Below are 57,671 nucleotides of genomic sequence, written 5' to 3' on the forward strand. Positions count from 1 at the left end.
TATCCTCATTTTGCCGCCTAGCCACAGCGCGAATGATTTAGAAAATTAAATGGTTGTTATCCTTCATGCGGTGGGGGGTTGGCTGTACTCGGCTACTTGGGTCACATATTTATGTATGCTTCCCATTGCCGCCTAGCCACCACTTGAACTATTCAGGTAATTGAATTACCGCATCAATTCTGGTTATCAATCTTTTCAATTAGCTGATAAACGGCATTAATGCGGTCAGGGATCGGATACCATTTATTGGCAAGGAGCACCACCGCGACTTGCTCTTCAGGGATAAATACCGCGTAAGTGGCAAAGCCATTGGTTGAGCCCGTTTTATTATAAAAAGCACGGGTTTCTGGTGGTAATGCGGGCTGAATAGCGTCCACTTTTTGTGGCTGTAATGCCATCTCATCGCGGTTGCCTTGCTGTAATTGCGAAAGCGATACTGGCCATGGGTAGCTTTCCCACATCATATCTTGTACAAATGAATCGGTTAAATATAACCCAGTATGGGTATCTTCCACCGCTTCTTGCCACGATTTTGCCACTTTTACCGTTTGCATATTAATTTCAAGAAAACGAATTAAATCCTTCGCGTTTGATTTTAAACCATAAGCTTGCGCATCTAAAATTTGCGGAGTGACTCGTACAGGTTGGTCTTTTTTATTGTAGCCTTGTGCATAATTTTTTTGCTGGTTCTTTGGCACATGAATATACGTGTGCTTGAGGCCAAGGGAAGGCAGCATCAATTTTTCCATGGCTTGTTCGAAAGGCATTTTTAACTGTTTTGCTGTCACAATACCTAATAAACCGGTCCCTAAATTAGAGTATGAACGAAACTGGCCAATCGCTTTTTCAGGGATCCAATTTTGGTAATAATGGGTTAATTCCGTTAAATTTGTAATTGTATCAGGAACAAACAAGGATAAACCTGATGTATGGGTTGCAAGGTTCATTACCGTAATATGGTCAAATGCAGAGCCTTTTAATTCAGGCAGATAGTGGCTTACTTTTTGTGAAAAATCTAATTTACCCTGTACTTGTGCATAAGCAGCCAAAGTCGCGGTGAAGGTTTTAGACAAAGAGCCAATTTCAAATAGTGTATTATCGTTGACAGGTTCTTGGTTTTGTTTGGATTGTACGCCATAGTGGTAAATATAGCGTTTGCCCTCCATAGAGATAGCAACGGACATCCCCGGAATACCTTGTTGTTTCATCAACGGTTTAATGATGCTATCGACATCCTGTTGGCTTAATGCGTTCGCTGAAAGAGTTGTAAAAGCCAAACTAAGAGCGACAAAAATCCGCCCCTGACGAAGAATATTTTTCATAGAGTTGTCCAATTAAGTAAAAGTTTAAGTTATTGCTAACCGATTTTGAAAAGTACTTCTGTGTGACGGATAACTGCCGTAATATCACAATTACCCCGCTCAAGTAGTTATTGAGCAAGAGTATGCGTGTTTTAAATTACTTTTTAAAACGATATAAAATTCGATGAGCTAAAAGAAAATCTTATGTCAGGAAATTATCGTCATCGCCTTCCACTGAATGCACTTCGCGCATTTGAAGCGTCTGCGCGGCATTTAAGTTTTACGCGAGCGGGGCTGGAATTGAATGTGACCCAAGCTGCGGTGAGCCAGCAAGTTCGCTTGTTAGAAGAGCAATTAGGTTTGGAATTATTTATTCGCTTATCACGAGGCTTAGCGCTGACAGATGAGGGCTTGGCACTTTTACCCGTATTGAGCCGTTCTTTTGATCAAATTGAGTCATTGCTAACGCAATTTGAAGATGGCCATTACCATGAAGTGCTGAGTATTTCGGTGGTAGGTACCTTTGCTGTCGGCTGGTTGTTACCCCGTTTAAGCAAGTTTTCTAACTTATATCCCTATATTGATTTGCGTATTATGACCCACAATAACGTGGTCAATTTGGCGGCAGAGGGTGTTGATTTTGCCATCCGCTTTGGGGAAGGCTTATGGCCATTAGTGGAAAATACACCTTTATTTTCGACTTCCCATACAGTGCTATGCACAGAAAAAGTCGCTGTCAATTTAGCATCACCACTGGATTTAAAAGATCACAATTTACTGCGCTCTTATCGTAAAGATGAGTGGGAAAAGTGGTTTCTTACTGCACAAGTCGAGCCATGGCGAGTGAAAGGGCCCGTGTTTGACTCCTCGCGCTTAATGGTTGAGGCTGCAATATTAACGGATAGTGTTGCATTAGTGCCAAGCTGTATGTTTGAGCACGAAATTAGCGCGGGAACACTGGTACAACCTTTTGATATTGGGGTCACATTGGGCGGTTATTGGCTAAGCCGTTTAAAGTCAAAGCCGATGACTTCAGCAATGAATATTTTCCAGCAATGGATATTAGAAGAGGCTCAACATTGTTAAGCCAGTACAATGATGTAGCTGGCTTAGGCGGGGTTATTTTGCAGTTTATCTGAATGCCATGCTTTAAAACACAAGCGTTTCGGCCTCATAGAAACTTTTTTTGTCATGAATAACGTTATTGGCATGATGTAATGGGTTATAGTCAGAGAAAAAGTAAGCAGGGTCAATATCGAATATTTGGCAAAGTTGGAATAGCGTATCAACATGGATATTTACTTCCCCATTTTCATAGCGAGATTGATGTTGTTGGCTAATACCTAACAAAGCACTGAGCTCTTTGCCACTCATGCCGTAACTTTCCCTTAATGACCTAATTTTTACACCTACTGATGTGGATATTTTTTTGCTCATAATGTGCCTTAATAAAGAGTTAATTAATATTCTGTTGGATGTTTTTACTTATTCCAATTCCGTTAATTCTTTTATATCTTTATTAGAAATTAAATCATAAAAGTTAATTTCAAAGTAATTAACATATTGTTCCAATCGATCTAAATTAATACGATTGATTCCCCGTTCGTATCTTGATTGTTGTTGTTCGCTAATTCCAAAATCATTAGCCATTTTAGATAATGGAATACCTTTCATTTTTCGATAATAAGTTATTTTACGACCGACTAATTTTGATGCAGGGTAATTTTTCTGCATAGTAAACTCCTTTTATATCGATAAGACTATTAAAAAATGACTAGTTTGACATAAAAAAGAATTTTAAATAAAATTGGTTTTTATATTAATTTATTACTCTAACAAAGAGTAATTGGTATTAGAATAGGCTTTCATTATTAAAATTCAAAAAAAACTAACTTGATATTAAAATTTAACTTAATTAATTCCAATTTGAAACATAATGCTCACTATTTGAATCATATAAAAAATTTTTATTAATAATCAAATAGAGATTGAGCATAATTTCGATTATTCATATATGATGTTTATAGTCGCTGTGCTATTCGCCGTGCCTGGTGTTATTTTATTTGCAGTTTTAACATAGCGTGCTTTCCAATTGAAGTTATAATCGCCATTTGCAACATTGTTTTGTAACGTGAATTTTGAATTAAGTTTTATCGGATTACTATTTTTGTCTAATAACTGGATTGCCACACCTGTTGCTTGGCCTTGACCAGATAGCTTTATTTTCCCAGTGTTGGTATCAACATACCCAGCACTACTTGAGACAGTGACTTTTAGATTTGTACCCGCAGCACAACTTAGCGTGACAGGGATGTTGTAGCTGTTGCTAAAACTACCAATGCTGGAAAACTGTGTATCATGCCACGTCCCTAAGTTAACATTGTAACTGTTGGCTTTTGTCGAACACCGTAATACATTAATTTTTATTGCGTTTGCCGGAATATTTAACGATGTGAGATTCCAAGTACTGTTATGTGGCGCTGGATTTCGCTGTGTTAATCTACCAACAAGCCCTGATTTTAAGCTACCTGCTTGCGTGACTTGCCCTGTTTTTTTGATAGTAATCGTCCAATATGGATTAGGGAGGCTCCAAGCGGCTGGGTTGTCTGCAGTGGGTGGCCCATAGCGTGTATTTAAGAGGCCGATTTCTGTTGCTTTCACTTGAATACTGATGCCAGGTATATTACTGGCGGCAATTTTATTCCCATTTGGTACCCAACCATTGAGATAATCAGCATATAAATAGGCATTCCCGCATTTACCATTACTCGTTGGGCCAGAAAATGTATTGACTCGTGAGCTCTTAAAATTGACTTGAATAGTCGCTAAATCGCGAGCTCCTGTATCATCATATTGGAGTGAATATGTTCTTGCTGGCACATTAACCACAACATTGTTTAAATTAGGGTTTTGAATACAAGCAGCATTCGCGTAACCTGCATTTAATAATATTAATGTAGGCAGTATTTTATAGTTAAATATTCTTTTTTTGATTTTCATTGCTATTTATACATTAATGAGTAAGTTTCAGTTATTTTCATTTTTTCTTCATTTGAAAAATCAAAGAAATTAATGAGTTCTGTTTCGAAAAAATTTGCATATTGGTTTAATCTATCCAGATTAATTCGATTAACACCTCTTTCATAACGGGACTGCTGCTGTTCGCTAACGCCAATTATTTTGGCAAGTTCATGCAGGGACATGCCTTTCATTTTTCGATAATAAGTTATTTTATTTCCAATAATTCTAGATACTGGATAATATTCAGGCATTTATCACCTCTACTTTGGAATATAACAACGTATTATTCATTAACGTTGTTAATTGTAAGTGAAATTAAATTCTAAATGACTTCGAAAAGATCCTGGCTCCATACCACTGCCATAACCAGCTACACGAGCGGAAAAAGGAAATTCCACACTGCGAGTTTGGCTGTTCACAGGAATAGTGATTTTTTCACCATTTTTAAGGGTGTTTTTACTGGTGCCACCAGCCAAATTTAAAGCAACATTTTTTGCCGTGCCATTATTAATAAAATAGTCAGGAGTGGTGGTATCTGGCGTGCCAGATAACGTCATCACTGCTTCTTTCGTTGCCACAGGGCAGTTTTTTAATTTCACTGAAAAATCGACCCAAGGGGATTTCTGGCTATCACGAATATTCCAGATATTAATTTTTTTCAGGTCAATCACATAGTTTGTGGTTTCTAATTCACACGGCATTGCCGTGACATATCCATGAACATTAATATTGATTTGCTGGTCGGCTGCAAACAAGGGGCTAGATACCAGCAATAATGAAAGCATCATTTTTTTCATGATTTTCTTCCTTTACTTATAAGTAGGTAATCGTGGCGGTAATATTGGCTAAAATTGACCCCGGAACCACATTGCCCACAGCACTGTAAGCACGGGTACGTAATGGGATTGCAATATCAGGTTGTCCATTTAGCGGTACCTGCAATACTTTTAAATTACCTAAGGGCGTTACACCGTTATTACTTTGTAATTGCACAGCAACATTTTTTGCGGTACCTAAGTTTTTATATAAACTACTGGTGGTATCCCCTGTTTCAGCAGTGCCAGTAAAGGTCAGTTTGATTTGGTTTACAAATGACGAGCAGTTATTTAAATTAATATTAAAGCTTTTCCAAGCAGAACCTGTTTGAGGATTATTAAATGTATCTACAGGTAATTGCTTTAAATCAATATCAATATTATTACCGCCAGAAATATTACAGGTAGCGGCTTTAATATTACCGGTGAAATTAACAGTAATATTCGTACCTGCAAAAGAGGATAAATGCACGGTAAGTAAGTTTATCGATAAAATAGTGAGTAATATTTTTTTCATACAATTATTCCTACTCATAGCGAATATTAATAGTGGCAGTGCCATTTGCAGGGCCTGGAGTGATTTTATCGGTAGTTTTAATATACCGCGCTTTCCAGCCGAAAATATAATCGCCTGCGGCGACATTATCCCTGATGGTTCGTTTACTGTTTAAAGGGATAGGGTTTTTATTGGTATCGACAATCTGTATAGCAACCCCTGTGGCTTTATCTGCTCCCCCTGACAAGGCTAATTGGCCTTGTGCTGCATTAATGGTACCGCTGGTTGCATTGATGGTTGCTTTAATATTGGTGCCTGCCAGACAGGTTAAAGTAATGGGGATATCGACTTCTGTACTGGTGCTACCAACTGTAGGGAATTGAGTATCATACCAATCACCTAAGTTAATTGTCGGAACAGGGCTTTTTAATGAGCAGCTTAATACATTTATACGAATGGCATTAGCAGGCATGTTTAGAGTTGTTAAATACCATGTACCTGATACTCCACTATTAGTTTGGGTTAGCTGTGCAATGCTTCCTGAGCGAATTGTACCCGAGCTAGTCACTTGCCCAGTTTTTTTGATTGTAATATGCCAAACAGTATCATAGATAATCCAACCTAACTGCCCTGAACCTTGAGGTCCAAACTGGCGATTAAAATCTCCACCAATACCCCCTGTTGCAACTGTAATGCCAATTCCGGGTATATTTGAAGGTGCGATATAATTATTAGGCGTCCAACTATTGATAAAATTTCCTTGTAAATAGGAATTACCACAACTGGTATTTTCACCATAAGTATTTGTGGATGAAGCGGATAAGTAACGTACATTGAACGAACCAAGATCTCTCGCTGCAGTATCATCATATTGAAGGTTATAGGTTGCAGATGGAACATTAGCCTGTATATTTCTGAAATTAGGATTTTGCGTACAAGCCGCACTCGCATACCCTGAATATAAATATACACAGCTAGCCGCTAATATTGATTGATAAAGTAATTTTCTCATAACCTATTTCCTTATTATCGGCAAACTGCAGTGGTTTTATATAAACCCATATAATCTGAAATACCGGCTAAGTTATAATTCACTTGGCATTGTTGTTTCTCATTATATTGAATAATAAAGTTGCCACTTTCCGCTAAACCGGATAAATACACTTCACCGTCATTGCCGACTAAGCTATTTAATTGGTTGTTATCGTTAAAGATGGCTTGCGCCCCAAATGGCACTGGCTTACCGTTTGCAAAGGTTAGCGCTATAATCGCACGGTAACCAACATTCGCCGCAAAGCTGGCTTTCACTAAGGCACCACGGCTCGGTGCGACAGTTTGGCTGGTTAACTCCATTTCGGTATTGTCGGGTAACGCTGAGGTATCAATATCCACGGTATTTTTACGGTAAGCCGTCACGTACGGCACTAACGCATAACCTTGGTTATTCGTCACCACGCCCGCTTGGTTCATAATCGGTACATCCCCTGCATTCGGGATTTCCACAATAGCGGCGGTCTCACCCAACTGCTGCCCTAATACTAACCCGTTCGAGTGTGCGACTAAGCTGCCGTTTACCCCATAATACAGGTTATAGTTATCTTTGCTGTAACCCGAACCACCAGAAACTTCACCGTATTGCCCTTTATAGGAGGCATTCAAGTTACCTGTTGTTCCCGTTTCTTGGTTGGTAAAGCCTTGTTGCATACTCCAATTCAAACGATTGTTAAGCTGAGATGCAGAAACGCCCATGCTGCCTGTGCTAGAGTCACGGCTGCTATGATTGCTGACAAAGTTGATGTACGCCGTGTCATCAAACAAGCTAAACGGAATATTGACTGAGAACGTGAATAAGTGGTCTTCATCACTCTGGTTTTTCGTTCCCGTAGTGTATGAATAGCTGCTGGTGTTTTTGTTATAGGTATAGTTCAGCCCATAGCTGATCCCTTGCCAGCTATTGTTATAACCCAGCGTAGCAGACTGTGTTTTTCGATCGCTGTTCCAATAATCTTCGTTGACGTACCCCGCTGAAATTGACCCGTAAGTATCCCCCAGATTTTGGCTCAAGGTAATTTCACCACGATTACGACGGCGTTCGATTTCAGGTACATAGTTGGTATCACGGAAGGTATCGAATACTTCCGATAAGCTGTAAAACCCTTCTGTGGAATAGCGATAACCTGCTAAGGCTATATTGGTACCGATATCATTTAGGTTTTTGTTATAGCGAAAACGGTAGGATTGCCCGCGTTCTTTGATGTCACTACGCAACTTAGCGTAGGACTGGGTAACGTCAATAGACACCGCACCAAATTGACCTAAGTTTTGCCCCGCACCTACTGAATAGGATTGATAATCTTCGCTTAACTGGCTACCACCGTAGGCAGTCACGCCATGGGGTAAGCCATAAACCACAGTAAATTGACCAAATTTGGTTTTATCTACATTGCTATCATAAGAGCGATATTGCCCCGCGGTAGCACTGTAAGCTAAATACCCTTCGCGTTGTAATACAGGGAGTGACGCAAATGGCACGATTTGTACTTGCTCGCTGCCGTTCGACTCTTTTATCGTCACATGCAAGTCACCGCTGCTTCCTGTTGGGTACAGATCGCTGATTTCAAACGGCCCCGCAGCCACGTCCGTTTGGTAGATGGTATACCCATTTTGGCGAATGGTAACTTGTGCATTGCTGCGTGCTATTCCGCGTACGACGGGGGCATAACCACGTAAACTTTCGGGGTACATATCGTCATCAGTGGCAAGCTGCGCACCACGAAATGGCACGCTATCAAACACTTGTGATGGCGATATACTATCACCAAGAGTTAACTGGCTTTTTAGGCTATTGATCCCTCGGGAAGCATAGGTATAAATCGTGTCCCACTTATTGGATTGCCCGCTGCTATTTGACCATGTGGTGTAGTTACGCAGGCGCCATGCCCCAATATTAATACCTGGGCGTAGGTTCACATAGTTTGATGTGGTATCTTCGCCGCCTTTACGGTCAGTATTTTTCGACCCGCTGTAGCTGTAATTAAGCAGCAGGGCGGTAATGCCATTATCAATATCCGCTAAGTCCACGTAACCCCGTGGGTTTTTCGCCAGTGCGATTTGTGGAATGCTCAGATATAAACGTTGAGAATCAAAATCAAATTCACTTTTTGCATCAGGAATAATGGCTAAATTGACACAGCCATTTTGTGTGTTACTTAATTCAGGGTAATCCGCAATTTTAATATCAAAACTTTTTAAATCGTCCAGTGTTAAACAAGGGGCTAATTTATTGTCACTATTTTTATCGAACTTTAAATTTTTTGCGCCAATTAAATTGGTGTTCACATAAATATCGACATAATAGCTGCCGGCTAATTGTTGGTTATTTTCAAATTGGCTTAAATCTACCGCATCTTTATTGGGCAGCTCTAAAAAGTCGGGGTCAAAATATGTTTTTCCCTCAGCCGTATTATTGTTGGCCGGGTTTTCCGCGTACAAAGGTACCGTATAGCCTAAATAAATGAATAGGCTAAGGCATATTTTATTTATTTTCATGTTCACAACCTACAAAGATATTGGGCTATATTTTTGCTTCAGACGCCTCAGCGGCAGAGCCATAATCATTGATCACTTCCCATTTCACGGTGCCGTGAGCGGCGCTGTCATTGATGTCGAAAGTCGCGCTAGAAAAGGGCGCAGCGTAGGAAACATCATTGGCTTTTTTGCCATTAAATGAGATGCTTTGGAAATTCATAAAATACGGTGTTGGGTTTTTTACCGTTAATTGATTACCCGATTTAGACCATATCAGCTTTTTTTGTTGTTCTTCAAAGTTCACATCTTTAATTGCTGAGGGGCGGTAAATCAATTTCATTTGTGTTTTAAAGGCAATCTGCAACGAGTTTTCTGTGCGTTCGGTGGCAGGAATGGTTTTAATATTCAGCCAAAATAAAGACTCTTTATCTTTGGGTAAGGTATTTGCCGTTAAAAAGATACGCAGTGCATTGGTTTTATCAGCATTTAACCTAAATAATGGCGGTGTAATAGTAAAATCTGATTGTTTTTTCTCGTCGATACCATCAATCCACGATTGAATTAAATAAGGAATTTTATCGGGGTTTTCGACACTAATACTGACATCTTTATTCCCTTCATTATAAATAACGCGAGTACCGCCAATAATCACACCCGCGTTAGCTGTTTGCATAAATAAGAATAAAGACATAAAAAAACAAATTAAGCGTTTCATATTATCACCCAGTAATACAGGAATAAGGTTTAAGTCCGTTTAAACCTTAAAGTCCAATTAGTTATAATTGATTGTGAACGTTGCTGTGCCGTTAGCAGGACCTGTTGTCACAGTGTCAGACTTAGCAATATAACGCGCTCTAAAATCTAAATTATTTTCCACATTTTGCTGTAAAGGATAGTTTTTAGAGGCAGTAAACAGTGGGACAATCGCGTTCACATCATCGGTAATTTGGATACCCACGCCTGTTGCTACACCCGCTTCTTCTTTCAGTTTGATGACGGTGTCATCACCTAAATAGGAGTCTGCATCGAATTTTACTGACGCAGTTGTGACGGTCGCTGGGCAGTTAATTAATTTGATGGTGAATTTAGTGGCAGCAGCAGTGCTTCCTGCGCTTGGTAATGCCGTTTTAGAAACTTTCCCTAAGTTTACTTTTAATGCATCAGAACCCGCGGCTAATTCACATGCTTGATCTGTGATTTCACCAGTAAAATCGATAGTACCGTCAGCGGCCAATGCATTATTAATAGCAAAAATAGATGACGCTGCAATTAACGTTGCGATGATATTCTTTTTCATTCATGACTCTCCAAGGAAGATATTTTATTTGATGTTATTGAGAGCGGGATAAATATCCGCGTACTCAATTGGAGAGTATTTTGTGGTTATTTTTTCAAATAAACAAGTCAACGAATAAATAGTGTTAAATAATGGTTTAATTATATTTTTGGTTTTTTTATAACAGAAAACACATTATGTGTTAGGAAATGAAATTATATTATGAAATCGAATGATTTTATTTTTTCATTAATGATTTACTAAAGTTAAATAAAAATAAAAACCCAGTAATAATTTTAGCGTGATTTTTAAATTTTATTCCTCTCGCATAATGTGATTTTTGGGTTTTTAATCTTAAGTTAAATTTTGGTTTTGTTTGAAAAGCGAGCTAAATAACGAAAATCAATAATTGATATTGTAATATCTGAAATGGTTGCTCAAAATAGTATAGTCTAATTACATTGTTTTTATAAAAACATCTTCGTTATTGCTAAAAATAATTACGGTTATAGAATAAAAAAATCACGATATAGAAGATGTTTATTTTAGTCGTTAATTTTTAGGTTTTAATCATAAAGAGAAATTAACCTATTTGTAGAGGAAGTAGTGCGGTTCAGGCGATAATAATAGCTCTGCTTCAATAAGTTGTTTATTGATGAACTGGCACTTAGGGCTTTGCTCTTCAGGCGGAGGGATAAAATCAGACATGAGCTCTTCTACGCTGACCTCAAAGATTTCAGCAATACGAAATAACGTATCAACATGAATGCGTATTTCCCCCAGTTCATGACGTGATTGGTGCTGTTGGCTGATCCCTAATCGCTGACTTAACTCTTGAATACTCATTTGGTGGTTTTTTCGTAGTAAGCGGATCTTAGTGCCAATAACTTTTGATGTTTTTTTATTCATTAACTGTTCTTACCTGATGTGATTAATTTGTTTGTTGTTCAGACGGAAAATAAGTTTAGAATTTATTAGTAACTATATTTTTTATCTTTTCTTTATCATGTTCACTAAAATGAAAAAATAAAATTATATTGACTTCGAAAAAATCAGAATATTGCTTTAATCTGTCAATCGAAATGCGATTAATACCTTTCTCATAACGTAGTTGCTGTTGTTCACTAATGCCGATTTCTTGAGCAACATTAATTAATGAAAGTCCTTGTTCTTTTCTTAATGTTCTTATTTTATGACCAATGACTTCAGATACAGGATAACAACGAGGCATAATCTAACTCCTGATATATTGGTGCTATTTAGTTATATTTACTTAGTTGGCGTAAATATAAATTTAGGTGTTTATTAATATACAGTAGTGATAATAAATCAATTTAAATATTGATGAATTTATTGATCAGACTACAGATTATATATCTTTAAATGAACATCAAAATTAAATGGATATTAAAACTACGATTAATAATTAATGGTAGATAAAATTAAACTCTAAATGGCTACGAAATGAACCGGGCTCCATACCACTGCCATAACCCGCTACACGAGCAGAAAATGGAAACTCCACACTGCGAGTTTGGCTGTTCACAGGAATAGTGATTTTAGAGCCATCTTTGATAGTGGTTTTATTGGTCCTATCGGTTAAATTTAATGCCACATTTTTTGCTGTACCATTATTAATAAAATAGTCTGGCATAGTGGTATCTGGCGTACCTGATAAGGTCATAATGGCTTCTTTAGTAGCAACAGGGCAGTTTTTTAATTTTACCGAAAAATCCACCCATGGGGATTGTTGGCTATCCCGAATATTCCAGATATTAATTTTTTTCAGGTCAATAACGTAGTTTGTGGTTTCGAGTTCACAAGGCATTGCCGTAACATAACCATGAACATTGATTGAAATTTGTTGGTCGGCGGCAAACAGGGGGCCAGATATCAACAATAATGAAAGCGCGATTTTTTTCACTATCTCTTTCCTTTTCTTATAAATAGGTAATGGTGGCGGTAATATTGGCTAAAATTGACCCCGGAACCACATTGCCCACGGCGCTGTAAGCACGGGTACGCAATGGAATCGCAATATCTGATTGCCCATTAAGTGGTACCTGTAAAACTTTTAAATTGCCTAAGGGCGTTGCCCCATCATCACTTTGTAATTGCACGGCGACATTTTTTGCAGTACCTAAGTTTTTATATAAACTACTGGTGGCATCCCCAGTTTCCGCCGTACCTGTAAAGGTCAGTTTGATTTGGTTCACAAATGCCGAGCAGTTATTTAAGTTAATATTAAACGTATTCCAAGTAGAACCTGTTTGTGCACCATTAAAAACATCAATGGGCAAACGCTTTAAATCAATGTCAATATTGTTACCGCCAGAAATATTACAGGTGGCCGCTTTAATATTGCCGGTGAAATTTAATATGACATTATCTTCAGCGTATGTATAAAAACTCGTGAGTAAACTATTTATTATCAATAAGGTGTTAATTAAATTTTTCATTATTTAATCCTATTCATAACGAATATTAACAGTGGCTGAGGCATTTGCAGAGCCTGGTGTGATCTTATCTGCTGTTTTAATATAACGGGCTTTCCAATTGAAAATATAATCGCCTTCTGAAACTGATTTTGCTTGATTAAATTTTTTATCCAACGTTATTGGGTTATTATTGTTATCGAGTAGCTGTACAGCGATACCTTTTGCACTATTTTCTTCGGTGGCTATGTTAAGCCAGCCTGCTGTCGGAGAGGACGAACCATTGGTACTTTTCACGGTTACATTGATGTTTGTCTCAGGGTTACATTTTAGTGAAATTGGAATATCAACCATATCACTAGTATTCCCAATATTTTTAAATTGAGTATCGTACCAGTCACCTAAATTAATATTGTAAACACTCTGATTTAACGAGCAATTAAGCACATTAATATAGATAGAGTTAGGTTGAATAGTTAGTGTGGTATTTAAATGATAAGCCGCGCCTGCCGCCGCATTACGATTACCTTTTGTGGCAATTAATCCACTATCAATATATCCAGATTTTGTTACCTTACCAGTTTGTGTTAAGGTTAAGGTGAAATATGCTGGAACCCAAGGCATTGAATTATATGTACCATTGATATAGCCCACATAAGGGAAATTAATGGATGAAGAGCATGTTGGGCAATTATTTGCAACAAATCTAACATATTGTGAAACGCCTGATATATTTGTTTTTAAAGGTGATTGAGATGTTTGACCATTTGCATATAGATATTGAAAATAGACATTCCCAATATTACTATTTGTAGTAGAGATATTTTTACATTGGCTATTATAATCTTTACCGTCATTATTTACATACATATCAAGAGGTACGCTTGAAGTTGCTATTATTGTCTTTAAATCACCAGTGAAATTACTGTCGAATGGAACATCAATTTTATTTGTTCCATTAATGTATGCGGCACGAACAGGTTGTCCATTATAACAATCATAGGCATTGGCTTTATTGTTAACAATAAATAACCCTAACGATAATAAAAAAATCTTTATTATGAGTCTCTTTTTCACTGACAAACTCCTTGAGTTTTATATAACCCCATATAATCCGAAATCCCTGCTAAGTTATAATTTACTTGGCATTGTTGTTTCTCGTTATATTGAATAATAAACTGCCCACTTTCCGCTAAGCCGGATAAATACACTTCACCGTCATTACCGACAAGGCTATTTAATTGGTTGTTATTATTAAATATGGCCTGTGCCCCAAATGGCACTGGCTTTCCGTCTGCAAAGGTTAGCGTCATAATCGCGCGGTAACCGACATTCGCTGCAAAGCTGGCTTTGACGAGAGCGCCTCGGCTTGGTGCGACGGTTTGGCTGGTTAACTCCATTTCGGTATTATTGGGTAACGCCGAGGTATCAATATCCACGGTATTTTTACGGTAAGCCGTCACGTATGGCATTAACGCATAACCTTGGTTATTGGTTACCACGCCCGCTTGGTTCATAATTGGCACATCCCCTGCATCAGGGATTTCCACAATAGCCGCAGTCTCACCCAATTGTTGGCCTAACACTAACCCGCCAGAGTGTGCGACGAGGCTGCCATTTACACCGTAATACAGGTTGTAGTTACTTTTGCTGTAACCTGTTCCACCGGATATTTCACCATATCGCCCTTTGTAAGAGGCATTAGCATTCCCCGATCCACCTTGCCCTTGGTTTGCTACACTTTGCTGCATGCCCCAATTTAAGCGGTTATTCAGTTGCGAGGCAGAAACCCCCACGCTGGCCGAACGAGCACCTTCACTGCTGTAATTGCTGTTTAAATTGATATAAGCCGTATCTTCGAAGAAACTGAACGGAATATTGAGTGAAAGCGAGAACTGATGGTCATCTTCACTCTGCTTTTTACTGTTCGCACTGTATGAATAGCTGCTGGTGTTCTTGTTATAGGTATAATTTATGCCGTAACTGATACCCTGCCAGCTATTGTTATAACCCAGTGTTGCGGACTGCGTTTTTCGGTCACTGTTCCAATAGTCTTCACTGATAAAACCCGCGGACACGGAGCCATAGGTATCCCCTAAGTTTTGGCTCAATGTGATTTCCCCACGATTACGGCGGCGCTCAATAGTTGGGGTGTAAGTGTCGTCACGGAAGGTATCGAACACTTCTGATAAGCTGTAAAACCCTTCAGTGGAATAACGGTAACCCGCGAGCGCAATATTGGTGCCGATATCATTCAGATTTTTGTTATAGCGAAAACGATAAGACTGCCCGCGCTTTTTAGTGTCATCGCGCAGCTTCGCTTGGGATTGGGTGACATCAATGGAAATGGCACCTAATACGCCCAAATTCTTTCCTGCCCCGATGGAGTAGGATTGGTAATCGTCACTTAACTGACTGCCGCCAAAAACAGTGGTGCCATGGGGTAAGCCATAAATCAGTGTAAATTGACCAAATTTGGTTTTATCCACGCTTTTATCATATGAGCGGTATTCCCCAGCGGTGGCGCTATAGGCTAAATACCCTTCGCGCTGTAATACAGGGAGTGACGCAAACGGCACAATTTGTACTTGTTCGCTGCCGTTCGACTCTTTTATCGTCACATGCAAGTCACCGCTGCTCCCTGTTGGGTACAGATCGCTGATTTCAAACGGCCCCGCAGCCACGTCCGTTTGGTAGATGGTATACCCATTTTGGCGAATGGTAACTTGTGCATTGCTGCGTGCTATTCCGCGTACGACGGGGGCATAACCACGTAAACTTTCGGGGTACATATCGTCATCAGTGGCGAGCTGTGCCCCACGAAATGGCACGCTGTCAAATACTTGGGATGGCGATGTGCTATCCCCTAAAATCAATTGGCTTTTTAGGCTATTGATCCCTCGGGAAGCATAGGTGTAAATGGTGTCCCATTTATTGGGTTGCCCGCTGCTGTTTGACCATGTGGTGTAGTTGCGCAGGCGCCATGCCCCAATGTTAATACCCGGGCGCAGGTTAACGTAGTTTGACGTCGTGTCGTCACCGCCTTGGCGGTCATGGTTTTTCGACCCGCTGTAGCTGTAATTAAGCAGCAGAGCGGTGATCCCATTGTCGATATCGGCTAAGTCCACGTAACCCCGCGGGTTTTTCGCCAGTGCGATTTGTGGAATGCTTAAATATAAACGTTGAGAGTCAAAATCAAAGTTGCTTTTGGCATCGGGAATAGCAGCCAAATTAACACAGTTATTTTGACTATTATTTAATTCAGGATAATCTGCAACTTTAATATCAAAACTTTTTAAATCGTCCAGTGTTAAACAAGGCGCTAATTTATTGTCGCTATTTTTATCGAACTTTAAATTTTTTGCGCCAATTAAATTGGTGTTCACATAAATATCGACATAATAGCTTCCTGCCAATTGTTGGTTATTTTCAAATTGACTTAAATCCACTGCATCTTTATTTGGCAATTCTAAAAAGTCAGGGTCAAAATACGCGCCTCCTTCTACCGAATTATTACCTGTAGGGTTTTCCGCGTACAAAGGTACTGTATAGCCTAAATAAATGAATAGGCTAAGGCATATTTTATTTATTTTCATGTTTAGAACCTAAAAATTTTTGGGCTATATTTTTGCTTCAGACGCCTCAGAGGCAGAGCCATAATCATTAATTACTTCCCATTTCACGGTACCGTGGGTGGCGCTATCCTTCAGCTCAAAAGTTGTACTGGATAATGGGGTAGCATAAGACACATCACTCACTTTTTTGCCATTAAAGGTAATGCTTTGGAAATTCATAAAATAGGGTGTTGGGTTATTCACCGTTAATTGGTTACCCGATTTAGACCATGTCAGCTTTTTTTGTTGTTCTTCAAAGTTCACGCCTTTAATTGCTGAGGGGCGGTAAATCAATTTCATTTGTGTTTTAAAGGCAATCTGCAACGAGTTTTCTGTGCGTTCGGTGGCAGGAATGGTTTTAATATTCAGCCAAAATAAAGACTCTTTATCTTTAGGTAAGGTGTTCGCGGTTAAAAAGATCCGCAATGCATTGGTTTTATCGGCATTTAGCCTAAATAATGGCGGTGTAATAGTAAAATCCGATTGTTTTTTCTCGTCGATACCATCAATCCACGATTGAATTAAATAGGGGATTTTATCGGGGTTTTCGACACTGATACTGACATCTTTATTCCCTTCATTATAAATAACGCGAGTGCCGCCAATAATGACGCCAGCGTTAGCTGTTTGCATAAATAAGAATAAAGACATAAAAAAACAAATTAAGCGTTTCATATTATCACCCAGTAATACAGGAATAAGGTTTAAGTCCGTTTAAACCTTAAATTCCAATTAGTTATAATTGATTGTGAACGTTGCTGTTGAATTTGCTTGACCGACACCGACCGTATCAGACATCGCAATATAGCGCGCCGTAAAATCCAAATTGTTGACTGTATTTTGTTTTAATGCATAAGCACTAGACTCAGCAAACAGTGGAACGGTTGCACCGGTTACATCTTGAATTTGAATACCGACATTTTTAGCGGTTGTATTTGCCGTAGGGTCAGTTAGCTGGAGCACATTGTTGTCTCCTGCGTAGCTAATAGCATCAAACTTAACGGTTGCACTTGTGACTGTTTGTGGGCAATTTTCTAATTTAATGGTGAATTTAGTCGCGGCAGCTGTACTTCCTGTACTTGGTAAAGTTGTTTTTGACACTTTACCTAAGTTCACTGTAAATACATCTGAGCCTGTTGCCAGTTCACATGCTTGATCTGTGATTTCACCGGTAAATTCGATAGTACCGTCAGCGGCTAATACATTATTAATAGCAAAAATAGACGACGTCGCAATTAACGTTGCGATAATATTCTTTTTCATTTATGACTCTCCAATAAAGATATTTTATTTGATGTTATTGAGGGGGGTAAATATCGCCTTTCTCAATTGGTATGTATTTTGTCGTTTATTTTTATAATAAACAATATGCGAGTAATTTAGGTTTAATTATTTTGTTTTTAATATTTACGGGAGGTTTGTTTGGTATTCACATTATGGGTTGGGTGGTTTTTAACTAAGTTTCTCAAAGTTCAATTTTTATGTTTTTTATTGTTAAGGCTGTAATGAAAATAAATATTAAATATTTAAACTAATTTTAAATTGATATTTACATTTTATATTTCACGCATAATGTGTTCGTGGGGGATTTAATAATTACGCTGAGCTAAATAAGATGAGTGGTTTTGTTGAAAGGAATCATTAATGTATTGCATTAAATTGAATATCTTATTTCAATGCTCAATATAAGGAATGAAGTTGGAGCTGGATTATCTAAAATAGAGGGTGTTTATTTGTTCTAATATGAAACCTTAATATAACTCGGCAATAACTTTAATTTTTAACTAATAAAAAGGCGTAGAGTTTTCCTCTACGCCTTTTTAAATAATCACCAAAATCAAGTGAAGTGACTTAATTTTATTGTGGTTTATTCAATGCCGAGTTCTTTTAATTTACGGGTTAGGGTATTTCGCCCCCAGCCTAATAGGCGAGCCGCCTCTTGTTTATGCCCATCAGTATGTTTCAGTGCGCAGTTAAGCAGAGTGCGCTCTAATAGTGGGACTGTTTGTGTTAATAAATCGTCTTTACCTGCGGATAACGCATGATCAGCCCACTTTTCCAATAATTCAAACCATTGTACATCTGAGTTGGTTTGATGCACTGGCAAAGTGACGGGTTCATTGGCTGTCGGTTTGCTGACTTCCGTTTTTTGTATCGGGTGCTCTTCCAATAAATCATCGGGCAAATCTTGCGGTAAAATTTCTTGGCTTGCCGCCATGACAGTCAGCCAGCGGCAGACGTTTTCCAATTGACGTACATTTCCTGACCAATAATAGCGTTGCAGAATTTTTTCACTATCTGGGTGCAATACCTTGCTTTCTACCCCTAACTCTTTTGCGGTATTTTGTAAAAAATAGTGTGCGAGGCGTGGGATGTCTTCCGTGCGTTCCCGCAATGGGGGGAGTTGCACTCGAATTACGTTTAATCGGTGAAATAAATCCTCACGGAATAAACCTTCTTTGACCCGTTTTTCAAGATCTTGGTGGGTAGCGGCAATAATTCGTACATCCACTTTTACAGGGGTATAGCCACCAATACGGTAAAATTGCCCCTCAGCAAGCACGCGCAATAACCGTGTTTGTACATCAAGGGGCATATCGCCAATTTCATCTAAAAATAATGAGCCGCGGTTGGCTTGTTCAAAGCGCCCTTGGCGAACTTGGGTTGCCCCCGTGAACGCCCCTTTTTCATGGCCAAAAAGTTCTGATTCGATGAGATCTTTTGGAATAGCCGCCATGTTCAAGGCAATAAAGGGCTCGTTAACTCGTGGGCTATGTTGGTGCAAAGCGTGAGCAACGAGCTCTTTCCCTGTGCCTGATTCACCGTTAATCAGTACGCTAATTGATGAGCGAGATAAACGGCCGATAATGCGGTATACCTCCTGCATTGCAGGTGCTTCACCAATCATGGTGGATGAAACAATCGGCGCTTTTTGCTTTGTTTCGCGTCCCGTATGGTTCTGTTCACGGCTATGATTTAACGCTCGTTCAACCAATGCCACGGTTTCATCGATATCAAACGGTTTAGGTAAGTAATCAAAGGCACCTGACTGATAGGCATTTACGGCAGCATCGAGGTCTGAGTGAGCCGTCATAATGATGATCGGTAAAAGGGGGTGTGATTGCTTAATGGTATTGAGTAGCTCAATACCATTGGTTCCGGGCATGCGAATATCGGATAACAAAACATCAGGGAGGGCGTTTTCCAATGCAGCAAGTACCGCATCAGCACTGTCAAAACAGGTGCAGACAAATTCTGCATTGTTGAGTGCCCGCTCTAGAACCCAGCGAATGGAACTGTCGTCATCTACGACCCAAATTTTTCCCTGTGACATGGTTATCCCCTATTTTTTGATGGGTAGATAAATAGAAAACTCAGTGTGCCCCGGCCAACTGGTAAACTCGATTTTCCCTGCGTGTTGATCCACTAAACTTCGCGCAATTGACAGGCCAAGTCCTGTCCCATCAGGTCGTCCACTTACCATTGGGTAGAAAAGCGTATCTTGAATAGCCAATGGAATACCTGGGCCGTTATCTTCGATATCAATACGCGCAGCTAACCGATAACGCTCTCCTTGTAACATGACTTGAAATGCGGTACGTGTGCGTAGCGTGATATGACCACCCGTATCGGCGAGGGCTTGCAGCGCGTTACGGGTGACGTTCAACAATACTTGCTCAATTTGGTCGGGGTAATATTCTAAATCGGGCAAACTCGGGTCATAGTCACGAGTCAATGTGACGTTATCGGGTTTTTCGAGGGAAACCAAGCGAGTGACATTTTCCATTATATGGTGGATGCTTTGCTGGGTTTTGGGCCCCGGATATTGCGGTCCCAGTAATCTATCGACTAAAGCCCTTAAACGGTCAGCTTGTTCGATTATAACTTGAGTATATTCATTTAGTTGCGGGTCAGGTAGTGCCTTAGACAACAATTGCGCAGCGCCTCGTAAACCGCCTAATGGGTTTTTGATTTCATGGGCGAGTCCACGAATAAGTTCACGTGCAGCAAGCTGTTGTGCATTTTGCACCAACTCTTGGCTAAGGCGCCGCTGGCTATCGAGTTGTGATAACTCGACTAAAATAAATTGTTCTGAAAATGGCTGTGCGCTGAAGGACATCACATGGGAATGGTTATTAAACACTAACGTGACTTCGTTTTCCGTAAAACTGTGGCCTTCTTTTAAGCTACTGAGCATCAATTCATCATTGAGCGAGCAATAGCTAAATAACAGTGGAAGAGGGGTTCCGTATAGTTTGCGCTGGCTTTGGGTTAGGATTTGCAATGCAGCATGATTGGCGTAATGGATAACCAAATCGTAATCCAAAATAAGCACGCTATTAATGAGGGAGTCGAGAATTTGTTCGGGTGCTGGCAAATGTTCGGTTTTCATGTAATGTTGCTCCTGCACTATTTTGGTGCATTATACCTGATAGACCAAACAACCGATATTTGATTTTGCCTCTTTGGTGCAGTAGAGAGAAAAGGCCCCATCAAAAGATGGGGCAAGTGCTTCACGGCAACAAAGACTATCAGTGGAACGGCGTGTTACACACTGTAGTACATTTCAAATTCGAGAGGGTGCGGTGCCATACGAACACGTTGGATGTCGGCACGAGTTAATTCAATGTATGCATCGATAGCGTCATTCGTAAACACACCACCACGGGTTAAGAACTCGCGATTTTTATCCAGCTCAGCCAGCGCTTCGTCTAAAGAACCTGCTACAGTCGGGATTTCTTTCGCTTCTTCTGGTGGTAAGTCATACAGGTTTTTGTCCATTGCATCACCTGGGTGAATCTTATTGATGATGCCATCAAGACCCGCCATTAACTGCGCAGCAAACGCCAAGTATGGGTTAGCCGCTGGGTCTGGGAAGCGCACTTCAATACGACGTGCTTTGGTGCTTGCAACCACAGGGATACGGATAGATGCAGAGCGGTTACGCGCTGAGTAAGCCAGCATAACGGGTGCTTCAAAGCCCGGAACTAAACGTTTGTATGAGTTAGTTGTTGGGTTAGTAAATGCGTTCAGTGCACGTGCGTGTTTAATGATACCGCCGATGTAGTACAGCGCCATTTCAGATAAACCGCCGTATTTGTCACCCGCAAACAGGTTCACGCCATCTTTTGATAAAGACATGTGGCAGTGCATACCTGAACCGTTATCACCTACTAATGGTTTCGGCATAAAGGTCGCTGTTTTGCCGTAGGCATGTGCAACGTTGTGAACGACATATTTATAAATCTGAGTTTCATCCGCTTTTTTGGTCATGGTATTAAAGCGGGTAGCGACTTCGTTTTGGCCTGCAGTTGCCACTTCATGGTGGTGAGCTTCAACAACTAAGCCCATCTCTTCCATTGTGGTACACATTGCAGAGCGCAGGTCTTGTGATGAGTCAACCGGTGGCACTGGGAAGTAACCGCCTTTAACTGCTGGACGGTGGCCTTTGTTGCCGCCTTCGTATTTTGTGCCTGTGTTCCATGCTGCTTCGATATCATCGATATGGTAGTAGCTGCCGTGCATGTTGTTACCAAAACGAATATCGTCAAAAACGAAGAATTCAGGTTCTGGGCCAAATAACACGATGTCAGCGATACCACTTGAACGCAGGAAATCTTCCGCACGTTTGGAAATGGAACGAGGGTCTCTGTCGTAACCTTGCATGGTACCCGGCTCTAAAATATCGCAACGGATAATTAAGGTCACATCAGCAAAGAATGGGTCTAACATTGCGGTAGATGCATCAGGCATCAGTACCATGTCAGATTCGTTGATGCCTTTCCAGCCACCAATTGATGAACCGTCGAACATCTGGCCTTCTTCAAAGAAGTCTTCGTCAACTTGGTGAGCAGGGATAGTGATATGTTGCTCTTTACCTTTAGTGTCGGTAAAACGCAGATCAATAAATCTTACATTGTGCTCTTTAATTAACGATAAAACATGTTCAGCGGACATTCTCGGCTCTCCTGGTCGGGTCTAATCAACAAATTGCATCATATTTTGCGTTTGTTGGTTTGTCTGGCGTGGCGGCGGTGATGAATCACATTAATACACGTTGCTCGCTCACTATGAATACTATAAGCGAAAAGCGTGCCAACTTTTAAAAGAAGAGTAAATACTGATTGTTACGAAGGAATGTCAATCGATTGAGTTAAAAACAGGTGTAATTTGCACTTTTATGGTGCAATATTGTAATGGTCTGCATTATTTTGGTGCATCTAAGCCAGGGGATAGAGAAAAAAGGCCAGCTTTGTGCTTAATAATAAGCCCAAAGCTGAATTGGCAGACATTATTTAACGCGCGAGGAGATGTTATTCATCATCACTGTTGGTTAATAATGTATTCACTTCTTCAATTTGTTTCACTGCATCATTAATGATGGAAGCAATTTGGCGCGTTTGTTCTTCATTCAGTTGCTTTAGAACCATTTTGTGGCGCAGCAGGGCTTTAAAACGGCTGACTGCCATTTCGATGTCTTCTGCTAAATTGCTACCTTGCTGCATATCACGTGCTTTTGCCAGCTTACGAGCAATTACCGCTTCCGTTTCTTTATTCTGCGCTAAGTGCGTAGCGCCTTCCGGCGTAATCGTAAAACTTTTGCGATTGCGCTCAACAATTTGAGACTCTAAAAAGCCTTGTTCTTCCAACAGTGTTAGTGTTGGATAAATAACACCCGGGCTTGGGACATAGAGGCCGTTTGAGGCTTCTTGAATGTCTTTAATAATTTCATAGCCATAGCTCGGTTTTTTCGCAACTAATGAAAGCACCATAATGTGAAGATCGCCATGGTCGAATAAACGACGCAGGCCTTTGCCTCTACCACGACCTTTTTGGCGTTCATTGCCGTGTCCATGACGGCCTTCACCGTGGCAGCGTTCGCCGTGCCCGTGTCCATGACGGCCTTCACCGTGGCAGCGTTCGCCGTGCCCGTGCCCATGACGGCCTTCGCCGTGGCAACACTCGCTGTGCCCGTGCCCATGACGGCCTTTGCCATGGCAACGTTCGCCGTGCCCATGCCCATGACGGTCATCACCGTAATAATGGTCATCGTGGCTGCGGCGTTCGCCTCCGTGGCAACATTCATCATGGCCATGACGACGTTCATTGTGACCGTGACGACTTTCGCCATGGCAACAGCCATCGTGGTGACCGCGCTGATTTTCGTCATGGCGCGCATAATATACATGACGACAAGATTTAATTAGCATATAGTTACTCCTTAGTTTGTAACTTTAGATATATCGAATTTATTTTATGGCTCTACTATATTTAGATATATCTAATCAGTCAATTTAGATATATCTAAATAACATAAAAAGACATTAAAAATGGCGGTTAAGAAAGAAAGTCTATTTTTTGTTCTTTTTTTGGGCTGCTAATATTAAGTTTTTAGCGTATTATTCTGTCACTTCGTGGTTTCGCAGAGATGATGCTCATTATTTTATGAGGGAATCTGGCACTGTTACGCAACTGAATGTTTTTTCGTTAAAAACTTTTTATACAGTGATGGGTTTCACATTTATTCCACTTGTGCGGAAAAACGTGTAAAATAACAGCAAATTAACGTAGAAAGTATGTTTGGGTAATTAGAATACCGCAAAAAACATATTCCTTTCCTGTCAATTAAACGGTAAAAATCCTTGTCAATTCAAAACTTAAGAAACATCGCCATCATCGCTCACGTTGACCATGGCAAGACAACACTGGTTGGTAAATTATTGCAACAGTCAGGTACGTTCGGCGAACGTGAAACTGTCGATGAGCGTGTTATGGACTCCAACGACTTGGAGAAAGAGCGCGGTATTACCATTCTTGCTAAAAATACGGCAATCCAATGGAATGGTTATCACATCAATATCGTAGACACCCCAGGCCACGCCGATTTCGGTGGTGAGGTTGAGCGCGTAATGTCTATGGTTGACTGCGTTCTGCTGGTTGTTGATGCGATGGATGGCCCAATGCCACAAACACGTTTCGTAACGCAAAAAGCGTTCGACCACGGTTTACGTCCAATTGTTGTTATTAATAAAGTTGACCGCCCAGGCGCACGTCCTGATTGGGTTGTTGACCAAGTATTCGACTTATTCGTGAACTTAGGTGCAACGGATGAGCAACTCGATTTCCCTATCGTTTACGCATCTGCATTAAACGGTATCGCAGGTCTTGACCACACTGAAATGGCTGAAGATATGACTCCGCTGTACGAAGCTATCGTAGAGCACGTCGCGCCACCAGCCGTTGATGTCGATGGTCCTTTCCAAATGCAAGTTTCGCAGTTGGATTACAACAGCTACTTAGGCGTTATCGGTATCGGCCGTATTAAACGCGGTGTAGTTAAACCTAACCAACAAGTGACTGTTATCGATAGCGAAGGTAAAACTCGCAACGGTAAAATCGGTAAAGTATTAACGCACTTAGGTTTAGAGCGTATCGATTCACAACAAGCTGAAGCGGGCGATATCGTTGCACTGACAGGTTTGGGTGAACTGAACATTTCTGACACTATCTGCCAAGTGGGTAGCGTTGAAGCATTGCCTGCGTTAGCAGTTGATGAGCCAACAGTTAGCATGTTCTATTGTGTTAACACCTCACCATTCTGCGGTAAAGAAGGTAAATTCGTGACTTCACGTCAAATCCTTGACCGCCTGAATAAAGAACTGGTTCACAACGTTGCATTGCGTGTTGAAGAAACTCAAGACCCAGACGCATTCCGTGTATCAGGTCGTGGTGAGCTGCACTTATCTGTTCTGATCGAAAACATGCGTCGTGAAGGCTTCGAGCTGGCTGTATCTCGTCCAAAAGTTATCATTCGTGAAATCGATGGTCGTAAACAAGAGCCGTTCGAACAAGTGACTTTAGACGTTGAAGAACAAAACCAAGGTGATGTGATGAAAGCGTTAGGTGAGCGTAAAGGCGACCTGCGTGACATGATGCCAGACGGTAAAGGCCGTGTGCGTCTTGACTACATCATCCCAAGCCGTGGTCTGATTGGCTTCCGTACTGAGTTCATGACAATGACTTCAGGTACTGGCTTACTGTACTCAACATTCAGCCATTACGACGATGTTCGCCCAGGCGAAATCGGTGGTCGTCAAAACGGTGTTCTGATCTCTAACGGTCAAGGTAAAGCAGTTGCTTACGCACTGTACAGCCTGCAAGATCGCGGTAAACTGTTCTTAGGTCACGGTGCTGAAGTGTATGAAGGCCAAATCATCGGTATTCACTCACGTTCTAACGACTTAACCGTTAACTGCTTAACCGGTAAAAAACTGACTAACATGCGTGCGTCAGGTACCGATGAAGCAACAACACTGTCACCACCAATTAAAATGACTCTGGAACAAGCGCTTGAGTTTATTGATGATGACGAATTAGTTGAAGTGACTCCGCAGTCTATCCGTCTGCGTAAACGTCACCTGACTGAGAACGATCGCCGTCGTGCAAGCCGTTCTAAAGATGACTAATTTTTAAATAATGAGGCACCGATTAGTGGTGCCTCAAGATAAAAATTATTCGCAATAAAAGCTAATCTAGAACCTATCTAGGTTGGCTTTTTTATTGGTTTATTCTATTTTTAAACTGTTCGAGAAGATCATTTGACGTTGGTAATAGTGTTAATCTGAGGTTGAACGGTTTCATTATGGCACTGAGTGAGTCCGCAGATAAATTACCTCGGTCATTTTCTATCTCAGAAATAGTTTTTCGTGAAATACCAACAAGTTTACCAAACTGTTCTTGATTAATTTTTAATATATTAACTCTGAGTTTTTTTATTGTATTACCGATAGAAATTTTGTTTAGAAAAAGCGCCGTTAAAATATCAAGCATTTGGCTTTCATTTTCATCTAACCTAATTGTATTCTGCTGAGAAACAGTCATTCCGTCAGTATTTTTATGTGAAAACCGCTGCGTATAAATAGAATTTTTTTCTTGATTTAACTGAGCGATTTCCAGTTCTAATCGGTTAGAATGGTGATTAAGCTCATCGTATTTTGACGTTGATTCTTTTAATTTATTCTCTAAATCAAAGCTATGATTTTGTTCATGAGTCAGTCTGCTTTCTAAGTTTGATTCTATTAATCGAAATTCATTTAAACTATGAAATAAAGCTAACCTTTCGCTATGTAAAGATTTTTCTTGTTCAATGGAGATTGCAGATTGAGAGTTATGGGTAGAGCTCTCATTGATGGCCTGTGTGATTTTTTCTATTTTACTGTGAGTAATAGATTTTTCATGCATTATTTTCTGTAATTCTCTTAGTATTTCTCTTATGCGTGATTCGTTTGTATCCTTTTGTTTTTGAATAAGAAATATGTTTTTTTTGTAATTTTCTAATTGGTTTTTTATTAAAGATAAATTGTGCTGAAGCAGCGAGATATTATTTTCTAAATAATTTATTTTTTTATCTAAATTAATATTATTTTTTAATTCTTGTGATTTTATTCGTTCAATATCATTAAACATTTCGAGTCTTTTATCTTTCATAGTAGACCCCATTTTGCTAATTTCTCAGGGATAAAATCAAAACCAAATGTATTCATATTAATGATGCGCTCAGGAACGCCTCGATTACTTAACCGCTCTTTAAGACCGACTAATTTTGTCGCAGTCGTTTTTATATTTTCAATAATCATATTGGTATCGGCCAGATCGGAAAATGATTCTATAATACCAATATAATCAAAATCTCCACCTTGCTCATATTGAGCTGACCATTTTGCTGTACGAGGTATGCCTTCAGGGTCAGCTTTCATTGGGGCAAAATCATAAATGGGTGCAAATTTTATTTGGTTATTGAATAGCATAAAGGCAGTATTACGGCCATGATTATCACTATTACCAAAAATAACATTCAGCAAATCTCTATTTATCCATTCCGTTATAAATTCTTCTCGGGTAAATAGAGGTTCAATGTGGCTAGTTTCAAAAATCTGAAGTAAGTCCCTGATCATTTTTTCATTATGCAAACTCGCACCAGGCCCCATATTTAAAATGGAATAGACAGATTGCACAGAAGGTTTGTAGGTTATACCGTTTGAATGCAGTATATCAAATCGAGGTAGCCATAAAGAGGGTATCTGGTTGCTATTCTCAATGAGTTTCATTGTCGCGGTTTCGATGGTTTCAAAACCGAGGGATTCTAATTCATGGTAATAATGGTATTCCGTTCGCAGGATATCACAGTCATCATTACTGCGTTTTCCTCTTGGATATTTCACTAAATAAGCAAGGTCGTTTGGCCTATATGAATAATCTTGATAATAGTCTATCCAGATATGGTCATCATCTGCATAACGAAGTAACAGTTTAGGGGCTTCCCCTCCGGCTCCAGTTGCTCCGCCAGCAACACCACCTTTTTCATTGGCATAATCTAAAAAATCTGAAGACCTTTCAGCAACATCACTTAATTTAAAAAATATTTCTTTATTTTCCAGCTGATTATCAATAGATTCCTGAACGCGTAAATTACCAATTGGTGCAACAGTTGCATATTTAAGTAAGATAAAGTTTTGAGCTTTATAGCTTAAACTTCTTATATCAAGATGTTGTACCCAAAAACGACGACTTGCTCCACTGGGAATGAGGTCATCTAAAAAGTAGTTGTCTTTTGCAGGATCATAAGGAAACAGTTGGATTGGATAATTTATTGATACAGCGTGGTTATCACATAAATCTAAATTATCTAAAGCATAATCAAAATTGTAATTAACTCGTGATAGTTCATAGCTATTTGAAAATTCAATAGATGCGATATCTATCCAATTTTGATTGATATAGGCTTCAATGGTTATTTTGTCTAAATCATCCACAAGACTTTCTCCCAAAAATGCTGGAATACCTCGATTGAGTAGTATATGGCTCAAGCGAAAGCTGATCAAGCTTCATTGAGTATAATATTACTCGATTGGTTGGTTGGAAATAGATATCTCCATCTTTAAACTAAAAAATCAGAGTAGCACACTCAAAGTGTGAGCTAGAAATGTTCAAGTAATTCAACTTTGCTCAATCGATAAATTGACAAAATAACGTGAATTATCACCAATTAGGGCTGTTCAGTTGGACGAATAATGATTAAAGTAAATTTAGTGAATAACAAAGAGGAAAATTTATGCTGTATATCTTCGATATGGGTAATGTGATTATTGATATCGACTTTAATCGTGTGTTTGATAAATGGTCTGAACTGAGCGGGACGCCAAGTGAAGAAATCAAATCACGGTTTACTTTTGGCAATATCTTTCAATTACATGAGTGTGGGAAAATTTCAGATATAGAGTTTGCAGAGCTGCTTTGTGAAGAAATGGGGATCACGCTGAGCTTTGAAGATTTCGCTGAAGGCTGGCACGCTATTTTTATTTCGTTAAGACCGGAAGTGATTGATATTATGGAGCGCCTGCGTGAGCAAGGCCACCGTGTTGTCGTCTTATCGAATACCAATCGTCTACATTTAGACTACTGGCCAGAACACTACCCAGAAATTGCAGCATCCTCCGATTTTCTCTATTTATCCCAAGATTTAGGTATGCGTAAGCCGGACCCTGAAATCTTCAAATATGTTCTGCAATCTGAAGAGTTTGACGCGGCAGATGCGGTTTTCTTCGATGATGTAGAGGAAAATGTCAAGGCAGCGCAAGCCCTAGGTATCCGTGCTGTTCATGTTGTGGATAAAGATACCGTTCCTGAATATTTCCGTACTTACGATTTTAGTGCTGAAGTTGAATAACATTTGATATTGATGATGGAGCAACGGTTAACGTTGCTCCATCTTTTTGTGCAGAGTAATCATGATTGCATTAATCCAGAGAGTCACTCACGCGAGTGTTGTTGTTGATGAAAAAACAGTTGGGCAAATAGACTCCGGTTTATTGGTTCTGCTTGGCGTCGAAAAAGACGATGACGAGCAAAAAGCTAAACGCTTATGTGAAAAGGTACTGGGCTACCGTATTTTCAGTGATGAACAAGGGAAAATGAACCTGAATGTTCAGCAAGCGGGAGGCAGTTTACTGGTTGTTTCACAATTCACGTTAGCGGCGGACACCAAAAAAGGCATGAGACCCAGTTTTTCTGGGGGAGCAGAGCCTGAAAAAGCTGACAAGTTGTACCAATATTTTGTGGAACAAAGCCGTCAGCAGGGTGTCATGACCCAAACAGGGCAATTTGCTGCGGATATGCAAGTGAGCTTAACCAATGACGGCCCTGTGACCTTCTGGCTGCAAGTGTGATTCCATTTTTAAAGGGGGAGCCGATGTACCATTTACGTACACCGAAAGATGAAATTGAATTTGCGACTTACTACCACTTTCGTTGGGAAATGTTGCGAAAACCCTTCAACCAACCCCTTGGTTCTGAAAAAGACGGTTATGATTTAACGGCTCATCACCAAATGGTGGTGGATGATAAAAACCGTATTTTGGCGATTGGCCGTTTATATATTAATGCTGATAACGAAGGTGCAATTCGCTTCCTCGCCGTAAACCCTGTCATGCAAGGCAAAGGGCTGGGTAAGCTGATTATTATGGCGCTGGAGTCTGTTGCTCGGCAAGAAGGCGTAAAACGTATTGTTTCCAGTGTACGCGAAGAAGCCGTTCCTTTCTTTAACAAAATGGGGTTTGAAAATAGGGGACAAGTTGCAGGGCAGCTTAAAACACCTGTTCGCCACTATTTGATGATCAAGCCGATTGAAACCCTAGACCAAATTCTGCATCGCCCTGACTGGTGTGGTGAGTTACAGCAAGCGTGGTATAAATACATTCCGTTAAGCGAAAAAATGGGTGTTCGCATTGAACAATACACAGGCACCCGTTTTATTACGACGATGCCAGAAGCCGGCAACCAAAATCCTCATGAGACTATTTTTGCAGGTAGCCAGTTTTCCCTTGCCACATTAACAGGCTGGGGGTTGATTTGGCTGTTAATGCAAGAGCATCAACTTGGTGGCGACATTGTGTTAGTGGATGCCAACATCCGCTATGGTAAACCCGTTAGTGGTAGGCCAACAGCGATTGCAGATTTAGCGAATATGAGTGGTGACCTCGATCGCTTAGCGCGGGGCAGTAAAGCACGCGTAAAACTGAAAGTTGAAGTGAGCAACCCAGACAACCAAGTTGGTGCAGTATTCAGTGGGGTGTATATGGTGTTGCCAGTCGAAAAAACAAAGTAGAACATATTATTGTCGGTTGAATAATATGAAGAGGCAGGTCATGTGACCTGCCTTTTACTTGTTCACTATTGTGTTATTAAAGCTGGAACTTGTGGTGTTGCATCTTGTGGCACTGGCGTTGTTTCCATATTTGGTATGCCTTCTTGTGTTTCCACCGAAGAAGTTACAACCCCTTTTACTACCGTGCGATATAAGCGCTTACCTTGAAGTGGCATCGCCATCAGTTCGCCATTTAAACTTTTGGCGACGGAAGGTGCAAGAAAATCGCCCTGTAGTGTTGCATCAAAATCCCCGACAACTTGTGCTGGGAAACCTGACCATCCCCATTGGTTTAAATCGATTAAATCAATGTTAGTCCCAGAGGCCCGCAATAAAAACGGCACTTTTTTCGGTTCTTGTTTCACCAATACGCCAATTTTACTGATCCCTCTGTCAGTACTGACTGTCAAACTCGCTGCTGCAGAAGATTTCCCGCTTTGACGTACTTCTAAGAATGGGCGGCGAACTAAAACTTGGTTAATTGTGCCGCTATCGGCATTGAATGTCGCTTTGCCGCTCCAAACACCCCACTGCTTTTGCTTAATGAGGTCAACATCTTCAATATTGGCGCTTAATGCTGTGAATTCGAACGGGAACTCTGGCTGGATATTCATTAATAAAGATTGAGTGACAGTAAATTTTTTGATGGATAAGCCAGACAGCCAAGATGGCGCGGGCTCAGCAAAAAAGGTCAGCCATGTTTCTGGCAAGGTATATAAAATGCCACCTAATTTACCTTCATTAATGGTAAGAAGTTGGTCATTACGTTGCCAAGCACCACTTAAATTAAATACGCCTTTGTTGTAGTAGCCTGATAATTTATTGATGTTGAGTTTGTCTCCATCAATATTTAGGTCACCAATTAGTGTACTAAGTTGCTGATCTTTGATGACCAACTGGTCAACGTTAAAGCTGATTTTACTTTTAGGGCTTGTCCAACTGCCTCTGACCAAACTGAGTTGATCGATTTGTGTACTCAGCCCTGAAAGCGCCCAGTCTTTTCCTTGAATATCAATATTGGTTAATTCAAGATTTTTGATTTGAATGGTTCTATCACTATTAATCGCATCAAATAATGTATCGAAATCAACATTGTTTTCCCAGCCAACCTTATTCATTGCCAAGGAATCAATGGTTATTGCCCCATCAGTAAACACTTTTCCTTCACCCACAATATAACCGTTATTCAGGTAGGCACTTGCTTTGCTGATTTCAGTGACTTGCTCTTGCAATTTTCCAGTCAGCGCGACATTTTTAAATGGTAATTCATTAATTTTTAACTGGTTAGCGGTAAACCGAAAATCACCATAGCCAAACGGGTGATTAACTGTTGGTTTCCATGGCGTGATCCCACCAGTAAAGCCCGTGGCGGAAATGGTTTCATCACCTTGTTTAAGGGTTAATTGGCTATTTTCAAATTGCAGAATACTCGCCGAAATAGGCAGTGGTGTTGATTCAGGGGATACGGTGGTGGAAAGCTCACCTTGTGTGATGACGAAGCGGTGAATTGCTGTGCCGCTGAAGATATTGCGCCAATTCACATCAACCACGATTTGGCGTGCATCTAAGGACAAATCTTTGTTTTGTGACGCTAATTTAACATCTTGGAAGATGAATTCCCCGGGATTGGAAAATTCATGGCCCATAATCCCTACATGGATATCGTAGTCAGTAAATTTGCTAAGGAATTGGCTCGAATAGGAAGCGCCCCAGCGCGTTTGTAATCCTATGTAGGCGGCGATAAACAATAGCAGCAGTAGCAAGAATGCGTAGGTAACAAATTTAATTAACCATTTCACAGCTAACTGCTCCTCAAATTTGCGGGGGAATGCGTTTAATATCGCGACAATTTAAGGATAGCATACAGAAGAACCGCCAGAATATTCAACTCTAGCGGTTTAGATAAAAGATTATTTTTCGAGTGGGAAAACTAAATTCAGCACAATTGCCGTTAATCCGCCTGCGGCAATACCAGAAGAGAATAAGGTTTTCAGCCAATCAGGGGCAAATTGCAGAATTAACGGCTGTTGTGAAACGCCCATGCCAACGGCAAGGGACAGCGCGATAATCATAATCGCTCGGCGGTTGAGTGGCTCACGGGAAACAATACGCACGCCAGATGCTGCAATGGTACCAAACATCACAATAGTTGCACCGCCAAGAACAGGCTCAGGGATTTGCTGTACAAACCCAGCAACAGCAGGGAATAGCCCCAGCAAAACAAGCATTAATGCGACGATATAACCCACATAGCGGCTAGCCACACCCGTTAACTGAATAACCCCGTTGTTCTGACCAAAACAGGAATTAGGGAAAGTATTAAATACGGCAGAAACCATTGAGTTTAAGCCATTTGCTAATACACCGCCCTTAATGCGTTTCATATAAAGTGGGCCGCGGACAGGTTGCTCTGAAACGTCAGAGGTTGCGGTAATATCACCAATGGTTTCCAAAGAGGTCACCATAAAGATTAAAATCAGTGGGACTAACAGGTTCCAGTCAAATGACAGCCCGTAATAAAAAGGCTCCGGAACAGTAATAAAGGATTGGTTTGGCTCAGTCGGCTGCGCATTTGGCAACATATCCATCCACCACGCTGCAAGGTAGCCCACAGCCATTGCAATCACCAAAGAGGCAACGCGCAAATACGGGTTTTTTTGGCGATTGAGTAAAATAATGACCGCAAGAACGATGCCCGCCAAAATTAAATAGTCGGGGGAACCGAAGGTGTTATCACTAATTGCGCTATAGCCACCGCCAATGGAGGTTAGCCCGACTTGGATCAGCGATAACCCAATAATCATCACGACCACACCAGACACCAGCGGGGTAATGACGCGACGTGCTAAATGCAAGAAGCGAGATAAAATGACTTCAGTGAGTGCAGCGACTAATAATGTACCAAATAGTGCTGCCATCATGGATGGAATATCCGCCCCGCCTTGCTTGAGTGCAACACCGCCCATGATTAAAGGTGCAACAAAGTTGAAACTGGTTCCTTGAATAGATAACAACCCTGAACCAATCGGCCCCCATGCTCTGATTTGAATTAAAGAGGCAACACCAGAGGCAAATAAAGACATGCTAATAATGCGTTGGGTATCGTGTGCAGGCAAGCCGAGGGCTTGGCAAATCAGCATGGCGGGGGTGATAACAGCAACAAACATCGCGAGGAGATGCTGCCCAGCCGCAAACAGGGCTTGGGGAAGCGGTGGCCTGTCTTCTAATTTATAGATGAGCTCGCTCTGGGTATTTATGGTTGATTCTGTATTTTGTTTTTCAGACGTTGCTGTATTCATTGCCTTCATTTCCCACCAACAAAAAACGCATTGTAAAGCGATCAAATTAAAAAGCAATCGTTTGCGCAAAATAAATATTGTAAATAGTTAAACTAAGTTCATCACATTTTTATATCTTTTAACTTGTATTTATAACAGTTTTTTTTTCTAATCTGTTCACCTGTTTTTGGCGTTTTAAGGAAGATATTAACGTCTTACTAATATTTTATAATTTTAACAACAGACGAGGTACGTAAATGTATCATCTTGATGTCTACGGGACTTTGGTAGCAGCAACACTAGTACTATTGCTTGGGCGGAAACTCGTTAAAACCGTTCCTTTTTTAGAAAAATATACAATTCCAGAGCCTGTTGCAGGCGGATTGTTAGTTGCTTTTAGTCTACTTTTGCTGAAGCAAATGTTTGACTGGAGCTTATCTTTCGACTTATCACTGCAAGAACCGATGATGTTGGCTTTCTTTGCCACCATTGGTTTAAATGCCAACCTAGCGAGTTTGAAAGCAGGTGGTAAAGCCCTGTTTATCTTTATTTTTGTGGTTGTCGGCTTATTACTTGTTCAGAATACAGTGGGGATCGCCCTCGCTAAATTGCTGGGACTAGACCCATTAATGGGGTTACTTGCTGGTTCAATCACGCTGTCTGGTGGTCATGGTACAGGCGCAGCATGGGGAAAAATTTTCTCCGAGAGCTATGGTTTTAAAAGTGCAACCGAAGTTGCAATGGCCTGTGCAACATTTGGATTGGTCTTAGGTGGGTTGATTGGTGGCCCTGTTGCACGTTTCCTAACGCGAAATATCCCTACGCCAGGTACCTTAGAAGACGATAAAGACGTACCCACCGCGTTTGAAAAGCCACAGTCAGGTCGTATGATAAGCTCAATGGTGCTCATTGAAACTATCGCTTTAATCGCAATTTGTTTACTGGTCGGTAGCTACCTTTCGGGTTTATTAGCGGAAACAGTTTTCGCTTTACCAAAATTTGTGTGTGTTCTTTTTGTTGGTGTGATCCTCAGTAATGGCTTATCCATACTGGGTTTTTATCGGGTATTTGACCGTGCAGTTTCCGTATTAGGTAACGTCAGTTTATCGCTGTTTTTAGCCATGGCATTAATGAGCTTAAAATTATGGGAATTAGCATCATTAGCAATTCCAATGATTGTCATTCTTGCGGTACAAGCGTGCGTAATGGCAGGATATGCGATTTTTGTCACCTTCCGAGTGATGGGTAAAAACTACGATGCTGCTATTTTAGCGGCGGGGCATTGTGGTTTTGGTTTAGGTGCGACACCAACGGCGATTGCCAACATGCAAGCCGTAACGGATAGATTGGGACCATCCCACTTAGCATTCTTAGTTGTGCCAATGGTTGGTGCATTCTTTATTGATATCGTGAATGCTATTGTCATCAAATTGTATTTAATGTTACCCGTTTTCCCGACGATTGCGGGATAATTTATATTCTAATCATTGATAGTAAAACAGGTATTGCCGTGAATAAATTCACGGCAATTTTCGTTTAAAGGGAAGTGTTCAGAGGTTTGATTATGGGCTTAAGCATGCCCATATTGTTCACGCTCAGGTAGCCAACGTTCAATAATTTGTTGTGCATTCTCAGGGTATTGCTGTTGAATATGGCGGGCGATCCGTTGCACTTCTGGCAACATATATTGGTCACGAAGTAAGTCTGCCACTTTAAATTCCGCATTACCTGTTTGCCTTGTGCCTAATAACTCCCCCGGCCCACGAATTTCTAAGTCCTTCTGGGCGATGACGAACCCATCATTGCTATCACGTAACACTTGTAGGCGCTGTTTTGCAGTATGTGTGAGAGGTGTTTTGTACAACAGTACGCAGTGAGAAGCAATCGCGCCACGACCTACGCGGCCTCTTAACTGGTGAAGTTGAGCAAGACCTAAACGTTCAGGGTTATCGATAATCATTAGACTGGCATTCGGGACATCAACCCCAACCTCAATCACGGTTGTTGCGACAAGTAGCTGAATTTCATTATTTTTGAATGCCGCCATAATGCTTTGCTTTTCCGCAGGCTTCATTCGCCCGTGGACTAAACCCACTTTAAGTTCAGGGAGTGCAAGCGCCAATTCTTCACTGGTTACCTGAGCCGCTTGCGCTTCTAATAGCTCGGAATCTTCGATAAGCGTACATACCCAATAGGCTTGGCGACCTTCATCAATACAGGCTTGGCGTACACGTTCGATAATATCATTACGTCGTGTATCCGGGATGGCGACGGTCGTTACGGGCGTTCGTCCCGGCGGGAGTTCATCAATCACCGAAGTATCTAAGTCCGCATAGGCTGTCATCGCCAATGTACGTGGGATTGGCGTAGCGGTCATAATGAGTTGATGAGGGTGGAACCCTTGTTGTTCACCTTTTTCACGCAGAGCGAGGCGCTGGTGAACACCAAAACGGTGTTGTTCATCAATGATAACCAGCCCAAGAGCATTAAACTTCACTTGCTCCTGAAAAATGGCATGTGTACCAACCACCATCGAAACGTCGCCGTTTGCAATAGCTTCTTGCTGTTGTTCCCGTGCTTTGCCCTTTTGTTTGCCTGCAAGCCAGCCGACTTTGATGCCTAATGGCTCGAGCCATTGTTTGAAGGTGTTAGCATGTTGTTCCGCTAAAATTTCAGTCGGTGCCATTAAGGCGACTTGTTTACCATTCTCGATAGCACAGACTGCGGCTAGTGCAGCGACAAGGGTTTTCCCCGATCCCACATCCCCTTGGATTAGGCGCATCATTGGTGCATCTTTCGCAAGATCAGCTTCAATTTCCCCCACCACACGGTTCTGTGCATTGGTCGGTGAGAAAGGCAGCTGTGCGAGTAACTGTGCTTTTAGTTTACCGCTAGAGGTGAGCCGCTGTGCATACAAACGTTCGTTACCTGCTCGGATCGCCAACATGCTTAAGTGGTGAGCTAATAATTCTTCAAGTACCAAACGTTTCTGCGCGGGGTGATGGCCTTTTTCTAGCTCACTGAGTGCCACATTCGGTGGTGGATTATGAAGAAGCCGTATTGCATCAGGCAGGCTTATCATGCCACGACTCAGCTCTTCAGGAAGTAACTCTTTAATCTTTCCGTTATCAAGCATGGTCAGAGCTTGATCCATGACTTTACGTAACGTGGCTTGGCGAACGCCTTCAGTTGTAGGGTAAACTGGCGTAAGGTTTTCTTGTAATGCGATGTTGCCCGTATCTTGGGAGACTTTATATTCAGGGTGAATAATTTCAGGGCCTGTATTACCTCTGCGAATTTCACCATAGGCGGTAACTTGCCGGCCTTCTGCTAAGTTGTTTTTCATCGCAGCAGAGAAATTAAAAAAGCGCAATGTTAAGTTGCCAGTGCCATCAGTTATGAGGCAGGTCATCATGCGCTTTCGGCCAAAAACCACTTTTGTTTGGAGTACTTCACCAGTAATGGTGGCAGTTGTTCCAGGTAGAAGGTCTTTGATTTGGTACAAACGGGTATGGTCTTCGTAGCGCAGAGGAAAATGAAGAAGTAGGTCTTGAACGGTGTTCAAACCGATTTTACGCATTTTTTCTGACTGGCTAGCACCAATTCCATGTAGAGAAGTCAGTGAAATGGTATCAAGTAACCCATTATTCATGTTCTTTCCTTTTCCTTAACCAAATTGTTGTCTTTTCATTTTTTCAGTTAGTTGCATTTGTACCCACCAATCCTCAGTGGCTTCAATTTGCCCTTGTTCATTGATATGCGGGCGCGGTAAACCTTTGCGTTTAGCCACTTCGGCGAGCACGGGGTAACCCCCTTCAAACAGCCATTCTTGCTGTTCTTGTTCAGATAAAACGCTATGTTCGCGATCATACATTCCCGCTAACTGCCGTTGTCTTTGCGCTTCATAGAGTATTAAGGCAGAGGCGACGGAAACATTCAATGATTGAACCATGCCTGCCATGGGAATGATAATGTGCTTATCTGCCAGTGCGAGCGCTTTTTGTGAAATGCCTTTTTTCTCTTGCCCCATCATAATACACGTTGGGCGGGTGTAATCAATTTCACGAAAATCAACGGCATGTTCGGACAAGTTTGTCGCTAATACCTGCATGTTTTGCGATTTTATTTGTGAAATAGCCTCTTCAGTTGACTGATGAGAGATAACTTTTACCCAACTGTTACTGCCAGCGGCGGAAGAGACGGATAACTTGACGTGTTGATCTGGCCAAATAGCATGGATTTGGTGAATCCCTACAGCATCAGCACTGCGGACTATCGCAGAAACATTATGGGGTTTATGGATTTCTTCAAGGCAAATTGTGAGGTCTGGCTGCCGCATCGCCATCATTTGGCAAATGCGGCGATAGCGGCGTTCATTCATATTCGTTAGTTACGGTTTCGGCTTACGCGTAGAACATCTGGCATGATACGTATTTTGCGCATAACATTTGCCAGCTGAACACGGTTTTTAGTGGTAAGGCGGATAAAGGCGCAGTATACGCGGCCATCTTTTTCCTCAGTATTCATGCTCTGAATGCTTGAGTTTGCATCATTAATTGCAGCCGTAAGGTTTGCTAATGCACCTTGATGGTTAATCATATCTACCTTGATTTCAGCGATGAAATCGGCGTCTGTTTCGTTATCCCATTCAACGGCCATAAATTTATCAGGCTCTTTTTGGTAGCCACGGATATTACGGCAAGATTCATGGTGGATAACTAGCCCTTTACCGGGGCTAATATGCGCCACGATAGGGTCACCAGGAATTGGGCGACAACATTTTGCAAAAGTGATTAAGACGCCATCTGCACCTTTAATAGAAAGCTTATTGCGGCTCTCAACGACAACCTGATCTTCAGGTGTGCTTTGTGGGTTGTTTTGCAAGTTCCTTGCGACAACCACACTCATTGCATTGCCTAAGCCAATTTCGGCGAGTAGGTCATCAATCGAGTTGAGCTTCATACGCGCCAGTTCTGCATCAATATTACTTTGTGGAATATCGGTGAGTTTATTACCAGCTCCTAGGGCATGATTAAGCAGCCGGCGACCAAGGTTAATCGAGTCTTCGCGTTTTAAGTTCTTCAGTAATTGGCGAATTTTGGCGCGAGCTTTTGAGCTGACGACAAAATTAAGCCAAGCGGCATTTGGACGCGCACCCGGTGCAGTAATAATTTCAACAGTTTGGCCACTTGTTAATGATTGCGAAAGTGGATACGGTTGGCGGTCAACACGCGCACCAACACAGGCATGCCCAATATCGGTATGCACTGCATAAGCGAAATCAACAGGGGTTGCACCCGTTGGCAATTCAACAATACGACCTTCAGGAGTGAAAACGTAAATTTCATCAGGGAAGAGGTCTGATTTCACGCTTTCGATAAATTCGAATGAACTCCCCGCACTTTGCTGTAATTCAAGCAGGCTTTGCATCCAGCGCTGCGCCCTGACTTGGGCGGTCGTGCCTTGCTCACCTTGCTCTTTATAAGCCCAGTGAGCAGCAACCCCCATCTCTGCCATTTGGTCCATATCTTCTGTACGAATTTGGACTTCAACTGGCACGCCATGGGGCCCAATTAAGGAGGTATGTAGGGATTGATAGCCATTGGCTTTAGGAATGGCAATATAGTCTTTAATACGCCCCGGACGCGGTTTGTATAAGCTATGCATCTGGCCTAAAACACGGTAGCAAGTATCTACATCTTTGACGATGACCCTAAAAGCATAGATATCCATGATGGAATGGAAACGCTGCTCTTTTTGGTGCATCTTGCGGTAGATAGAATATAAGTGTTTTTCTCGACCACTAACACGACAAGGAACACCTGCTTCAGTAAGTCGACCGTCAATCTCAGAGAGAATTTTTTGGATCATCTCTTTGCGGTTACCACGAGCCGCTTTAACGACTTCTTTGATAACTCGGTAACGGTTAGGGTAAAGGGCTTCAAAACCAAGCTCTTCAAGCTCAGTTTTTATATGATGTATGCCCAGCCGATGTGCCAGCGGGCTATAAATCTCAAGGGTCTCACGAGCGATGCGACGACGCTTATCTGGCCTTAAGGAGCCTAAAGTGCGCATGTTGTGAGTGCGGTCTGCCAGTTTTATCAAAATGACGCGAATGTCTTTGACCATCGCCATAATCATTTTGCGGAAGTTTTCTGCTTGAGCTTCTTTTTTGTCGCGAAAGTTGAGCTTATCAAGTTTGGAAACACCTTCAACAAGACCTGCGACGGTTGTTCCAAATAATTCTTCTATGTCCTGAAATGTAGCTGGAGTATCTTCTATCACATCATGAAGTAGCGCCGCCATTAATGTTTCATGGTCCAGACGCATTTCAGCAAGAATACAAGCAACAGCAACAGGGTGAGTAATATAAGGCTCACCACTTGAACGGGTCTGTCCTTCATGGGCATCCCGTGCGACAACATAGGCTTGTTTTAGTAATTCAATTTGCTCTTTAGGGAGGTACTTTTGAATAACTAAATTAAGGCTTTCAAACAGATACAAGGCAGACCCACCTTAGTAATTAGCGACGACCTTCAGCAATAGCAGAAACTGCCTGCATTTCAGCCGCTTCTTGCTCTTGCTGTTCTTGGCGTTCACGCACATCCAAAATGTGACCGTTAATTAAACCTTCTTCTACTTCACGTAGCGCGATAACTGTGTGTTTATCGTTTTCTTCAGGAACTAAAGGATCTTTTCCACCGGTTTGTAACTGGCGAGCTCTGCGTGCTGCGACCAATACGAGGTCAAAGCGGTTACCAATTTTTTCTACTGCGTCTTGAACAGTTACGCGTGCCATAAGTGTGCTACTCCAAAAGAAATAAAAAAATGACCTGATATGATACTGAAACTATTCTCAGTCTGCTAGTAATTTGCTGATTAAAGCATCATGTCTCTGAACTTGGCGCCCTAATCTCAAGCGTTCAGTGCGGATAATGGATTGTAAATCGCCTAATGCAGTGTTGAAATCATCATTAACGATAAGGTAATCATACTCGTTGAAGTGCTCGATTTCACCTACTGCTTGTGACATTCGTTTTTCAATTACTTCATCACTATCTTGGCCTCGGCCGCGTAGTCTGCGATAAAGTTCGTCTTTTGATGGTGGGAGAATAAAAATACTGCGCGCTTCTGGCATTCTAGCCCTGATTTGTTGCGCTCCCTGCCAATCTATATCGAGAAAAACATCCACACCGCTTTTTAAAACGTCTTCAATGATAGGTTTAGACGTCCCATAGTAATTTCCAAAGACACAAGCGTGCTCTAAAAAGTCACCATTTTCGACCATTTGTAAGAAATCAGTCTCTGATACAAAGAAATAGTGCTCACCATGAACTTCACCAGGGCGTGCAGCTCGTGTTGTATGAGAAACAGAAACTTGCGTGTCATACAACGGTTGTGTTTTCAATAGAGCCTGAATGAGGCTTGATTTACCCGCACCACTAGGCGCAGAAACAATATATAACGTACCTTGTATCATGATGATTTCTTGAATAGTCGAGGGTTAAACATAAAAGATGGTGATAAACCCCACATAGTATACACATACTTCCATCAACATGCAGCGATATCAATAAAACATGAATAACAGAGAATAGAAATTTGATCTATGAGTAATTTGCGAGCCGCTTCCAGAAATTAATTGTTTATTCCTGCAAATCTTATTTGTCTTGCGAAGCTTTTCGCAAAAAAACACATTTTAGTGTGAGAGTTAAGAAGAATGCTTTCATGCTTCAAGATATAAAGCGTGGTGGGTATATGGAGTAGTTAGTTATTCACAAGGAATTGTTATGACATATTTTATGGATAAATTAGCATTGATTGTAAGCACCTGGATTATTGGTTTTTTATGGATTGGTGGTGCAGCCTTTGCTTCCAGTAATATTGAATTAGATAAGCGCTGCAAATTAGGTGGTAGGAGTAAAATTGAGCAAGAAAGCCATCGGCTAGGCGCTCAGCTACAGCAATGGAATCAGGTTTATCGGTTATCTGGAAATAGCCAAATAAGTGATGAAGCTTATGACCAATTACTTTATCAGTGGCAATCTTTACGTCGTTGCCTGAGACTCTCTGAAGAACTTCCCGACGTTGTGCTACCTAAAAAGGTACAGCTGACGAAGCATCCTATTCCCCATACAGGGTTGAAAAAACTCACAGAATCTAAGGTATATGAATGGGTCGACTCTCGTCGTGAAATTTGGTTACAGCCGAAAGTTGATGGTGTGGCAGTTACTCTTGTCTATCAAAATGGCAATCTCGTTTCCATGATCAGCCGTGGAAACGGCACCGAAGGCCTTGAGTGGCGCGGTAAAGCAGACTTTATTTCGGCTATACCAAAGCAAATTAATTTACAAAACGAGGTTATTTTACAAGGTGAGCTTTTTTGGCAACTGAGTGAACACATACAAGCAAAGGATGGGGGAGTAAACGCCCGTAATAAGATAGCAGGTTGGCTAATGCGCAAGAAAAGCCCCAAAAAAGTGGAACCCAATATCGGAATCTTTATTTGGGCATGGCCAGGTGGTGAATCAGAACCTAAAAAGCAATTTGAGTATCTAGCTCAGCTAGGATTTCCCTTAGTAAAAAAACATAGCCACAAAATTGAAAATAAAGGCCAAGTAAAGCAATGGCGTGAGCACTATTATCAACGTAACCTGCCTTTTGCTACGGATGGCATCGTACTAAAAAGTTATCCATTTCCAGATGTGTTTGCATGGCAACCAAATCAAAATAGCTGGGCTGTGGCATGGAAATACCCATTGCGTCGGGTAGTTTCAGAGGTCAAGCATTTGCAATTTAAAGTTGGCCGCACAGGGAGAGTGAGCGTGGTTGCAACAATTAACCCAATCAATCTTGAGGGGAAAAATATATCCAAAGTGAGTGTTGGGTCATTAGCATCATGGGAAAAGAAAGATGTAATTGAGGGGGATAAAGTCACTGTTTCTCTTTCAGGTTTAGGAACACCAAAAATAGAAGATGTCATTTGGCGACTTGAAACACGGGTCTATCCGGATCTTTCTACCTTTGGTAGTTTCAACTCGCTCACTTGTCTCACCTATACAGAACACTGCCTACAACAATTTGTGGCTCGTTTAACTTGGCTAGGCAAAAGCTTAAAAATCAAAGGAGTCAGTGAGGCTACATGGCGAGATTGGGTCGAAAATTATCAGCTAACAGAGTTAACGACTTGGTTACGGCAGGATTGGCAAAACGCATTACCGAAAAATAAAAAAAATGCTTCTTCAATCAAACAATTTCAATCAGTTAAATTTCAATTAACACCTTTATGGTTAAAAGGTTTAGGTATCCCTTTGCCAAAAACAAAAATTGAACAAATCATGAGGTTAGAGGGGCTTCATGATAGCGTTGAAATTGAGCGGTTGAGCTTAACTCGAAAGCAAAAGGAAAAGTTAGAAAAATGGTTAGCTACGCCAGAGATTCAACTTGCGTTGCAGGATATACAGAAATTAAAAGAAAATGAGTCATTAATTGAATAATTAATGACTCAATAAGATGAAAGCTAATCTTGGTTTTCGTAGTTGAATATCGGCAATCCGAGGCGGTAGCGAATTGCAATTAATCGTGCACTTAATCCGACTACAAGGGTAATGATAACGACGATGTCTTGTGGAAGTGGAGTTTGCAATAGGCCAATATAAATCCATGCGGCAGCAAAAGAGACTCCAGCATAGACTTCTTTTTGGAAAACCAAAGGGATGGTATTACACAGCATGTCCCTAAGGACTCCACCAAATACACCGGTAATAACGGCAGCAATTGCGGCAATAATAGGGCTATAATTCATATCAAGTGCAATTTGAGCACCAAGAATAGAGAAAACGATTAACCCAATGGCATCCAAAATAAGAAACAAGCGGCGCAAGTGTTTCATCATGGGAGCTATCCAGATTGTAACAACAGCGGCGCCAGCAACAGTTAGGATATATTCAGGGTGCGCAACCCAACCTAATGGATAGTGCCCAAGTAAGATATCTCGTACAGAGCCACCGCCTATCGCGGTTGCAGAGGCAATAATAATGACACCGAAGACATCCATTTTACGTCTACCAGCGGCAAGCGCGCCGGTCATGGCTTCAGCGGTGATACCAATAATATAAAGCACACTTAATAACATAATGGTTTTATTCAATATTAAAGTTATTGCTAAAGGGTAATATTACTTTTGAAATTTCTCGACTGAGATTTTCTAGTACCATGTAAAGTAGATTAGTTAAAGTAATCCGATAGCTATATTAAATGATGTGAAAGGATAACAGATTGAATAGTAAATTGCCTTATAAAGAAACACGTTTAACGAACGATAAGCGCAGCCACCAACTTACTAATATTAATGTGTGGACACCTGATAGTCAGTGGGTAGCTTATGATGTTCGACCAAATGGCAGTTCATTTACTGGCTTATCGATAGAAAAAATTCATGTAAATACATTGCAAGAGGTTGAAATCTACCGAGCTAACCATGGTGCGCATGTTGGTGTTGTTACAGTGAGTTCACAGCAACCTCCTCAATATGCATTTATACATGGCCCAGAATATCCCGATGAGCAATGGCATTATGATTTTCACCATCGTCGTGGCGTATACGTTCATGATGATCAAATGAATGTGGCCAGTCCTATTGATGCGATGTGTATTTCACCTCCCTACATTGCTGGTGCTCTTAGAGGGGGAACTCATGTTCATGTATATAGCCCTGATGGTAAATGGTTAAGTTTTACTTATAACGACCATGTGATGCATGAATTAGATGTGAAGCTGGATCAGCGGAATGTTGCTATTGCTGTACCTGCGGGGGCTGTTAATATTGAGCCGAAAAAGCATAACCGAGAATATAATGGTGACTACTTTTGTTGTGTTGTAACTCAGACAACAGTAGAGCCAAAACCTGATAGTGATGAAATTAGCCGTGCGTATGAGGAAGGTTGGGTTGGGCAACGAGGTTACCAAAAGCAAGGTGGCCAGTGGCAAGAAAGGGCACTTGTTTTTATTGGGGATACACATACTCAAAATGGTGAGGTAATCCCTGAAATTTTTATTGTGGATTTACCTTCACAGCCTCAACTTTGCATGGTTGCAGGGGAGAAACCACTTCAGGGAACAGAATTGACTCTACCCGCTCCACCAAAAGGTGTATACCAAAAGCGGCTTACTTATACACATCAACGTAAATATCCAGGTTTAGCCAAACAACCGAGGCATTGGTTACGTACATCGCCAGATGGTAAATCAATCGCCTGCTTGATGCATGATGATTTTGGCAATGTGCAGTTATGGTTAGTCGATATATTAACGGGAAAATTAAATCAGCTTACTCATGGTGATTCTTCGATACAATCTGCGTTTAATTGGGATAGCCAAGGTGAGCATATTTGTTTCATTTACGATAATAGTGTGACCATTTGCCATATTGCGACAAAAACATTAATTAGATTAACTGAGCGTACTGAGCAAGCTCCTAGCGCTGATGCGGTTGTATTCTCACCGAATGATAAGCTTATTGCATTTATGCGGGATGTTGATGGGTTCAGGCAACTTTATACCGTGGAAACGGGTCTACATTATTAGCGTTTTATTAGTAAATCACTATAATGATGAATAAAAGAGAAGTAGTAAGCTCTTTTATTCATAAAAGACTTTATTTTATTCTGAATGATATGCTAACGATTTTAGGTTTTAACAATATAATGTTTAAAATTAGATATTCAACATGGGGATTTTAGTTAAGTTATGGCGGCATATTACTTATTCTGAGAAATAACAATAAAAACGGGCATAGTTAATAAATAGAAACTCGCTCAGTCATTATTTATTCCCTTTTAAATGAGAGAATAAGAAAAAATTTTAGCCTAAATGAATACTATTCTTTCTTTTCTGTTTTTTCTTTTTTATCAATCTCTTCTAAACGTTTTTTAGGCGAATCTTCTTTTCCATCATTGCCTGATCTTGCATAGTCTAAAGGGATTAAAAACGTATCCATTACAACTGAAAATGGGAGGTCAATTGCAAGAAGTGGCCTAACTACCCAGCCTGTTTCATCATCTTTAATCATCTTGATGCTATTTTTAGAACCTGGATAATAACCATCTGAAGGGCCTGCATGAGTCATAATACTAGAACAACCGCTTAAAAATAACGGTGTGATAAGAGCAATTATTTGTGCGGTATTTAAACTCGGCATACGGTGGTTAACCTATATTTTGCTAATTATTACTAACTTTCATTCATCATATCGAAAAACAAAAAATTCACAATCTCAGTGTTGCATTATTATTTAATTAAATGACATATATTCTTTTAATGAATATTTAATTATATCTTATTGAGGAAGATTGTTTCTTTTTTGTATTTATTCTTATGAGTTGTGAAGGACTTAAAAAAATAAAGAATAATTATTTTGATATTTGTTATCAATCTGAAAATTCAAAGACATAGAGATTTTAATTCGTTCTAAAGTGTGCTCTATGACACATCTTACTCTTTTGCTATTTGGCATAATCGATTCAGTAGTATGTTTTATCGCCGATTTAGGCTTGGTTTATGGGTAACTTGTCGTCAAAAGGATGCGGTCTATGAGTGAATTAGCTCTTACTGTAAGTTTGTTGGCGTTGGCTGCCGCTCTAGGGTTATGGATAGGAAACTGGAAAATCCGTAATGTTGGATTGGGGATCGGTGGTGTTCTTTTTGGGGGGATCATTGTTGGGCACTTTGCTCAACGTTATGGGTTACAGCTCAATAAGGATATGCTGCATTTTATTCAAGAATTTGGCTTAATTTTGTTCGTTTATACTATTGGTATTCAAGTTGGCCCCGGTTTTTTCTCCTCTCTTCGTGTTTCTGGACTGAAACTTAACGGTTTCGCGTTAATGATAGTGGCTTTAGGTGCGATAGTGACTGCCATTATTTATAAAGTTGCCAATATTCCACTCCCTATTATTCTTGGTATTTTTTCAGGTGCAGTTACAAACACCCCATCATTAGGGGCAGGTCAGCAAATTCTGACCGATTTAGGCTCGGACCCAAACCTTGTTGGTCAAATGGGGATGGGATACGCAATGGCTTATCCAATGGGAATTTGCGGAATATTACTGGTGATGTGGTTAGTACGGATCATCTTCAGAATTTCAGTAGATAAAGAAGATTCTGCCTTTAATAGTACCAATTTCCAACAGCGCGATGCACTGCAAACCATGAATATTGCGATCCGTAATGCCAACCTTGATGGCTTGATGATGCAAGATATTCCATTACTTGGTAGTGAAGCGATTGTGTGCTCAAGGCTAAAGCGTGGAGACATGTTGGTTGTTCCTCAGCCAACGACGGAAATTCATTTAGGTGATTTGCTCCACGTTGTTGGGCAAAAAGACGACTTAAATAAAGTGCGCTTGATATTAGGGGAGGAGGTTGATGCTTCTTTATCTACATCAAGTTCCATTTTACATTCTGTTCGCGTAGTGATTACGAATGATGCGGTATTGAGTAAAAGGCTTAAGGACCTAAACTTAAAACAAAAATATGATGTTGTTGTCACTCGGTTAAACCGAACAGGGATTGATTTAGTTGCGAATAATAATTCAGTGCTGCAATTTGGTGATATTTTAAATATTGTTGGGCGGCCTGAATCTATTGAGGCTGTCACTGCGTTACTAGGAAATGCCAAACAAAAATTACAGCAAGTGCAAATGCTACCCGTCTTTTTAGGTATTGGGCTTGGTGTGGTTCTTGGGTCGATTCCTGTTTTTGTCCCCGGTTTTCCTGCTGCATTAAAATTGGGGCTAGCTGGGGGGCCGCTGGTTGTTGCTCTTATTTTAGGGCGGATTGGTACGATTGGTCGCCTGTATTGGTTTATGCCACCAAGTGCTAACCTTGCATTAAGAGAGCTTGGTATTGTGATGTTCCTTGCGGTTGTTGGGCTCAACTCTGGCGGTGATTTTATTGAAACACTGATAAAAGGTGATGGATTAACGTGGATTGGTTACGGTCTACTGATTACGTTCGTTCCCTTATTTATTACCGGTATCGTGGCAAGAGTATTTGGTAAAATGAATTATTTGAGTCTATGCGGTGTATTAGCAGGCTCAATGACAGACCCTCCTGCACTTGCATTCGCCAATAATATTCACCCAACGAGTGGTGCTCCTGCATTGTCCTATGCAACCGTATACCCATTAGCGATGTTTTTACGGATTATTTCACCACAATTGCTCGCGATCCTATTTTGGACTATTTAAGTCTTACGATAATTTCGCTCTCTAATTTTTCTGGAGGGCGTTTTATTTTTATATTTCAACATTAAAAATATTTAATATTTCAATTGGATAGAGAGGTATCGGTAGGTTAAGGGCTAATATAGCAAAATAAGGTATCGGAACATATAGCGGCTAAAAGTGCTTTTGTTCAAGCTATAACCAAACAAAAAAGATGTTCTAATAGATTTGAATGATATTCGTATTGAAAAAATTATTTGATTTCAATTACGGAGTTCTCGCTAATTTTTCGCCCTTTCTATTTGAAAGGGCTTTTTTTTACTTAAAATTCGCGAGTCAAAGGTAATCTATACGTTGTTCTTCTACAAAACTAACAAGTTACTTCTTGATATGCCTTTTCTAACTCTTCCGCTAATATTTTGATCCCTTGCTCAATGACTTCGGGCTCAGGGACATAATTCATTCGCATACATTGGTGTGCATGTGGCCAATCTTGTTCAATGCCTGGGAAGAAATAGTGGCCAGGAACCATCAAAACACCACGTTTTTTCAAACGTTGGTATAGCTCTAAGCTATTAATTGGTAAGTCTTTAAACCACAGCCATAAGAAAATAGCGCCTTCCGGTTTGTGAATAAGACATTTATCTTCGGGTATGTAACGGCGAATGATCTCGATAGCTTCTTCAACGCGTTGTTTGTAGAAAGGACCAATAACATTCTTAGAAAGTGAGATTAGATCATCCCTTTTCAGCATTTCGAGCGCTAATGCAGGACCAACCCCGCCAGGGGCAAGGCTAATAATGCCGTTCATATTACTGACAGCTTCAATGATTTCTTCATTGGCGATAATGATACCGCAACGTGTACCAGGTAAACCAAGTTTAGATAGACTCATGCAAAGAACGACATTTTCATTCCAAAATGGCGTTGCTTCACTAAAGATAATACCTGGGAAAGGAACGCCATACGCATTATCTATCAGTAGCGGGATGTTATGTTGCTTAGCTAATTGATCTAAGTGCTCAACTTCTTCATCCGTAATCACATTCCCTGTCGGGTTAGTTGGGCGAGAAACACAAATAACACCAATATCGTCAGTGACTTCTAATGTATTAAAGTCAACGCGATATTTAAATTGGCCATTAGGCAAATGTTCGATTTGCGGTTTATTCGCAACAAACAGGTCATCATCAAGACCTGAATCCGCATAGCCGACATATTCAGGGGCAAGAGGAAAGAGAACTTTACGAGTGATACCATCTTCAAAGCGACCGGCTAGCAGGTTAAATAGGTAGAAAAAAGCACTTTGGCTGCCATTGGTTAGCGAAATGTTTTTCGCACTGATATTCCAGCCTAGTTTTGCTTTTAGCGTTGCCGCAAGCGCTTTCAACATGGCATCTTTGCCTTGAGGACCATCATAGTTACATAAGGTGTCCGTCAATTGACCGTTTGCACACATTTCAGTTAATAATTCTTGGAAGTATTTATCCATCTCAGGAATATGAGCTGGATTACCACCACCAAGCATGATCGAGCCAGGGGTTCTGATGCCCTCATTCAGGTCTTTCATTAATAATGAAATACCCGAGTTTTGAGCGAACTTATTACCAAATTTAGAAAATATCATTGCATTTATTCACATATGTCTATTAGGTTGTTAATGGAATTTAAAACATACTCTGCCCTATCCTAGAGTTCAACCGCTTATTTTTATTTATTTTTAATTTAAAATATTGCAAATAAATAAATAAACAGACATATAGTTTTTGATGTTAATGTTTTGATAGTTTATTTTTCTTTCCCAACTGCATGATCCATCTATAAATTCTGAATCATTTAAATTGGTAACAACTAATTAAGTGGTCATTTATCATGCCAGTGGCTTGCATGAAGGCATAACAGGTGATTGAGCCAACAAATTTAAATCCCCGTTTTTTGAGTGCGTTGGAGAGTTTTTTGGAAAGTTCTGTTTCTGCGGGGACTTGGGACGAACTTTCCCAGCGGTTGATTATTGGCTGCCCGTCGACAAATTCCCATAGAAAAGTTGAGAAGTCTTCTCCATTTTTTTGCATTGCTAAATAAGCGTTTGCATTTGCAATTATCGCATTGATCTTTAAGCGGTTACGAATAATTCGTGAGTCTTGCATTAGTCGCTCAACATCGTCTTCACCCATCAATGCGATACGTTGAGGATCAAATTGGTAGAATAGCTCCCGATAGTTTTGGCGTTTTTTTAAAATTGTGTACCAAGATAACCCTGCTTGCTGCCCTTCTAAACAGATCATTTCAAATAAATGCTGGTTATCATGATTCGGTTTGCCCCATTCATTGTCATGGTAGGCAATATATTCAGGATCTTGATTGACCCAATGACAACGTGTCGGTGATGTATCCATTTTTCATCCTTTTTCCAATCACAATTAACTTGCCGCAAAAAACACAATATTTATACTGTATATATAACCAGTTTAAAAGGGATGAAAGGATATTTTTTTATTTTTAGAATAAATACAGACATATTCAATGCTGTATATCTGTCGGTCAAAGGGTATACTGGCGTACTTTCATTAAATTTAACGTATCGCGTGCGGATCTAACATGCAAAAGTTTGATACCAAAACCTTCCAAGGTCTTATCCTGACATTACAGGATTATTGGGCGCGTCAAGGCTGTACCATTGTTCAACCACTGGACATGGAAGTCGGCGCAGGAACCTCCCATCCAATGACGTGTTTGCGTGCATTAGGCCCTGAGCCTATTGCTGCGGCTTATGTTCAACCTTCTCGTAGGCCAACTGATGGTCGCTATGGTGAGAACCCAAACCGTCTGCAACACTATTATCAGTTTCAGGTGATCATCAAACCATCACCAGACAACATCCAAGAACTGTACCTCGGCTCGTTGAAAGAGTTAGGGGTAGACCCAACTGTCCATGATATCCGCTTTGTTGAAGATAACTGGGAAAACCCAACACTCGGTGCTTGGGGACTGGGTTGGGAAGTGTGGTTAAACGGGATGGAAGTCACTCAGTTTACCTACTTCCAACAAGTTGGTGGGCTTGAATGTAAACCTGTAACGGGTGAAATCACTTATGGTTTAGAACGTTTGGCAATGTACATCCAAGGTGTCGACAGTGTGTACGATCTTGTGTGGTGTGATGGCCCGTTAGGCAAAACCACTTACGGTGATATTTATCACCAAAATGAAGTTGAGCAGTCTACCTATAACTTCGAATATGCAAATGTTGATTTTCTCTTCAAATGCTTCGAAGAATATGAGAAAGAAGCACAACATTTGTTAGCATTGGAAACTCCTCTTCCATTGCCTGCTTATGAACGCATCTTAAAAGCCGCTCATACTTTCAACTTACTGGATGCGCGTAAAGCCATTTCTGTTACTGAACGCCAACGCTATATTTTACGAATTCGTACCCTCACTAAAGGGGTTGCTGAAGCGTATTATGCTTCACGTGAAGCGCTTGGATTCCCTATGTGTCATAAGAACTAAGAGGCTGTCATGACTCAACAGACTTTCCTTGTGGAAATCGGCACCGAAGAGTTACCGCCGAAGGCTCTTCGTTCATTAGCTGAATCATTCGCTGCAAACTTTACTGCAGAGCTTGATGGAGCTGACATTGCTCACGGCGCAGTAACTTGGTTTGCTGCTCCGCGTCGTTTGGCGCTTAAAGTTGCTGATTTAGCAGCATCGCAACCTGACCGCGAAGTTGAAAAACGCGGCCCTGCTATTGCTCAAGCATTTGGTGCTGACGGCCAGCCGACTAAAGCGGCTGAGGGCTGGGCCCGTGGTTGTGGCATTACCGTTGATCAAGCAGAGCGTTTGACGACAGATAAAGGTGAGTGGTTACTGTATCGTGCGCAAATGAAAGGCCAAGCTGTCAGTGAATTGCTGGTCGATATGGTCAGTCGTTCATTAGCAAAACTACCTATTCCAAAATTGATGCGCTGGGCAGATAAAGACACGCAATTTGTGCGTCCTGTTCATACTGTCACATTGCTACTAGGCAGCGATGTTATTGACGGTGAGATTTTAGGCATCAAGAGTGATCGTACTATTCGCGGTCACCGCTTTATGGGCGAACCTGAGTTTACGATTGATAATGCTGAGCAATATCCGGCTATTTTACGCGAACGCGGTAAAGTCATGGCGGATTACGAAGAGCGTAAAGCGGTTATCAAAGCTGGCGCAGAAAAAGCGGCGCAAGCGTTGGGTGGTAAAGCAGACTTAACCGAAAGCTTATTAGAAGAAGTTGCTTCATTGGTTGAATGGCCAGTGGTATTAACGGCTAAATTTGAAGAGAAATTCTTAGAAGTTCCTTCAGAGGCGCTGGTTTATACTATGAAAGGTGACCAAAAATATTTCCCTGTTTATGATAACGCCGGCAATTTGATGCCGAATTTCATTTTCGTGGCGAATATTGAATCTTCTGACCCACAACAGATTATTTCGGGTAACGAAAAAGTCGTTCGCCCTCGTTTAGCGGATGCGGAGTTTTTCTTTAAAACCGACCGTAAGCAACGTTTAGAAGATAATTTACCACGCCTAGAAACAGTCTTGTTCCAAAAGCAATTAGGGACATTGCGTGATAAAACGGATCGTTTAGAAGCGTTAGCGGGTTGGATTGCAAGTAAAATTGGTGCAGATGTTAACCATGCAACTCGTGCAGGGCTATTAGCGAAATGTGACCTAATGACCAATATGGTCTTTGAGTTTACAGATACACAAGGTGTCATGGGGATGCATTATGCACGCCACGACGGTGAATCAGAAGATGTCGCATTAGCACTTAAAGAACAGTACCAACCGCGTTTTGCGGGTGATGAGCTGCCTTCCACTGACGTTTCAGCAGCGTTAGCACTCGCTGAGAAAATGGATACCTTAGCTGGCATATTTGGTATTGGTCAGCACCCGAAAGGGGATAAAGACCCATTCGCTCTGCGTCGTGCGGCATTAGGTGTTCTACGTATTATTGTAGAAAAAGGTTACCAGCTTGATTTAGTTGAAATGACTGAAGAAGCTGCACGTTTATACGGTGATAAACTAACCAACAAAGATGTTGTGAATGACGTGGTTGAATTTATGCTGGGTCGCTTCCGTTCTTGGTACCAAGAATTGGGTTACAGCATCGATACAATCCAAGCAGTGTTAGCTCGTCGCCCAACGCAGCCTGCGGACTTTGATGCGCGAGTGAAAGCGGTAACTCATTTCCGTACATTGGAAGAAGCTCAGGCACTTGCAGCAGCAAATAAACGTGTTTCAAACATTCTGAGTAAATCAGATGAAAAACTCTCTGATACTGTTTTAGCATCTGTACTTAAAACACCAGAAGAAGTGAAACTGGCAACGCACGTTGTTGTCCTGCAAGATAAGCTGGCGCCAATGTTTGCAGAAAGAAACTACCAAGAAGCACTTGCTGAGCTAGCTTCTTTGCGTGATGTTGTCGATGAATTCTTTGAAAATGTCATGGTAATGGATGAAGACCAAGCGGTTCGAGTAAACCGTTTAACGCTTTTAAGCCAATTACGTGAGCTATTTTTAAAAGTGGCAGATATTTCTTTGCTGCAATAAGGCTAAATTGCACGTTTAATACTCAATTAAATGTCTTTTTATAAAAAGTTAATCTGTTTGATAAATAAGCGCTAAATTGTATTTAGCGCTTATTTTTTTAGTGAGTTTTGTAAAAAGGCTAAGAAACCTTACCTTTTTGATGGTTTTATCAGCAAACGAACTGAATTCGATAAAAATGGGTTGACGATCCCCATTCTTGGCAGTATTATTCACACCGTTTTCGGCGAGTAGCGCAGCTTGGTAGCGCAACTGGTTTGGGACCAGTGGGTCGGAGGTTCGAATCCTCTCTCGCCGACCAAATTCCAAAACCCACCTCATTGAGGTGGGTTTTCTCGTTTTAGTCCCCCTCAAATTAAAACTTTTCGACCGTTATTTTCAGACTAACTTTGGTTGCAACCTATTGCTGTATTTGGTGTTATACCCATCTACGGTTTGAGTTTTTCTCATGAATTACGTATTGGCAGCAGTAAAGCTTATTTATTAGCTCAAGTTGTTTACGGTGCGAATAAAGGTACTTTTCATGACAAGGACTCGTTAATGAAAACCAAACGTGTTAACCCCTCTATTTTTCTTATCGTTTATTTAGCGGCATTGATAGCTGTGATGCCGAAGAGTTTTGCGATGGTAAATCAGCAAAACACGGATATCAATCAGCTCACCCCTCAGCTCTGTATTGTTATTAATGCATTGGATTTAAGGGGCATAGAGCGGCTGCCCAAGATTAAATCTAAACAAATAAAAACATGGCGTGGAATGATTGAAGGCCAATGTATGACTCAGCCTGAGTTACTTACCTATGCTGATTATATAAATACAGAACTCATTCAAGCTGGTTATTTGACATCTTATTTATCTTATCCCGCACAAGCATTATTTTTGGGTCGTTTGCAGGCAGAAGTCATTACAGGGACAATTTCGAATATTCACTACCAGGGAGTGACCAATATTCTTCCTTTCGAAATTGGTGATGTTTTCAATTTACGACATATTGAACAGGGTTTGTACAATCTACAAAATGCAGCTTGGGTTCCTTATCATATTGATTTAGTGTCTGATAGTTTGGATCCTCAGGCGACTGAAATTGTTGTTGTTGGCGGGGTTACACGCGACCAAAGAGGCGTGCTGTCAATTGAGTCTCGTCCTTTTGATGAACAACCTAAGGCTATCATCTCCCATGATGCTATTTTTGCTAATCCATTACAGATAAATGACCTACTTTATTTAAATGTAAATCATTCTTTAGGTTCTTCGAAAAGAAATAAACGACAAGCCATCGCGCTTGGTTATTCGGCGCCATACCGCTATTGGTTGCTTTCTATTTATAGCCATTATCAAAATTACCAAACAAAGATACCAATTAATGGTATCGCACTGGATATGCAGCAACGTCTGCGAGCATTATTACTCACCTCTCAATATATTCTTAATCGCACTGAAAATAGCGTTACTTCATTCAGTATTAGCTCGCAAATTCAAACCCTTGATACTTTTTTAGCTGGGCAACGGTTGATGACGCAAAGGCGGTTAGCGAGTTATCTGTCTGGTGAGTTTGTTTACCAGCAGGTTTTTTCACAAGGTCAAGTGACAGCATCTTTGGGATATAAGCAAGGGAATAGTTGGTTTGGTGCCAATGCAGTTCAAATCACGGGGCTAGAACGCCCTCAGATTTACCAGTTATCATTTTCATCAGCTTGGGGAAGTACCCCAATTTATTATCAGAATAGTGTCGATATCCAATTGAGCCGTTCTAAACTCGATTCTCTGTTAGAGCGAGACACTTTTATTGGAAACGGTGGTATACAGGGCTTTTCAAGCTCCGATAATATTGAGATGGGAGACAATAGCTTAAAGCTGCACAATGAGGTTAGTTGGGACATGCCATGGAAATTCATTCAGTTATACAGTTCGATTGGGATGGGAGTAACGGGAAATAATAGAGCAACATTTTGGCGAAAAAATGCCGTATTGGGCTGCAAGGCTGGCGTGAGGGGTACTATAAAAGCAATTAATTATCATGCTTTCATTGAGGTGCCTATTTGGCAGGCCAATCAGGTTGTTGCGAATAACCTTCATTCAGGTTTCCAAGCCAGTATAAGTTATTAATCAATAGCTTCGCAGTAGTATGAGAGAGCGTGTTGAGCGTCTTAGCCAATTGTAGCTTTTAACAACAATATTATAGAATTTTATGCATACAGCCTAATTGATTAAAAAGAACGGATAAAAATTATTTTATTCTTTAAGTTATCAGTTGGTTAAAATTATGTTTAGTGTGAGCAGGCGAATGTTTTTAATATGGATAAAAAATAAACTAAATAATAACATGCTAAAATAATTTCAATCCTCATTTCCTTTAGTGTTTTATTTCAGCAGCCGTTGGATAAAACGCTATATTCGTTCAGTAATTCAGCACTTAATCACAAATATAAAAATAAATAATCTAAGCATAAAACACTAATCAACACTAACAATATGGTTATAACGCCTACTAATTGCTCTGCTCATTGATATTTTAGCCTAAGTTAGCATGCTAATTGTTTCTAATATGTTACGAGATTTGTATGTTCTACGTCAATGTGACTATTGACGAAGTGGGTGACAGTTGATTAATTGCTCAATGAATAACAAAAAATACAGATACTACTTCTGTCATTTTAATGACGGGGTTAGTCATCGAGCAAAAACAACATGAACACCACAGGAGCATACAGATGCGCTCTATTAAAAAAACAGGTCTACTTTCCGTAGGATTAACGCTCGCAGCATTAGCGGTGTCGGCATCAGTACAAGCTAAAACATTAGTATACTGTTCAGAAGGTTCGCCAGAAGGCTTTAACCCTCAATTATTTACGTCGGGCACAACATACGATGCAAGCTCAATTCCACTGTATAACCGTTTAGTCGAGTTTAAATTAGGCACAACTGAGATTGAGCCAGGCTTAGCTGAAAGCTGGGAAGTGAGTGATGACGGTAAAGTGTATACCTTCCACCTGCGCAAAGGCGTGAAATGGCACTCAAACAAAGAATTTAAACCAACCCGCGACCTTAATGCGGATGACGTAATTTACACTTTCATGCGTCAAAAAGATGCAAACCACCCATACCATAAAGTGTCTGGCGGTAGCTATGAATACTTCATGGGGATGGACATGGATAAAATTATCGACAAAGTTGAGAAAGTCGATGATAACACTGTGAAAATTACACTGACTCGCCCAGAATCACCATTCTTAGCGGATATGGCAATGGACTTCGCTTCCATCCTGTCTGCGGAATATGCTGACCAAATGTTGAAAGCGGGTACACCAGAAAAAGTTGACTTAAACCCTATCGGTACAGGTCCTTTTGTTCTGCAACAGTACCAAAAAGACTCCCGTATTCTGTACAAAGCTAATGACCAATATTGGGGAACTAAGCCAAAACTTGAGCGTTTAGTGTTCTCAATCACGCCTGATGCGTCTGTGCGTTATGCGAAGCTGCAAAAAAATGAATGCCAAGTCATGCCGTATCCAAACCCAGCTGACTTAGAGCGCATGAAACAAGATAAAGACATTACCTTGTTAGAGCAGCCGGGTCTGAACGTGGGTTATCTCTCTTATAACGTAGAGAAAAAACCACTGGATAACCAAAAAGTTCGCCAAGCACTGTCAATGGCCGTGAACAAAGATGCAATCATCGAAGCGGTTTACCAAGGCGCAGGCCAAAAAGCGAAAAACCTGATCCCACCAACCATGTGGGGCTACAACGATGCAGTGAAGGATTACGAATATAATCCTGAAAAAGCCAAAGCATTGTTAGCAGAAGCAGGCTTCCCGAATGGTTTTGAAATTGACCTGTGGGCGATGCCAGTTCAACGCCCATATAACCCAAATGCACGTCGCATGGCAGAAATGATC

Annotated in this window: 49 protein-coding genes and 1 tRNA gene (1 of these 50 running past the window's edge); 14 read left to right on the top strand and 36 right to left on the bottom strand. The window is 40.9% G+C overall.

The genetic code is table 11. The features are described 5' to 3' along the window. Nucleotides 1-173: 173 nt before the first annotated feature. Nucleotides 174-1,313, bottom strand: a complete 1,140-nt coding sequence (gene ampC, locus AC4IFT_RS15380; protein ID WP_490737728.1) for a class C beta-lactamase — start codon at nt 1,311-1,313, stop codon at nt 174-176. A gap of 192 nt (nt 1,314-1,505) precedes the next feature. Here ampC and AC4IFT_RS15385 point away from each other — a divergent pair, with 192 nt between their 5' ends. Then, on the top strand, nt 1,506-2,387 hold the full coding sequence (locus AC4IFT_RS15385; protein WP_490751759.1) for a LysR substrate-binding domain-containing protein: 882 nt from the start codon (nt 1,506-1,508) through the stop codon (nt 2,385-2,387). A 63-nt stretch (nt 2,388-2,450) separates the two neighbouring features. Here AC4IFT_RS15385 and AC4IFT_RS15390 read toward each other — a convergent pair whose 3' ends face one another. The 22 genes from AC4IFT_RS15390 to AC4IFT_RS15495 all read right to left on the bottom strand — a co-directional run bounded on the left by AC4IFT_RS15390 (nt 2,451) and on the right by AC4IFT_RS15495 (nt 23,697). Further along, nucleotides 2,451-2,738, bottom strand: a complete 288-nt coding sequence (locus tag AC4IFT_RS15390; protein WP_219245374.1) for a helix-turn-helix domain-containing protein — start codon at nt 2,736-2,738, stop codon at nt 2,451-2,453. 48 nt (nt 2,739-2,786) lie between these two features. Continuing rightward, a complete protein-coding gene (locus tag AC4IFT_RS15395; RefSeq protein WP_490737723.1) occupies nt 2,787-3,035 on the bottom strand; it encodes a helix-turn-helix domain-containing protein in 249 nt (82 codons plus the stop codon). Between the two features lie 270 nt (nt 3,036-3,305). Continuing rightward, complete coding sequence (locus AC4IFT_RS15400) at nt 3,306-4,301, bottom strand: fimbrial protein (RefSeq protein ID WP_490737721.1); 996 nt, start codon at nt 4,299-4,301, stop codon at nt 3,306-3,308. Between the two features lie 2 nt (nt 4,302-4,303). Next, entirely contained in the window at nt 4,304-4,573 is a 270-nt protein-coding gene (locus tag AC4IFT_RS15405) for a helix-turn-helix domain-containing protein (RefSeq protein WP_490737719.1), read from the bottom strand. A 48-nt stretch (nt 4,574-4,621) separates the two neighbouring features. Then, entirely contained in the window at nt 4,622-5,119 is a 498-nt protein-coding gene (locus tag AC4IFT_RS15410) for a fimbrial protein (protein ID WP_490737717.1), read from the bottom strand. 16 nt (nt 5,120-5,135) lie between these two features. Beyond that, complete coding sequence (locus AC4IFT_RS15415) at nt 5,136-5,654, bottom strand: fimbrial protein (RefSeq protein ID WP_490751761.1); 519 nt, start codon at nt 5,652-5,654, stop codon at nt 5,136-5,138. 10 nt (nt 5,655-5,664) lie between these two features. Next, nucleotides 5,665-6,645: a fimbrial protein gene (locus tag AC4IFT_RS15420; protein WP_490751763.1), complete on the bottom strand. Its 981-nt coding sequence runs from the start codon at nt 6,643-6,645 to the stop codon at nt 5,665-5,667. A 14-nt stretch (nt 6,646-6,659) separates the two neighbouring features. Then, nucleotides 6,660-9,182: a fimbria/pilus outer membrane usher protein gene (locus tag AC4IFT_RS15425; protein WP_490751765.1), complete on the bottom strand. Its 2,523-nt coding sequence runs from the start codon at nt 9,180-9,182 to the stop codon at nt 6,660-6,662. Between the two features lie 25 nt (nt 9,183-9,207). Then, a complete protein-coding gene (locus AC4IFT_RS15430) occupies nt 9,208-9,876 on the bottom strand; it encodes a fimbrial biogenesis chaperone (RefSeq protein WP_490751766.1) in 669 nt (222 codons plus the stop codon). A gap of 57 nt (nt 9,877-9,933) precedes the next feature. After that, nucleotides 9,934-10,458: a fimbrial protein gene (locus AC4IFT_RS15435; RefSeq protein ID WP_490751768.1), complete on the bottom strand. Its 525-nt coding sequence runs from the start codon at nt 10,456-10,458 to the stop codon at nt 9,934-9,936. 567 nt (nt 10,459-11,025) lie between these two features. Then, nucleotides 11,026-11,346, bottom strand: a complete 321-nt coding sequence (locus AC4IFT_RS15440) for a helix-turn-helix domain-containing protein (RefSeq protein ID WP_490737785.1) — start codon at nt 11,344-11,346, stop codon at nt 11,026-11,028. Between the two features lie 55 nt (nt 11,347-11,401). After that, nucleotides 11,402-11,668 carry a helix-turn-helix domain-containing protein gene (locus tag AC4IFT_RS15445; RefSeq protein ID WP_490737783.1) on the bottom strand — a complete coding sequence of 89 codons (267 nt, stop codon included), beginning with the start codon at nt 11,666-11,668 and terminating at the stop codon, nt 11,402-11,404. 195 nt (nt 11,669-11,863) lie between these two features. Continuing rightward, complete coding sequence (locus AC4IFT_RS15450) at nt 11,864-12,361, bottom strand: fimbrial protein (RefSeq protein ID WP_490751770.1); 498 nt, start codon at nt 12,359-12,361, stop codon at nt 11,864-11,866. Nucleotides 12,362-12,377: 16 nt separating this feature from the next. Then, complete coding sequence (locus AC4IFT_RS15455; RefSeq protein ID WP_490751772.1) at nt 12,378-12,896, bottom strand: fimbrial protein; 519 nt, start codon at nt 12,894-12,896, stop codon at nt 12,378-12,380. Nucleotides 12,897-12,905: 9 nt separating this feature from the next. Beyond that, a complete protein-coding gene (locus AC4IFT_RS15460) occupies nt 12,906-13,949 on the bottom strand; it encodes a fimbrial protein (protein ID WP_490751774.1) in 1,044 nt (347 codons plus the stop codon). Beyond that, on the bottom strand, nt 13,946-16,468 hold the full coding sequence (locus AC4IFT_RS15465) for a fimbria/pilus outer membrane usher protein (RefSeq protein WP_490751776.1): 2,523 nt from the start codon (nt 16,466-16,468) through the stop codon (nt 13,946-13,948). The genes AC4IFT_RS15460 and AC4IFT_RS15465 overlap by 4 nt, the downstream gene beginning before the upstream one ends. 24 nt (nt 16,469-16,492) lie before the next feature. Continuing rightward, nucleotides 16,493-17,161 (bottom strand): fimbrial biogenesis chaperone, encoded by a 669-nt coding sequence (locus AC4IFT_RS15470; protein ID WP_490751778.1) that lies wholly within the window; start codon nt 17,159-17,161, stop codon nt 16,493-16,495. A 57-nt stretch (nt 17,162-17,218) separates the two neighbouring features. Beyond that, nucleotides 17,219-17,749, bottom strand: a complete 531-nt coding sequence (locus tag AC4IFT_RS15475) for a fimbrial protein (protein WP_490751780.1) — start codon at nt 17,747-17,749, stop codon at nt 17,219-17,221. 604 nt (nt 17,750-18,353) lie between these two features. Next, nucleotides 18,354-19,820: a nitrogen regulation protein NR(I) gene (glnG, locus tag AC4IFT_RS15480; RefSeq protein WP_490735362.1), complete on the bottom strand. Its 1,467-nt coding sequence runs from the start codon at nt 19,818-19,820 to the stop codon at nt 18,354-18,356. 9 nt (nt 19,821-19,829) lie between these two features. After that, a complete protein-coding gene (gene glnL, locus AC4IFT_RS15485; RefSeq protein WP_490735360.1) occupies nt 19,830-20,879 on the bottom strand; it encodes a nitrogen regulation protein NR(II) in 1,050 nt (349 codons plus the stop codon). 155 nt (nt 20,880-21,034) lie between these two features. After that, complete coding sequence (gene glnA, locus AC4IFT_RS15490; protein ID WP_219245394.1) at nt 21,035-22,444, bottom strand: glutamate--ammonia ligase; 1,410 nt, start codon at nt 22,442-22,444, stop codon at nt 21,035-21,037. 356 nt (nt 22,445-22,800) lie between these two features. Further along, nucleotides 22,801-23,697 carry a PadR family transcriptional regulator gene (locus AC4IFT_RS15495; protein ID WP_490751782.1) on the bottom strand — a complete coding sequence of 299 codons (897 nt, stop codon included), beginning with the start codon at nt 23,695-23,697 and terminating at the stop codon, nt 22,801-22,803. Nucleotides 23,698-24,129: 432 nt separating this feature from the next. Here AC4IFT_RS15495 and typA point away from each other — a divergent pair, with 432 nt between their 5' ends. After that, nucleotides 24,130-25,953 carry a ribosome-dependent GTPase TypA gene (gene typA / locus AC4IFT_RS15500; protein WP_490735356.1) on the top strand — a complete coding sequence of 608 codons (1,824 nt, stop codon included), beginning with the start codon at nt 24,130-24,132 and terminating at the stop codon, nt 25,951-25,953. A gap of 91 nt (nt 25,954-26,044) precedes the next feature. Here the strand turns inward: typA and AC4IFT_RS15505 are convergent, their stop codons facing one another. Continuing rightward, nucleotides 26,045-26,974 (bottom strand): helix-turn-helix transcriptional regulator, encoded by a 930-nt coding sequence (locus AC4IFT_RS15505; protein WP_490751784.1) that lies wholly within the window; start codon nt 26,972-26,974, stop codon nt 26,045-26,047. Continuing rightward, nucleotides 26,971-28,299, bottom strand: coding sequence for a HipA domain-containing protein (locus tag AC4IFT_RS15510; RefSeq protein ID WP_490751786.1), 1,329 nt, complete (start codon nt 28,297-28,299; stop codon nt 26,971-26,973). Before AC4IFT_RS15510 ends, AC4IFT_RS15505 begins: the two co-directional genes overlap by 4 nt. Nucleotides 28,300-28,598: 299 nt before the next feature. Here AC4IFT_RS15510 and yihX point away from each other — a divergent pair, with 299 nt between their 5' ends. The 3 genes from yihX to fabY all read left to right on the top strand — a co-directional run bounded on the left by yihX (nt 28,599) and on the right by fabY (nt 30,650). Continuing rightward, complete coding sequence (yihX, locus tag AC4IFT_RS15515; RefSeq protein ID WP_490735347.1) at nt 28,599-29,213, top strand: glucose-1-phosphatase; 615 nt, start codon at nt 28,599-28,601, stop codon at nt 29,211-29,213. Between the two features lie 61 nt (nt 29,214-29,274). Then, complete coding sequence (gene dtd / locus AC4IFT_RS15520) at nt 29,275-29,712, top strand: D-aminoacyl-tRNA deacylase (protein ID WP_490751788.1); 438 nt, start codon at nt 29,275-29,277, stop codon at nt 29,710-29,712. A gap of 23 nt (nt 29,713-29,735) precedes the next feature. Beyond that, nucleotides 29,736-30,650, top strand: a complete 915-nt coding sequence (fabY, locus tag AC4IFT_RS15525; RefSeq protein ID WP_490751790.1) for a fatty acid biosynthesis protein FabY — start codon at nt 29,736-29,738, stop codon at nt 30,648-30,650. Nucleotides 30,651-30,715: 65 nt separating this feature from the next. Here fabY and AC4IFT_RS15530 read toward each other — a convergent pair whose 3' ends face one another. Both AC4IFT_RS15530 and AC4IFT_RS15535 read right to left on the bottom strand, forming a co-directional pair. Further along, nucleotides 30,716-32,488 carry an AsmA family protein gene (locus AC4IFT_RS15530; RefSeq protein WP_490751791.1) on the bottom strand — a complete coding sequence of 591 codons (1,773 nt, stop codon included), beginning with the start codon at nt 32,486-32,488 and terminating at the stop codon, nt 30,716-30,718. A gap of 111 nt (nt 32,489-32,599) precedes the next feature. Further along, nucleotides 32,600-33,988 carry a uracil-xanthine permease family protein gene (locus tag AC4IFT_RS15535; RefSeq protein ID WP_273803913.1) on the bottom strand — a complete coding sequence of 463 codons (1,389 nt, stop codon included), beginning with the start codon at nt 33,986-33,988 and terminating at the stop codon, nt 32,600-32,602. A gap of 236 nt (nt 33,989-34,224) precedes the next feature. On the opposite strand from AC4IFT_RS15535, the gene gltS reads away from it, so the two are divergent. Beyond that, the gene (gltS, locus tag AC4IFT_RS15540) at nt 34,225-35,439 is read left to right on the top strand and encodes a sodium/glutamate symporter (protein ID WP_206084875.1); all 1,215 of its coding nucleotides are present in this window, start codon (nt 34,225-34,227) and stop codon (nt 35,437-35,439) included. A 98-nt stretch (nt 35,440-35,537) separates the two neighbouring features. On the opposite strand, the gene recG is transcribed toward gltS, so the two are convergent. The 5 genes from recG to gmk are packed head-to-tail and all read right to left on the bottom strand — an operon-like array spanning nt 35,538 to nt 41,447. Beyond that, complete coding sequence (recG, locus tag AC4IFT_RS15545) at nt 35,538-37,619, bottom strand: ATP-dependent DNA helicase RecG (protein WP_490751793.1); 2,082 nt, start codon at nt 37,617-37,619, stop codon at nt 35,538-35,540. Between the two features lie 15 nt (nt 37,620-37,634). Beyond that, nucleotides 37,635-38,348: a tRNA (guanosine(18)-2'-O)-methyltransferase TrmH gene (gene trmH / locus AC4IFT_RS15550; protein WP_490735335.1), complete on the bottom strand. Its 714-nt coding sequence runs from the start codon at nt 38,346-38,348 to the stop codon at nt 37,635-37,637. Between the two features lie 5 nt (nt 38,349-38,353). Then, entirely contained in the window at nt 38,354-40,471 is a 2,118-nt protein-coding gene (gene spoT, locus AC4IFT_RS15555; RefSeq protein WP_490735333.1) for a bifunctional GTP diphosphokinase/guanosine-3',5'-bis pyrophosphate 3'-pyrophosphohydrolase, read from the bottom strand. 19 nt (nt 40,472-40,490) lie between these two features. Further along, on the bottom strand, nt 40,491-40,766 hold the full coding sequence (gene rpoZ, locus AC4IFT_RS15560) for a DNA-directed RNA polymerase subunit omega (protein ID WP_006659598.1): 276 nt from the start codon (nt 40,764-40,766) through the stop codon (nt 40,491-40,493). A 57-nt stretch (nt 40,767-40,823) separates the two neighbouring features. After that, nucleotides 40,824-41,447: a guanylate kinase gene (gmk, locus tag AC4IFT_RS15565; protein WP_353243976.1), complete on the bottom strand. Its 624-nt coding sequence runs from the start codon at nt 41,445-41,447 to the stop codon at nt 40,824-40,826. A gap of 310 nt (nt 41,448-41,757) precedes the next feature. Between gmk and ligB the strand changes: the two genes are divergently transcribed. Beyond that, nucleotides 41,758-43,464: an NAD-dependent DNA ligase LigB gene (ligB, locus tag AC4IFT_RS15570; RefSeq protein WP_490751795.1), complete on the top strand. Its 1,707-nt coding sequence runs from the start codon at nt 41,758-41,760 to the stop codon at nt 43,462-43,464. Between the two features lie 23 nt (nt 43,465-43,487). Here the strand turns inward: ligB and AC4IFT_RS15575 are convergent, their stop codons facing one another. Then, nucleotides 43,488-44,102 (bottom strand): trimeric intracellular cation channel family protein, encoded by a 615-nt coding sequence (locus tag AC4IFT_RS15575; protein WP_206085224.1) that lies wholly within the window; start codon nt 44,100-44,102, stop codon nt 43,488-43,490. A gap of 143 nt (nt 44,103-44,245) precedes the next feature. Here AC4IFT_RS15575 and AC4IFT_RS15580 point away from each other — a divergent pair, with 143 nt between their 5' ends. Beyond that, a complete protein-coding gene (locus AC4IFT_RS15580; protein WP_490751797.1) occupies nt 44,246-45,553 on the top strand; it encodes a YidR family protein in 1,308 nt (435 codons plus the stop codon). A 292-nt stretch (nt 45,554-45,845) separates the two neighbouring features. Here the strand turns inward: AC4IFT_RS15580 and AC4IFT_RS15585 are convergent, their stop codons facing one another. Continuing rightward, nucleotides 45,846-46,166, bottom strand: a complete 321-nt coding sequence (locus AC4IFT_RS15585) for a YceK/YidQ family lipoprotein (RefSeq protein ID WP_490751799.1) — start codon at nt 46,164-46,166, stop codon at nt 45,846-45,848. A gap of 391 nt (nt 46,167-46,557) precedes the next feature. Here AC4IFT_RS15585 and AC4IFT_RS15590 point away from each other — a divergent pair, with 391 nt between their 5' ends. Then, entirely contained in the window at nt 46,558-48,216 is a 1,659-nt protein-coding gene (locus AC4IFT_RS15590) for a putative transporter (RefSeq protein WP_490735324.1), read from the top strand. Between the two features lie 346 nt (nt 48,217-48,562). On the opposite strand, the gene AC4IFT_RS15595 is transcribed toward AC4IFT_RS15590, so the two are convergent. Further along, on the bottom strand, nt 48,563-49,819 hold the full coding sequence (locus AC4IFT_RS15595; RefSeq protein WP_490751801.1) for a valine--pyruvate transaminase: 1,257 nt from the start codon (nt 49,817-49,819) through the stop codon (nt 48,563-48,565). A 205-nt stretch (nt 49,820-50,024) separates the two neighbouring features. After that, nucleotides 50,025-50,588, bottom strand: coding sequence for a DNA-3-methyladenine glycosylase I (locus tag AC4IFT_RS15600; protein ID WP_490751802.1), 564 nt, complete (start codon nt 50,586-50,588; stop codon nt 50,025-50,027). Nucleotides 50,589-50,790: 202 nt separating this feature from the next. Here AC4IFT_RS15600 and glyQ point away from each other — a divergent pair, with 202 nt between their 5' ends. The 5 genes from glyQ to dppA all read left to right on the top strand — a co-directional run. Continuing rightward, a complete protein-coding gene (gene glyQ / locus AC4IFT_RS15605) occupies nt 50,791-51,699 on the top strand; it encodes a glycine--tRNA ligase subunit alpha (protein WP_004262647.1) in 909 nt (302 codons plus the stop codon). A gap of 9 nt (nt 51,700-51,708) precedes the next feature. Beyond that, nucleotides 51,709-53,778, top strand: a complete 2,070-nt coding sequence (gene glyS, locus AC4IFT_RS15610) for a glycine--tRNA ligase subunit beta (RefSeq protein WP_490735317.1) — start codon at nt 51,709-51,711, stop codon at nt 53,776-53,778. A gap of 221 nt (nt 53,779-53,999) precedes the next feature. Then, a tRNA-Pro gene (locus AC4IFT_RS15615) sits at nt 54,000-54,076 on the top strand. Nucleotides 54,077-54,315: 239 nt separating this feature from the next. Beyond that, nucleotides 54,316-55,881: a ShlB/FhaC/HecB family hemolysin secretion/activation protein gene (locus AC4IFT_RS15620; protein ID WP_490751804.1), complete on the top strand. Its 1,566-nt coding sequence runs from the start codon at nt 54,316-54,318 to the stop codon at nt 55,879-55,881. A gap of 605 nt (nt 55,882-56,486) precedes the next feature. Continuing rightward, nucleotides 56,487-57,671, top strand: partial view of a dipeptide ABC transporter periplasmic-binding protein DppA gene (gene dppA / locus AC4IFT_RS15625; protein ID WP_219245412.1) — the 5' portion only. It continues 423 nt past the right edge of the window; only the first 1,185 of its 1,608 coding nucleotides appear in the window; the start codon lies at nt 56,487-56,489; its stop codon lies beyond the right edge, outside the window.

This window comes from Providencia sp. UF-183 (assembly GCF_058246155.1).

Excerpts from the sequence above, each read along its gene's own strand:
- AC4IFT_RS15435 (WP_490751768.1), bottom strand. The coding sequence starts at position 10,458 with ATGAAAAAGAATATCATCGCAACGTTAATTGCAGCGTCATCTATTTTT.
- AC4IFT_RS15585 (WP_490751799.1), bottom strand. The coding sequence starts at position 46,166 with ATGCCGAGTTTAAATACCGCACAAATAATTGCTCTTATCACACCGTTA.
- AC4IFT_RS15535 (WP_273803913.1), bottom strand. The coding sequence starts at position 33,988 with ATGAATACAGCAACGTCTGAAAAACAAAATACAGAATCAACCATAAAT.
- ligB (WP_490751795.1), top strand. The coding sequence starts at position 41,758 with ATGACATATTTTATGGATAAATTAGCATTGATTGTAAGCACCTGGATT.
- AC4IFT_RS15415 (WP_490751761.1), bottom strand. The coding sequence starts at position 5,654 with ATGAAAAAAATATTACTCACTATTTTATCGATAAACTTACTTACCGTG.
- AC4IFT_RS15425 (WP_490751765.1), bottom strand. The coding sequence starts at position 9,182 with ATGAAAATAAATAAAATATGCCTTAGCCTATTCATTTATTTAGGCTAT.
- AC4IFT_RS15445 (WP_490737783.1), bottom strand. The coding sequence starts at position 11,668 with ATGCCTCGTTGTTATCCTGTATCTGAAGTCATTGGTCATAAAATAAGA.
- AC4IFT_RS15590 (WP_490735324.1), top strand. The coding sequence starts at position 46,558 with ATGAGTGAATTAGCTCTTACTGTAAGTTTGTTGGCGTTGGCTGCCGCT.
- AC4IFT_RS15470 (WP_490751778.1), bottom strand. The coding sequence starts at position 17,161 with ATGAAACGCTTAATTTGTTTTTTTATGTCTTTATTCTTATTTATGCAA.
- AC4IFT_RS15430 (WP_490751766.1), bottom strand. The coding sequence starts at position 9,876 with ATGAAACGCTTAATTTGTTTTTTTATGTCTTTATTCTTATTTATGCAA.
- AC4IFT_RS15385 (WP_490751759.1), top strand. The coding sequence starts at position 1,506 with ATGTCAGGAAATTATCGTCATCGCCTTCCACTGAATGCACTTCGCGCA.
- gmk (WP_353243976.1), bottom strand. The coding sequence starts at position 41,447 with ATGATACAAGGTACGTTATATATTGTTTCTGCGCCTAGTGGTGCGGGT.
- AC4IFT_RS15390 (WP_219245374.1), bottom strand. The coding sequence starts at position 2,738 with ATGAGCAAAAAAATATCCACATCAGTAGGTGTAAAAATTAGGTCATTA.
- AC4IFT_RS15495 (WP_490751782.1), bottom strand. The coding sequence starts at position 23,697 with ATGCTAATTAAATCTTGTCGTCATGTATATTATGCGCGCCATGACGAA.
- yihX (WP_490735347.1), top strand. The coding sequence starts at position 28,599 with ATGCTGTATATCTTCGATATGGGTAATGTGATTATTGATATCGACTTT.
- glnA (WP_219245394.1), bottom strand. The coding sequence starts at position 22,444 with ATGTCCGCTGAACATGTTTTATCGTTAATTAAAGAGCACAATGTAAGA.
- glyQ (WP_004262647.1), top strand. The coding sequence starts at position 50,791 with ATGCAAAAGTTTGATACCAAAACCTTCCAAGGTCTTATCCTGACATTA.
- AC4IFT_RS15420 (WP_490751763.1), bottom strand. The coding sequence starts at position 6,645 with ATGAGAAAATTACTTTATCAATCAATATTAGCGGCTAGCTGTGTATAT.
- trmH (WP_490735335.1), bottom strand. The coding sequence starts at position 38,348 with ATGAATGAACGCCGCTATCGCCGCATTTGCCAAATGATGGCGATGCGG.
- AC4IFT_RS15505 (WP_490751784.1), bottom strand. The coding sequence starts at position 26,974 with ATGAAAGATAAAAGACTCGAAATGTTTAATGATATTGAACGAATAAAA.
- glyS (WP_490735317.1), top strand. The coding sequence starts at position 51,709 with ATGACTCAACAGACTTTCCTTGTGGAAATCGGCACCGAAGAGTTACCG.
- AC4IFT_RS15405 (WP_490737719.1), bottom strand. The coding sequence starts at position 4,573 with ATGCCTGAATATTATCCAGTATCTAGAATTATTGGAAATAAAATAACT.
- AC4IFT_RS15400 (WP_490737721.1), bottom strand. The coding sequence starts at position 4,301 with ATGAAAATCAAAAAAAGAATATTTAACTATAAAATACTGCCTACATTA.
- glnG (WP_490735362.1), bottom strand. The coding sequence starts at position 19,820 with ATGTCACAGGGAAAAATTTGGGTCGTAGATGACGACAGTTCCATTCGC.
- AC4IFT_RS15620 (WP_490751804.1), top strand. The coding sequence starts at position 54,316 with ATGAAAACCAAACGTGTTAACCCCTCTATTTTTCTTATCGTTTATTTA.
- AC4IFT_RS15440 (WP_490737785.1), bottom strand. The coding sequence starts at position 11,346 with ATGAATAAAAAAACATCAAAAGTTATTGGCACTAAGATCCGCTTACTA.
- AC4IFT_RS15475 (WP_490751780.1), bottom strand. The coding sequence starts at position 17,749 with ATGAAAAAGAATATTATCGCAACGTTAATTGCGACGTCGTCTATTTTT.
- recG (WP_490751793.1), bottom strand. The coding sequence starts at position 37,619 with ATGAATAATGGGTTACTTGATACCATTTCACTGACTTCTCTACATGGA.
- fabY (WP_490751790.1), top strand. The coding sequence starts at position 29,736 with ATGTACCATTTACGTACACCGAAAGATGAAATTGAATTTGCGACTTAC.
- AC4IFT_RS15600 (WP_490751802.1), bottom strand. The coding sequence starts at position 50,588 with ATGGATACATCACCGACACGTTGTCATTGGGTCAATCAAGATCCTGAA.
- AC4IFT_RS15595 (WP_490751801.1), bottom strand. The coding sequence starts at position 49,819 with ATGATATTTTCTAAATTTGGTAATAAGTTCGCTCAAAACTCGGGTATT.
- AC4IFT_RS15465 (WP_490751776.1), bottom strand. The coding sequence starts at position 16,468 with ATGAAAATAAATAAAATATGCCTTAGCCTATTCATTTATTTAGGCTAT.
- AC4IFT_RS15395 (WP_490737723.1), bottom strand. The coding sequence starts at position 3,035 with ATGCAGAAAAATTACCCTGCATCAAAATTAGTCGGTCGTAAAATAACT.
- AC4IFT_RS15410 (WP_490737717.1), bottom strand. The coding sequence starts at position 5,119 with ATGAAAAAAATGATGCTTTCATTATTGCTGGTATCTAGCCCCTTGTTT.
- dtd (WP_490751788.1), top strand. The coding sequence starts at position 29,275 with ATGATTGCATTAATCCAGAGAGTCACTCACGCGAGTGTTGTTGTTGAT.
- AC4IFT_RS15455 (WP_490751772.1), bottom strand. The coding sequence starts at position 12,896 with ATGAAAAATTTAATTAACACCTTATTGATAATAAATAGTTTACTCACG.
- AC4IFT_RS15575 (WP_206085224.1), bottom strand. The coding sequence starts at position 44,102 with ATGTTATTAAGTGTGCTTTATATTATTGGTATCACCGCTGAAGCCATG.
- rpoZ (WP_006659598.1), bottom strand. The coding sequence starts at position 40,766 with ATGGCACGCGTAACTGTTCAAGACGCAGTAGAAAAAATTGGTAACCGC.
- glnL (WP_490735360.1), bottom strand. The coding sequence starts at position 20,879 with ATGAAAACCGAACATTTGCCAGCACCCGAACAAATTCTCGACTCCCTC.
- gltS (WP_206084875.1), top strand. The coding sequence starts at position 34,225 with ATGTATCATCTTGATGTCTACGGGACTTTGGTAGCAGCAACACTAGTA.